The following is a 56,187-nucleotide window of genomic DNA, read 5'->3' as shown; positions in this document are numbered from 1 at the left end:
TGCTGGGCGAGCGTGCGGCGGGCCCGGTCATCGTCACCATGGCCATCGACATGGTGGTGACCACCTCGCTGTGCATTGCGCTGTCGCGCCTGGGGCTGCCGGGCGGGCATGGCGTGTCCGTGGCGCTGCGCAGGGCGTTTGCCGGCATGGCCGCCAATCCCATGCCCTGGGCCATCGTGCTGGGTGGCGTGGCCTCGGCGGCAGGCTGGACGCTGCCCGGTCCCATCGACCGCACCGTGGCCATGCTGGCGGGCGCGGCATCGCCCGTGGCGCTGTTCACCATTGGCGCCGTGCTGGCGCGCTCGCAGATGAACAGCCACGAGCGCGTGGCCGCGCGCGACTACGTGCCCATTGCGCTGGCCAAGCTGCTGGTCCACCCGCTGCTGGTCTGGGCCGTGGCCCGCGCGGCCATGGCGCTGGGCCTGCCGCTCGGCGAAGAGGCCTTTGTGGCGCTGGTGCTGCTGGCCGCGCTGCCCAGCGCCAGCAATGTCTCGCTTCTGACTGAGCGCTTCGGGGCGCACGGCGGGCGCGTGGCCCGCATCATCCTGGTGTCCACGGTGTTGGCCTTCCTGAGCTTCTCGGGCGCCGTGGCGCTGATGACCTGAGCAGGCTCCGGGCACACCTGAGCGGCAGGCCCGGGCCGCACGGGCATGCTGGTGCTCACTACAATCCCGCCCATGTTTTTTCACCTCCTCGACGGGATCGCATGAAATCCTCCCCCTCTGCCCCGGCAGGCGTTCCCACGGGCGCGGCCCTGCTCTGGATGGTGACGCTGGCCTGCCTGCTCTGGGCCCTGGTGTCCTGGCTGGCCAATGGCAATCTGGACGGCTACCACGACATGCTGGAGAACTATGCCTGGGCCCAGCCGCTGCAGCTGGGCACGCACAAGCACCCGCCGTTCTTCGCCTGGGTGGTCGGCCTGTGGTTCATGGTGTTCCCGCAGAACGACGGCTTTTATCGCCTGCTGTCCTATGCCAACGTGGGCGTGGGCATCTGGGGCGTCTACGTGCTGGGCAGGCGCCTGGGGCTGGCGCGCCTGGCGCCGCTGGGCGCGGCCCTGTTGCTGTGGTGCTTTCCGTATACGACGCTGGCCGGCAAGTTCAACGCCAACAGCCAGCTGCTGTCCCTGTGGCCCTGGGCGGCGGCCCTGCTGCTGGCCAGCTGGCAGGAAAAGGGGGCGCGCGGCCTGGCCTTCAGCGTGGCGCTGGGCGTGGTCTCGGCCGCCTGCATGCTCAGCAAGTACTACAGCGGCGTGTTCCTGGCCGGTTTCCTGCTGCCCATCTTCCTGGTGCGTGAAGGGTGCCAGTGGCTGCTCACTCCTCGGCCCTACGTGGCGCTGGCAGCCTTTGGCCTGGCGCTGGCGCCGCATGTGGCCTGGATTGCCCACCACCAGTGGGTGACGCTGGGCTATGCCATGGACCAGGGCGGCGGGCAGGTGGTGTGGGGCTATGTGCTGCGCTTTGCGCTGGCGCCCATCTTCTACTGGCTGCCGGCCTGGCTGGCCGTGTGCCTGGTGTATGGCTTCATGCAGGCCCGCCAGCAAGGCGGCGGCTGGCTGCGCTGGAGTGCGCGTTTCCTGCGCCGCAGCTGGTGCTGGCAGGGGCGCGGCGACACGCTGTTCTGGCTGGCCCTCATGCCCTGGCTTGCGACGCTGGGCTTTGGCGCCACCGGCGTGGTGGAGCTGTCCACGCCCTGGGCCATTCCCATCGGCTATGCCTTCGTGCTGCTGTGGCTGCGCAACCTGGACGCCGAGGCGCCCGCCGTGACGCAGGCCGCCCTGGCCGCGCTGCGCCGCGCCTGGTGGCCTAGCCTGGCCGTGGTGCTGGTGATTGGCGTGGCCGCGGGTTGGGGCAATGCGCGCAAGAGCAGCTCCGACTACTACCGCCCCGCGGCCGATGCGGCGCAGGCCATCGTGCTGTCCTGGAACCAGCGCCACCCGCAGCAGCCGCTGCAGTGGGTGGGCGGCGACTGGGCGGAAAACGCCATGCTGTCTTTCTATGCCCAGCCGCATCTGCGCACCATTCCCGGCCTGCCCGACAGCGAATATGCGCGCGTGCTGGCGCTGCCGGACTGGCGCCAGCAGCCCGGGCTGCTGCTGTGCCCGCGCGGCCCGGTGGCCAGCGAGCCCGGCCCGACCGCGAAATCGCGCGACTGCGAGCAGCAGGCGCAGGCCTGGCTGGCGAAGCTGGGCCTGCCGCAGGAGGCGCGTGTGCTCACGGTGCAACGCTCGGGCTGGCGTTTTCCTCGGCCCAGTCCCTATGCCTATGCGGTTTTTGACGTGTTGCCGCGCGCGGGCAGCCAGCCCGCTGACAATGCTGGCCTATGACCGAATTGCATGCTGACATTGCTCCGGCCGCTCCCAAGGGGATGCTGCCGCGCCCCCCGCTGCGGCTGAGCTGCGTGGTGCCAGCCCACAATGAAGAGGGCAACCTGGAGGCGTTCCTGCGCGCCCTGGACGCGACGGTGCGCACGCTGACACCCGACTACGAGCTGATCGTCGTCAACGACGGCAGCCGTGACGCCACGCACGAGATCGCGCTGCGCATGGCCCAGGAACTGCCCGTGCGCTATCTGGCGCTGTCGCGCAACTTCGGCAAGGAGGCGGCGCTGTCGGCCGGCATAGACCATGCGCGCGGCAACGCCGTGGTGCTGATCGACGCCGACTTCCAGCATCCGCTGGAGATGCTGCCCCAGATGTGCGAGCTGTGGCAGTCCGGCTACGACATGGTCTATGGCGTGATCGCCGACCGGGGCGCCGAAAGCGGCGCCAAGCGCGTGGGCACCAACCTGTTCTACCGGCTCATGAATGCCGGCAACCTGGTGAAGATCCCGCCCAATGCCGGCGACTTCCGCTGGCTGGACCGCTGCGTGGCCGACGCGCTCAAGGCCCTGCCGGAGAGCCACCGCTTCATGAAGGGCCTGTACGCCTGGGTGGGCTTCAAGGCCGCGGCCCTGCCGTTCGTGCCGGCCGACCGCACGGCCGGGGCGTCCAGCTTCAATTTCCGGCGCCTGGGCTCGCTGGCCCTGCTGGGGCTGACCTCGTTCACCACCTTGCCGCTGCGCGTATGGAGCGTGGTGGGCGGGATCATCTCGCTGGCGGCCCTGCTCTACGGCCTGTGGATCACCATGGAGACGCTGATCTTCGGCAACCCGCTGGACGGCTGGCCCACGCTGGCGGCCAGCATCATGCTGTTCTCGGGCGTGCAGCTGATGTCCATCGGCATCCTGGGCGAGTACATCGGCCGGATCTATGACGAGGTCAAGCGCCGTCCCACCTACCTGCTGGCGCGCGACGAAGACCGCAGCCCGCTGGCGCCACGGGACTAGCCATGCACGACGTGATCGCACAGCTGCGCCGCCTGCCGCAGGCGCTGCAGTTCGTGCTGGTAGGGGGCTGCGCGGCCGCCACGCACCTGGCCGTGGTCGCCCTGCTGGTGCAACGGGTGGGCATGGCGCCGCTGCATGCCAACGTGCTGGCCTTTCTCGTGGCCTTCGTGGTCAGCTACAACGGCCATGCGCTGTTCACCTTCGTGCAGGCCGGGGCGCAAGGCTGGGCCGTGGCCGGCAAGTACTTCGCCGTGGCCTGCGCCTCCTTCGTGGCCAACGAGCTGCTGTACTGGGTGGCCCTGCACTGGCTGCACTGGCACTATTTCTGGAGCCTGGCCCTGGTGCTGGTGCTGGTGGCGGTGGGCACCTTCGTCTTCGCCAAGTTCTGGGCCTTTGCGGCCCCCGGCCGCAAGGAATCCTCATGAACACCGTACCTGCCAGAAACAACGGGGAGAAGGCCTCGGCCAGAACCGTCGTCCTGTGCGCCGACGACTATGCGCTGCACCCCCTGGTCGATGAAGCCGTGGAGCAGCTCACGCTGCAGGGCCGGCTGTCGGCCACCAGCTGCATGACCACCTCGCCGCACTGGAGGCAGGCCGCCAGGCGCCTGCCCGCGCTGCGCCCGCGCCTGTCGCTGGGCCTGCACTTCAACCTGACCGAAGGCCACGGCCTGCAGCCCGCCGCCGGCATCGGTGCCGTGATCGCGCGCGCCTATGCCGGCGCACTCGGCGGCGCCGCCATGCGCGACGCCTGGCGCCGCCAGCTCGACGCCTTCGAGGACGCGCTGGGCATGGCCCCCGACTTCATCGACGGCCACCAGCACGTGCACCAGCTCCCCGGCGTGCGCGCCGCGCTGGTGCAGGAATTGCGCCAGCGCTATGGCGACAACGCCGACGACCTGCCCTGGGTCCGCTCCACCACCCCGGCCGGCCAGCTCTGGCGCGACCCCAAGGCCGCCATCATCGCCCTGCTGGGCGGCTGGACCACCACCCGCCGCCTGCGCCGCCAGGGCGTGCCGCTCAACCACGGCTTCGGCGGCGTCTACGCCTTCGACCAGCCCACGCCCGAAGGCTATGGCCGCCACATGGCCCAATGGCTGGCCCAGCTGCAGCCCGGCAGCCTCATGATGTGCCACCCCGCCACCGCCCCCGTCCAGGGCGATGCCATAGGCGCCCAGCGCGCCGTGGAATACGCCTACCTGCGCTCCGACGCCTTCGCCCAGGCCCTGGAACAAGCGCACTGCCACATCGCCCAAGGCCCCCTCACCCCGCTGTTCACATCGAACTAGCCAGCGGCAATAGAAAAAGCCCCGCGAACGGGGCTTGGGACGAGGCTGCAAAAACCGGCGCGGCCCAAAGCGAGGGACACCGAGCAAGGGCCGCCCCGCAGCAAGGGTGTCGTCCCCCTCCCTTGCGAAGCAAGTAGAGAGGGGGAAGGCGCGCCAGCGCCTCAGGGGGTGCTTTATCAGTACTCCCAGAAGATGCGCTGCAGCTGCTTCGTGTCCTGCGTCTTGGTCAGGGCCACGGCCGCCAGCAGGCGCGCCTTCTGCGGGTTCAGGTCATGGGCGACGACCCAGTCGTACTTGTCATCGGGCTGCTCGGCATTGCGCAGCACGAAGCCGGCCGGCACGCGCGAGCTGCGCACCACGATCACGCCCTTTTGGCGCAGTTCGTTGAGCTTGGGCACGATGCGGTCGGCCACCGAGCCATTGCCCGTGCCTGCATGCACGATGGCCTTGACGCCGGCCTTGCCCAGCGCGTCGATGGCCGTGGCGGGCACGTTGCCGTAGCCATAGACGATGTCCACGGCGGGCAGGTCGGTGATCTGCTCGATGTTGAACTCGCTGCCCCTGGTGTGGCGCTTGACGGGGGCGCGGAACCAGTAGGTCTTGCCCTCGACCACCATGCCCAGCGGGCCCCACTGGCTGGCGAAGGCATTGGTCTTGATGTTGGTGAGCTTGGCGACATCGCGCGCGGAGTCGATGTTGTCGTTCATGCTGACCAGCACGCCCTTGCCCGCCGAGTCCTTGGACGCGGCCGTAGCCACGGCGCCCAGCAGGTTCAGCGCGCCGTCGGCCGAGATGGCCGTGCCGGGGCGCATGGAGCCGACCATGACGATGGGCTTGTCGGTGGGCACCACCAGGTTCAGGAAGTAGCCGGTTTCCTCCAGTGTGTCCGTGCCGTGGGTGACGACGATGCCGTCCACGCCAGGCTGCTTGGCCAGCTCGTTGACGCGGCGGGCCAGCGTCAGCAGTTCCTTGTTGGTGAAGCTCTCGGAGGCGATCTGGAAGACCTGCTCGCCGGACACGTTGGCGATGTTGCTCAGCTCGGGCAGGCCGGCCAGCAGCTTGTCCACGGGCACCTTGGCGGCCGTGTAGGTGGCGCTGTTGACGGCGCTGGCGCCCGCGCCGGCAATGGTGCCGCCCGTGGCCAGGACGACCACGTTGGGCTTGCCGGCCTGTGCGGTGGGAGCGGGTGCAGGGGCGGCGGCCGTGGCGGGCGCTGCGGCTGCGGGGGCCTGGCTGGCGCCGGGCTGGGACGCGCAGCCTGCCAGCGCAAGCGCGACGGCCATCAAGGTCATACGGAAGGGGGTGAACGGCATGTATCGCTCCTGGAAAGGCATTGAATGATCCAGCCTTGTGGGCTGAATGCGGCACGATGCAATAAACATGCCCCGCCTGCATCAGCGCAAATCCCGATGGGAGCCGCGCGGCGAATGCGCTAAAAGCGCTTCCGAAAAAGGAGCGGTGAACGCTTTGCGGGATTGCGCCCAAGGCCTGAAAGGCTTGAGGTTTTTTGGGGCCGTTCCAAAGGCCGTGCCACGCTCAGATGGCCAGCGGGTCCACGTCTACCAGCCAGCGCACCAGGGCGCGGTGCCCGGGCTGTGCCCTGATCCAGTGCAGGTGCGCCTGCCAGGCCCAGAGAAAGCGCAGCAGGGCGGGCCGCTGGGTCGACTCGATCAGCATCTGCGCGCGCTCCACATTGGCCACGCGCTGCACGGACATGGGAATGGGCGGGTAGAGAAAGACATCGTCCACATGGGGCAGGCCGGCCTGGCGGGCGGCCTCGGCCGCAGCGGACAGGAAGGCCTGGGCGGCTTCCTGCGTGCGCGCATCGGCCCGCACGATGGCCTGGAAGGCGAAGGGCGGCATGCCCGCATCGCGCCGCTCGCGCAACTGGCGCGCGGCGAAGGCCGGGTAGTCGTGCGAGCGCAGCGCGGTGTAGACGGGGTGGGACGGGTCGTGCGTCTGTATCCACATCTCCGGGTGGCTGCCCTGGGCGGCCACGTAGTGCGCGTCGCGTCCTGCGCGGCCGGCGGCCTGCATCAGCAGGCTGAACAGGCGCTCGGGCGCTCGGTAGTCGCTGGAGAAAAGAGCGCTGTCGGGCTGCACGGCGGCCACCAGGGTGATGCGCCGGAAGTCATGGCCCTTGGCCACCATCTGGGTGCCCACCAGCACGTCGATGTCGCCCGCATGCACCTGGGCCAGTTGCTCCTCCAGCGCGCCCTTGGCGCGCGTGGTGTCGGCGTCGATGCGCGCCACGCGGGCGGGCTCGCGGTCGGGGCGCTGCACATTGCGCAGCAGGCGGGCCAGTTCTTCCTCCAACTGCTCCGTGCCCTTGCCCAGCGGCAGGATGTCGGGATTGCCGCAGCCGGGGCAGGCCATGGGCACGCGCTGGGTGTAGCCGCAGTGGTGGCAGCGCAGCGTGCGGTCCGCCTTGTGGAAGACCTGGTGGGCGCTGCAGTGCGGGCAGTCGCTTTTCCAGCCGCAGTCGGCGCAGAACAGCACGGGCGCGAAGCCGCGGCGGTTGAGCAGCACCAGGCTTTGCTCGCCGCGCTGCACGCGCTCGGTGATGGCATCGATCAGCGGCGGCGAGAACACGGCCTTGCGCGGCTGCTGGCCCATGTCCACCAGGCGCACGCGCGGCAGGGCGGCCGCGCCGATGCGGCTGGGCATGTGCAGGCGCAGGTAGCGGCCGCCCTGCGGCTCGTCGGCATTGGGCGGGCGGCTGGCGTGCCAGCTCTCCAGCGACGGCGTGGCGCTGCCCAGGATGACCTTGGCGCCGGTATCGCGCGCACGCCAGATGGCCAGGTCGCGCGCCGAGTAGCGTGCGCCTTCCTGCTGCTTGTAGCTGGCGTCGTGCTCCTCGTCCACCACGATCAGCGACAGGCCCGGCAGGCTGGCGAAGACCGACATGCGCGTGCCCAGCACGATGCGCGCCACGCCGGTGTGCGCGGCCAGCCAGCTCTTGAGCCGCTGGGGGTTGGTCATTGCGCTGTGCATGCTGACCACGCAGTCGGCGCCGTACTGCGGCGCGAAGCGCTCCGTGAAGCGCTGCTCCAGCTGGGGCGTGAGGTTGATCTCGGGCACCATCACCAGCACTTGGGCGCCGGGGTCGGCGTCCAGTGCTGCCTGGGTGGCTCTCAGATAGACCTCGGTCTTGCCGCTGCCCGTGCTGCCGAAGAGCAGAAAAGGGCCGGGATGGGCGGCGATCTGCGTGAAGACGTCGGCCTGCTCGGCGCTGAGGACGATGGGGGGAATGTCTGCGGCGGCCGAGGCCGGTGCGAGCGCTGATGCAGGCGCACTGCCAGGCGCCTGTTCCTCTTTTGCAGCCTTGGCCGCTCTCTTCGCCGCGGCCTTGGTCGGCCTGAGCCGGCGCGCCAGTTGCTCGGCCGTCATCTCGCGCAGTTGCGGGGGCAGGGCCGTCACGGCGATTTCGCCCACGCTGCGCTGGTAGTAGTAGGCGGCGAAGGCCACCAGCCGGCGCCAGGCGGCCGGCAGCGGCGCAATGCCCTGAAGCACTGCGGCGACGGGGCGCAGTTCCACGCCTTCGGGCATGGCGGCGGGGCGGGGCGGGGCGTCCCAGACCACGCCCAGCAGGTCCCGGCGACCCAGGGGCACGCGCACCAGGGTGCCGGCCTCCAGGGGCTGGTCGCAGGTGTAGCTCAGCAGCTCGCCCACGGCGCTGTGCGCCGGCGTCTGGACGGCGACATGGACGGTGTGGGCGGGGAGGGACATGCGAATGCGGGGAAAGCGGGGCCTGAAAACGCGGGCGCCGCACGGCAGGACCTGCGGCAACCAAGCCGCCAAGCATAAGCCTTTGGCGCTGTCCGGAGCCTGGGTGCGGCGTTCTACACCAGACGCCCCGGCCGGTGACTGCGGGTTTCTGGGTATATCGTCAATTTCTGTGGATAACTTTGTGGGGATTATTCGGATCTATGGGCATGCACCTGCTTATCCGGCCTTGCCAATCGGTGCATGCTGAAAATGTTGCTATCAAAAAATTTATTCAAAAACAATGGCTTATATCGATATGTCGCCGGCGTGCAGGCGCGGATGACAACTGCAACTCCTAGGGCCTCGCTCGGATTTTTCTGTGCATAAGATGGTCTGTGGCCATCTTGTGCAGCAAGCGGCTGTCGGGTACCCGGCTTGTGGACAGCGGGGCCTTGCCGGGCCGTTGGCGGCCCCGGCAGGGGCCGGCGCTGCGCTGGCGTCCGGCCCTGGGGTTCGGGAGAAGCGGGGGGCGGGGAGGCGGCTCGATCAGCGCTGGCGCAGGGCGCGCGAATGGCTGTGCACGGTCTCCACCAGGGCCGCCACGTGCTCGGGCGGCGTGAACTGGCTGATGCCGTGGCCCAGGTTGAAGATGTGCGTGGGGCCCGTGGTGGTCCTGTCGGTGTGCGGGGCGCCGAAGCTGTCGAGCACGGCGCGCGCCTGCTCGGCCACGCGCTCGGGCGGTGCGAACAGCACATTGGGGTCGATGTTGCCCTGCAGCGCCTTGCCGGGTCCGCCCACCTCGCCGCCGACGATGGCGCGGGCGCGGGCCAGGTTGGCCGTCCAGTCCAGGCCCAGCACCTCGCAGTCCAGGTCCTTCATGTCGGGCAGCCAGATGCCGCCGCCCTTGGTGAAGACGATGCGCGGCACGTCCTGCCCATCGGCGCCCGTGCGCTTGAGTCCGGCCAGCACGCGCTTGGTATAGGCCAGGCTGAATTCCTGGAAGGCGCCGTCGGCCAGCACACCGCCCCAGCTGTCGAACACCATCACGGCCTGGGCGCCCGCATCGATCTGGGCGTTGAGGTAGGCGGCCACGCTGTCGGCGTTGATGGCTAGGATGCGGTGCATCAGGTCGGGGCGCGCATACATCAGGCTCTTGACCAGGCGGTAGTCGTCGCTGCCCTTGCCCTCGACCATGTAGCAGGCCAGGGTCCAGGGGCTGCCCGAGAAGCCGATCAGCGGCACGCGGCCATCGAGCGCGCGGCGGATGCTGGTCACGGCGTCGAACACATAGCGCAGCTTGTCCATGTCGGGCACGGCCAGCTCGGCCACGGCGGCCTCGTCGCGCACCACCTTGGCAAAGCGCGGGCCTTCGCCTTCTGCAAAGGACAGGCCCAGGCCCATGGCGTCGGGCACGGTCAGGATGTCGGAGAACAGGATGGCCGCGTCCAGCGGGAAGCGCTCCAGAGGCTGCAGCGTGACCTCGGTGGCGTAGTCTACGTTGGTGGCCAGGCCCATGAAGCTGCCGGCCCGGGCGCGCGTGGCCTTGTATTCGGGGAGATAGCGGCCCGCCTGGCGCATCAGCCACAGCGGCGTGTAGTCGGTGGCCTGGCGCCGGCAGGCGCGCAGGAAGGTGTCGTTGGTCAGGGGGGCGAAGCTCATGGTGGGCGATTGTCGCCGAGTCGGCTTCGCCAGGCTGTCGCGATGCCCGAGCGGCGCAGGGCGTCTTGCCTCGGGTTAACCCTGGTCAATATCGGCGGCAACGGGCTTTTTGAGGCCGCTACATTGTGCGGCGTGCGTTCCGCACGGGAATCCGTCCATGCAAGGAGAGAGTTTGCGATGCAGCGAAGAACCCTGACCCAGATCCTGGCCCTGGCCCCGGCTGTTTCGGCCGCCAGCTGGCTGGCTGGAAGTGCCACGGCGGCCGAGCCGCTGTTTCCGGGCAAGGCGCCGCTGCGCATCGTCGTGGGCTACCCGCCCGGTGGCGCCACCGACCGCGTGGCGCGCATCGTGGCCGACAAGCTGCAGGCGCGCGTGGGCTCGCCCGTGGTGGTGGAGAACAAGCCCGGCGCGGGCGGCCGTCTGTCGGCCCAGTATGTGAAGAACGCGCCGGCCTCCCAGCCCGCGCTGCTGCTGGCCAACCCGGCCGTGATGCTGGTGGCGCCCCTGGTGTTCCCCGACTCGGGCTACGACCCCGACAAGGACTTCCGCCCGGTCAGCGAGGTCAATCGCTACGAATTCGGCGTGGCCGTGGCCAGTGCCGTGCCCGTCAGGCAGCTGTCGCACCTGCTGGCCTGGCTGCGTGCCAATCCGCAGCAGGCCAACGTGGGCGTGCCGGCCACGGGCAGCCTGCCGCACTTCTTCTCGCTGATGCTGGGCGAGGCCGCCAAGGTCCGCACCGAAACCGTGGGCTACAAGGGCTCGGCCCCGCTGCTGACCGACCTGGTGGGCGGCCAGGTGCCGCTGGCCATCGACACCTTCGACGTGCTGCTGCCCCAGCACGAGGCCGGCAAGATCCGCGTGCTGGCCGTGTCGGGCGAGCGCCGCAGCACCATGGCGCCGGACATTCCCACGCTCAAGGAATCGGGCCTGAACCTGTCGGGCATGGGCTGGAACACCTTGTTCGCGCCGCAGAGCATGGCGCCCGACGTTGCCGAGCGCCTGTCGCGCATGGTGCAGGAGATCATGAAGGAGCCCGACACGCGCCAGAAATTCGAGGCCAGCCGGCTCACCCCGGTCTCCAGCAGCAGCGCGCAGACGGCCGAGATGCTCAAGGCCTACCGCGCGCAGTGGACGCCGGTGGTGCAGCGCTCGGGCTTCAAGCCCTGAACCTTCAAGAAAAATGGCCCGTGCGGGCCTTTTTTCATCGCCGGGCCGCCCCAAGATGAAAAACGCCCCCTCGGGGGGCAGCGTGGGGGCCTTTTTTCATGGGGCCTAGGGGTTTCCTCGGTGCCTGGGCGCTTGTGGTGGAAAGGGTCTGGCGACTAACATTTACCGACCATTCGGTAAATTATGTTTGATCTGCCGCATAAAGACGGCAGACAGGCCACGGAGACTTCCATGCCCCCATCGCTGGTTCTGGTTGAGCAGCAAGACGCCGTCCGCACCCTGGTGCTGAACCGCCCCGACGCGCTCAACAGCTTCAACGCGCAACTGCACGAGCAGCTGCTTTCGGCCCTGGAGCAGGCCGCCGGCGATGCCTCGGTGCGCTGCGTGGTGCTCACGGGGGCGGGGCGCGGCTTTTGCGCGGGCCAGGATCTGTCCGACCCCGAGGCCGCGCCCGACCAGAACCTGGGCGACCTGATCGAGCGCCGCTACCAGCCGCTGTGCCTGCGGCTCAAGTCCATGCCCGTGCCCGTGGTGGCCGCCGTCAATGGCGTGGCCGCAGGTGCGGGCGCCAATATCGCGCTGGCCTGCGACCTGGTGCTGGCCGCGCGCTCGGCCAGCTTCATCCAGGCCTTTGCCAAGATCGGCCTGGTGCCCGACTGCGGCGGCACCTGGCTGCTGCCGCGCCTGGTGGGCCGTGCGCGCGCCCTGGGCCTTGCGCTGCTGGGCGACAAGCTGCCTGCGGCCGAGGCCGAACGCATGGGCCTGATCTGGCGCTGCGTGGAAGATGCCGATTTGCGCAGCGAAGCCCAGGCCCTGGCCCAGCGCCTGGCCGCCATGCCCGTGCGGGCCCTGGCGCGCACGCGGGAGGCCATGGACTCTGCCCAACTGCTGGACTACGAGCATGCGCTCACGCGCGAGGCGCGCCAGCAGGGCCAGCTGGGCGCGGCCCACGACTACCAGGAGGGCGTGGCCGCCTTCCTGGGCAAGCGGGCTGCCGTGTTCTCGGACCGTTGAGGAGCGGCGCCATGCAAGACACCCATACCCCGGACGAAGCCGCACAGCGCCTGGCCGAACAGGTGCGCGACGGCATGCTGGCGCGCGACCGCGCCGCGCAAGGCCTGGGCCTGCGCATCACGGACATTGCCCCCGGCGCGGCGCGCATGGAGATGGCCGTGCGCGACGACATGCTCAACGGCTTCGACATCTGCCACGGCGGCTTCATCACGGCGCTGGCCGACACGGCCTTTGCCTATGCCTGCAATGCGCGCAACGAGATGACGGTGGCCTCGGGCCTGAGCGTGGACTTCGTCGCGCCCGGCCGGCCCGGCGACGTGCTCACGGCCCAGGCCCGCGAAGTCTCGCGCGCAGGCCGCACCGGCGTCTATGACGTGCAGGTCACCAACCAGCGCCAGGAAGTGATCGCGCTGTTCCGTGGCCGCTCGCACAGCTTCAAGGGCCGGCCCACCGTTCCCGGCCTGACAGAGCCCGCCTGAAGAGGTCCGCCATGTCCCTGCAGCGCCTCGCCCCCGGCGAACTCGACCCCATCGAAACCGCCAGCCGCGACGAGATCGCCTCGCTGCAGCTGCTGCGCCTGCGCTGGTCGCTGCAGCACGCCTACGACCATGTGCCGCACTACCGCCGCGCCTTCGATGAAAAGGGCGTGCACCCTTCCGACCTGCGCACGCTGTCCGACCTGGCCCGCTTTCCCTTCACCACCAAGAAGGACCTGCGCGAGAACTACCCGTTCGGCATGTTCGCCGTGCCGCGCCAGAAGGTGGCGCGCGTGCATGCCTCCTCGGGCACCACGGGCAAGCCCACGGTCGTGGGCTACACGTTGAATGACATCGACAACTGGGCCAACCTGGTGGCGCGCTCCATCCGCGCGGCGGGCGGGCGGCCCGGCGACATGGTGCATGTGGCCTATGGCTACGGCCTGTTCACGGGCGGCCTGGGCGCGCACTACGGTGCCGAGCGCGCGGGCTGCACCGTGGTGCCCATGTCGGGCGGGCAGACCGAAAAGCAGGTGCAGCTGATCCAGGATTTCCGGCCCGACATCATCATGGTCACGCCCAGCTACATGCAGGTGATCGTGGAGGAGATGCAGCGCCAGGGCCTGGACCCGCGCGCAAGCTCCTTGAAGATCGGCATCTTCGGCGCCGAACCCTGGACCGAGGCCATGCGCCGCGAGATCGAGGGCAAGGCGGGGCTGGATGCCGTGGACATCTACGGCCTGTCCGAAGTCATGGGACCGGGCGTGGCCAGCGAATGCGTGGAGAGCAAGGACGGGCCGGTGATCTGGGAAGACCATTTCTATCCCGAGATCATCGACCCCGACACGGGCGAGGTGCTGCCCGACGGAAGCGAGGGCGAGCTGGTCTTCACGTCGCTGTCCAAGGAAGCCATGCCCATCATTCGCTACCGCACGCGGGATTTGACGCGGCTGCTTGCGCCGACTTCGCGCAGCTTCCGGCGCATGGGCAAGATCGTGGGGCGCAGCGACGACATGCTCATCATCCGCGGCGTGAACCTGTTTCCCACGCAGATCGAGGAGATCGTGCTGCAGAACGCCCAGCTGTCGGGCCAGTACCAGCTGGTGGTCACGCGCGACGGCAACCTGGACCGGCTGGCCGTGCGCTGCGAGATGCAGCCGGGCACGCAGGGCGACACCGAGGCGCTGGCACTGTGGGTGCAGCAGCGCATCAAGACCCTGGTCGGCGTGAGCGCCGAGGTCGAGGTGCTGCGGCCCGATTCCATAGAGCGCACCCTGGTGGGCAAGGCCCGCCGCGTGATCGACCACCGCAGCCGCTGAGCGCGCACAGGAGTCCCATGGCCCGAGGCCGATCTTCCGGATACGACGACCAGCGCGAACTGATCCTGGGCCATGCCGCCGCGCTGTTCGCGCGCAGCGGCTACCCCGGCACTTCGATGAACGAGGTGGCCCAGGCCTGCGGCCTGTCCAAGCCCACCATCTACCACTACTTCCGCGACAAGTACGCGCTGCTGGTGGACATCACCGATGGCCACATGACGCGGCTGCAGGCCCTGGTGGACGAAGTGCAGTCCATGGGCCTGCCGCCCGAGCCGCGGCTGCGCATGCTGATCGAGCGCTTCGTGCAGGAGTACGCCCATGCCCGCCATGCCCACCGCGTGCTGACCGAGGACGTGCGCTTCCTGCAGGACGACGACCGCCAGCGCGTGCTGGGCAAGGAGCGCGCCGTGGTCGAGACATTTGCCCAGGCGGTGGCCCAGCTGCGGCCTGACGCCGATGGCGCGGGCCTGTCCAAGGCGCTGGCCATGCTGCTGTTCGGGATGATGAACTGGATGTTCACCTGGCTGCGGCCCGACGGCTCGCTGGACCACGAGGCCATGGCCCCCGTGGTGGCCGACCTGTTCCTCGGAGGCCTGCCGGCCGTGCAGACCCCAGGCAAACCCGGGCATCAAACCGCTGGCAAAAAAATAGTTACCACGGTAAATTGTGGCGCCTGAAGGTGCCACGCCCCATCCAACACAAGGAGACAGACATGAAGCGTTTGACGAAACTGGGCCTGCTGGCCGCGACCCTGGCCACGGTCTGGGGCTCGGCCCTGGCCGACATCAATGTGGGCGTGGTGGTCTCGGCCACCGGACCGGCGGCCTCCCTGGGCATTCCCGAAAAGAACACCGTGGCGCTGATGCCGCGCACGGTGGCGGGCCAGAAGGTCAACTACATCATCCTGGACGACGCCTCCGACACCACGGCGGCCGTGGCCAACACGCGCAAGCTGATCAGCGAGAGCAAGGTCGATGTCATCCTGGGCTCCAGCATCACGCCCAACTCGCTGGCCATGGTGGACGTGGTCTCCGAGGCCAAGACGCCCATGATCACGCTGGCGGCCTCGGCCAAGATCGTCGAGCCCATGGATGCCAAGAAGTTCTGGGTCTTCAAGACGCCCCAGCACGACGCCATGATGGCCGCCGCCATCGGCGAGCACATGGCCAAGGCCGGCATCAAGACCGTGGGCTACATCGGCTTCAACGACGCCTACGGTGAAAGCTGGCTGCAGGAGTTCCGCAAGGTGGCCGAGGCCAAGGGCATCAAGCTCACCGCCACCGAGGCCTATTCGCGCAGCGATACCTCGGTCACGGGCCAGACGCTCAAGCTCATGTCCGCCAAGCCCGATGCGGTGCTGATCGCAGGCTCGGGCACGCCGGCCGCGCTGCCGCAAAAGTCGCTCAAGGAGCGCGGCTACCAGGGCAAGATCTACCAGACCCATGGCGTGGCCAATGCCGACTTCCTGCGCGTGGGCGGCAAGGATGTGGAAGGCACGCTGCTGCCCGCCGGCCCCGTGCTGGTGGCCCACCAACTGCCCGACAGCAACCCGGTCAAGAAGTCTGCCGTCTCCTATGTGGAGGCTTACGAGGCCGCCAACGGCAAGGGCACGGCATCGACCTTTGGCGCGCATTCCTGGGATGCGGGCCGCGTGCTCGAAGCGGCGATTCCCGCCGCGCTCAAGAAGGCCCAGCCCGGCACGGCCGAGTTCCGCGCCGCCCTGCGCGATGCGCTGGAGCAGACCAAGGACGTGGCCGGCGCCCACGGCATCTTCAACATGACGCCCACCGACCACCTGGGCCTGGACCAGCGCGCGGCCGTCATGGTCAAGATCGAGAACGGCACCTGGAAGTACCAGCCCTGAACCTGCGGGCCTGAGGCCGCAGCGGCTGCCGCACCTGGCGGCGGCCGCTGTGGCGCTCGGCCGCGCCTGCTCGAAAGTCGATCATGGATCTGCAAATCGCCCTGCTGCTGGGGCAGGACGGCATCGTCAACGGCGCCGTCTACGGCCTGATGGCGCTGGCCCTGGTGCTGGTGTTCTCGGTCACCCGCATCATCTTCATTCCGCAGGGCGAGTTCGTCGCCTTCGGCGCGCTCACCCTGGCCATGATGCAGGCCGGCCGCGTGCCCACCACGCTGTGGCTGCTGCTGGCCCTGGCCGCCGCCGTGCTGGTGGTGGACCTGCTGCGCTGGCGCGCGGGCAGCCAGGTGAGCTGGCCCGCCACCTTCCTGTGGTGCCTGGCGCTGCCGGCCATTGCCGTGGCCCTGGCCTGGGGGCTGCGCCCGTCCTCGCTGATGCTGCAGGCGCTGGCCACCCTGGTGCTGATCACGCCCATGGGGCCGCTGCTGTACCGCCTGGCCTACCGGCCGCTGGCCCATGCCTCGGTGCTGATGCTGCTCATCGTCTCGGTGGCCATGCACGGCGTGCTGGTCGGCCTGGGGCTGCTGTTCTTCGGTGCCGAAGGCTCGCGCACCCCCGCATTTTCCGAGGCGCAGCTGCGCCTGGGCGACATCACGATTTCGGGCCAGTCCCTGGTGGTGGTGGGCGTGACCCTGGTGCTGGTGGCCCTGCTGTTCGTGTTCTTCGAGCGCTCCATGATCGGCAAGGCGCTGCGCGCCACCGCCATCAACCGCGTGGGCGCACGCCTCATGGGCATTCCCACGGCCATGGCCGGCGACGTGAGCTTTGCGCTGGCCGCGCTGATCGGCGCCATCTCCGGCCTGCTGATCGCGCCGCTGACCACGGTGTACTACGACACCGGCTTTCTGATCGGCCTCAAGGGCTTCGTGGCCGCCATCGTGGGCGGGCTGGCCAGCTACCCGCTGGCCCTGGCCGGCGCGCTGCTGGTCGGGCTGCTGGAGGCCTTCTCGTCGTTCTGGGCCAGTGCCTACAAGGAGGTGCTGGTGTTCACGCTGATCATCCCGGTGCTGTGGTGGCGATCGCGCAATAGCCACCATGTGGAGGAAGAAGAATGAGCGCCCCCGTTTCCTCGCAGGCCACGGCGCCTGCCAAGGCCGCCTCGGGCGGCATCAGCACGCGCGTGCTCACGGTGGCCGCCATTGCGCTGCTGGCCGCGTCCTGGGGCTTTCTGCCTGATTTCACCGTCGTCATCCTCAGCTACATCGGCCTGTTCGCCATGGTGGCCGCAGGCCTGGTGATGCTGACCGGCGTGGGCGGCATGACCTCGTTCGGCCAGGCGGCCTTCGTGGGCATCGGCGCCTATGCCACGGCCTGGGTCTGCACGGCGCCGGCCTCGGTGGCCGCGCTGGGCGGGCTGGTGGGCGCGGCGGGCCTGCCCTGGGTGGGCCTGGCGCTGGGCCTGCTCATCACCTTCGTCGTGGCCTGGCTGCTGGGCGCGGTCACGGTCAAGCTGCAGGGCCACTACCTGCCGCTGTGCACCATCGCCTGGGGGCTGAGCCTGTACTACCTGTTCGGCAACATGGAATTCCTGGGCGGGCAGACCGGCATCACGGGCATTGCGCCGCTGGTGATCGGCGGCGTCTCGCTGGCCTCGCCGCGCGCCATGGGCGTGGTGATCTGGGCCGTGCTGCTGGTGGCGCTGTGGCTGCTGCACAACCTGCTGGACTCGCGCGAGGGCCGGGCCATCCGCGCGCTGCGCGGCGGCCGCGTCATGGCCGAATCCATGGGCATCGACACAGCGCACTACCGCGTCAAGCTCTTCGTGCTGGCGGCCTTGCTGGCCACTCTGTCGGGCTGGCTCTACGCCCACATGCAGCGCTTCGTGAGCCCGGCGCCCTTCAACCTGAACGTGGGCATCGAGTACCTGTTCATGGCCGTGGTCGGCGGCGCCGGCCACCTGTGGGGCGCCGTGCTGGGTGCCACGCTGATCACCCTGGTCAAGCAAAAGCTGCAGGACATATTGCCGGCCCTGCTGGGCACCAGCGGCAACTTCGAGGTCATCGTCTTCGGCCTGCTGATGGTGCTGGTGCTGCAGCGCTTTGCAGAAGGCCTGTGGCCCACGCTGCAGGCGCTCACGGCGCGCTGGGTGCGCCGGCCCGTGTCCGATCTGAAGCTGGCGGACGCGGCGCCGCTGGCGCAGCGCGCGCTGCCCGCTACGGGCCAGGTGCTGCTGGCGGCCGAGCATGTGACCAAGCGCTTTGGCGGCCTGGTGGCCAACAACGATGTGGCCATGACGCTCAAGGCCGGCGAGGTGCATGCGCTGATCGGCCCCAACGGCGCGGGCAAGAGCACCTTCTTCAACATGATCTCGGGCGTGGACTCGCCCACCGAGGGCCAGGTCCGCTTCATGGACCAGGCCATGAACGATGCGCCCTCGCGCCGCTTCGCCGCCCTGGGCCTGGGCCGCACCTTCCAGCATGTGCGCCTGCTGGGCCAGCGCAGCGTGCTGGAGAACGTGGCCGTGGGCGCGCACCGGCGTGCGCACCGGGGCTGGCTGGCCTCCATGCTGCGCCTGGACCGGGCCGAGGAGGCCTCGGTGCTGGCCGAGGCGCGCCGCCAGATCGAGCGCTGCGGCCTGGGCGCCTTCGCCGATGTGCCGGCCGCCTCGCTGGCCCTGGGCCAGCAGCGCATCGTGGAGATCGCACGCGCCCTGGCCGGCCAGCCTGCGGCCCTGCTGCTGGACGAGCCGGCCGCCGGCCTGCGCCACCTGGAAAAACAGGCCCTGGCCGACCTGCTGCGCCAGCTGCGCGCCGAGGGGCTGGGCATTCTCGTCGTGGAGCACGACATGGAGTTCGTCATGAATCTTGCGGACCGCATTACGGTGCTGGAGTTCGGCACCGTGATCGCCGAAGGCACGCCGGCCCAGATCCAGGTCAACCAGCGCGTGCTGGATGCCTACCTGGGCGGCGGCGACGACGACGAGGTAACCGGAGAGACGGCATGAGCGACACCCTTTTGCAGCTCAAGGGCCTGAGCGTGTCCTACGGTCCCGTGGAGGCCGTGCACCAGGTGGATCTGGATGTGCGCAGCGGCGAGATCGTCACCGTCATCGGCCCCAACGGCGCGGGCAAGACCACGCTGCTGTCGGCCGCCATGGGCCTGCTGCCCTCGCGCGGCGAGATCCATCTGGACGGCAAGCGCATCGCACGCCCCGGCGTCGAGGTCATGGTGGCCAACGGCGTGGCCCTGGTGCCCGAAAAGCGCGAGCTGTTCGGCGAGATGTCGGTGGAGGACAACCTGCTGCTGGGCGGCTTCTCGCGCTGGCGCCGGGGCCTGCGCGACCAGGCGCAGCGCATGGACGAGGTCTTTGCCATCTTCCCGCGCCTGAGGGAGCGGCGCCCGCAGATGGCCTCCACCCTGTCGGGCGGCGAGCGCCAGATGCTGGCCATCGGCCGCGCGCTGATGGCGCGCCCGCGCCTGCTGCTGCTGGACGAGCCCTCGCTGGGCCTGGCGCCGCTGATCGTGCGCGAGGTGCTGCAGGTCGTGGCCGGCCTGCGCGACCACGGCGTCTCGGTGCTGCTGGTCGAGCAGAACGCGCGCGCCGCCCTCAAGGTGGCCGACCGTGCCTACGTGCTGGAGATGGGCGCCGTGGCGCTCAGCGGCGCGGCCAGGGAGCTGCTGCACGACCGGCGCATCATCGATACCTATCTGGGGATGGGGCGCAGTGCGGAGGCGGTGGCCTGAGACGCAACCCCCCGCCACAACGAAAAAGGCTGCCGGACCGGCAGCCTTTTTGCATCTGCAGCGTGGCGCTCAATCCAGCTTGATGTTGTTGGCCGAGATCACCCGGCCCCACTTGCTGCGCTCGGCGCGCACGAACTGGCCCATCTGGTCGGCGCTGCCGGGCATGGGTTCCACGCCCATGGCGGCCAGGCGTGCCTTGGTGCGGGTGTCGGCCAGGGCCTGCTGCAGCGACTGGCTGAACTTCTTGACCACCTCGGCCGAGCTGCCCGTGGGCACGACGATGCCCTGCCAGGCATAGCCCTCGAAACCTTTCAGACCCTGCTCCTGCAACGTGGCGACCTGGGGCAGCACATCCACGCGGGCGGGGCTGGCCACGCCGATGGCCTTGAGCTTTTTCTCGCTCAGGAAGGGAATGATGGTGGCGCTGTCGGCCCACATGGCGGGAATCTGGCCGCCGACCACGTCCTGCACGGCCGGGGCGGCGCCACGGTAGGGCACATGGGTCATGTTGCTGATGCCCGCCTGTTCGCGGAACAGTTCGCCCACCAGGTGGTGGGGGCTGCCCAGTCCGGCCGAGCCCCAGCTCACGCCGGTCTTTTGCTGTTTGGCCCAGGCCAGGAATTCGGCGAGGTTGGTGGCGGGCACCTCGTTGTTGACCACCAGCAGCATGGGAAAGCGCACCAGCATGCCCACGGGCTTGAAGTCGCGCTCGGCGTTGTAGTTGAGCTTGCTGAACAGGAAGGGGTTGGCCGCCAGCGTGGCGAAGTCGGCCGTGAACATGAGGTTGCCGTAGTCGCGCGAGCGGGCGCTGTACTCGGCCGCGATGTTGGTGCCTGCGCCGGGCTTGTTGTTGATGACGATGACCCGCTCCATGTTGCGGCCCATGGCTTCGGCGATGACGCGGGCGACCACGTCCGAGCCGCCGCCGGCCGCATAGCCCACGACCCATTCCAGGGGCTTGTCCTGTGCCAGGGCGGCAGGCCCTGCGGCCAGGGCCAGGCCCGAGCAGGCCAGTGCGGCCAGAAACTGCTTGCGTTGCATCCTTGTCTCCATGTTGTATGCGGCGCCCTTGTGAGATGTCCAAGGTGTGAGGCGGGCGCCTTTGTGGGGATGGCAGGCCGTCGCACGGGCGGCGGCGCGCGGCTTCAGGCGGCCGCGTGTACCGGGGCGACCGGCGTCACGGCGCCGCGCTCGGCCGGGTCCGCGCCGGCAGGGGCAAGTCCTGCGCTGGCGCGGGCCAGTTCGAGCGCATGCAGCAAGGTGCCCTGGTGGCCGATGTGATTGGCCAGCAGCAGCACGAGGCGGGCATTGAGGGCATGGCTTTGCGCGGTATCGAGCCCCTGGTGGGTGGCGATCAGGGCTTCGTAGAAATCGTCGCAGGCCTGCAGGTTGGGGTGGGTGGACAGCAGCATGGCGGTCTCCTGTGGATGGGGCGTAAGAGGTTCAGGCCGTGGCGGCGGCGCCGCAGGCTCTTTGCAACGCGGCGCGCACGTTGGCTTCGTCGGGGCGGCGCCAGCGCGCGCAGACATGCTGGTCAGGCCGCAGCAGGTAGCTGGTGCCGGGGCGTGCATCCAGGCGTTTGGCCGCCAGGCCGCGCGCATCGATGAGGTCGGCGCCGTGCGCATGGGCTTCGCCCTCGGCTGCGATGGACAGGTTGAGCACGCCGGGCAGCGCCTGCGCCCAGGCCGGCGTGGGGCCGAAGTGCAGCAGCGTGAAGTCCGGTCCCAGTGCGCGCAGCAGCCAGGCCGTGCCGTCTGCGCCAGGCCGGCGCATGGGCGCATCGGCCAGCACGGCGCCGGGCATCTGCGTTCCGTCGAAGGTGTCGGTGTCGGGCGTGTTGAGCACGGAGCCGTGCAGCGTGGCCGGCACGGACAGCCGCCCGCTGTTGACGATGCGGCGCGCGAATTCATGGTCGCGCGCCAAGTCCAGCACGGCGTCGCGGAACAGGCGGCTGATCTCGCTCTTGGGCGTGATGAAGTCGGTGGCGCGCGTGGAGTTGCGGATGTTCTCGTCGGCCGCGTATTCGCGCTCGGCGCCGTAGGTGGCGATCAGCGAGGCATCGGCCTGGCCGCGCAGCACGCGGTCCAGCTTCCAGGCCAGGTTCTCGGCATCCTGCACGCCGCTGTTGGCGCCGCGTGCGCCAAACGGCGAGACGCCGTGGGCGCTGTCGCCCGCGAAGACCACGCGGCCGTGGACGAAGCGGTCCATGCGCAGGCAGGCGAAGGTGTAGACGCTGGCCCATTCCAGCTCGAAGGGCGCGTCCTTGCCCAGCAGGGCGCGGATGCGCGGCACGATGTTCTCGGGCTTTTTCTCTTCCTCGGGGTCCGCGTCCCAGCCCAGCTGGAAGTCGATGCGCCAGACATCGTCGGGCTGGCGGTGCAGCAGCACGCTCTGGCCCGGGTGGAAGGGCGGGTCGAACCAGAACCAGCGCTCGGTGGGGAATTCGGCGTGCATCTTCACGTCGGCGATCAGGAAGCGGTCGCGGAAGATGCGGCCATGGCTTTCCTGGCCCAGCAGGCCACGCAGCGGCGAGCGCGAGCCGTCGCAGGCCAGGACCCATTGCGCATCGATGCGGTAGCTGCCGTCAGGTGTCTCCACGGTCAGCAGCGCGCCCTCGGCCTGCGGCTCCAGTGCCGTGACCTTGCTGTGCCAGCGCAGGTCGATCAACGGCAGCTGCAGTGCGCGCTCGACCAGGTAGGCCTCGGCGTAGTACTGCTGCAGGTTGATGAAGGCCGGGCGCTCATGGCCGTCCTCGGGCAGCAGGTCGAAGCGGTACAGCGGCTGGTCCTTGAAGAAGACCTTGCCCAGGTTCCAGGACACCCCCTTGTCCACCATGGGCTGGCCCACGCCCAGGCGGTCCCAGATCTCCAGCGTGCGCTTGGAAAAGCAGATGGCGCGCGAGCCCGTGGACAGCCGGCAGTCGTTGTCCAGCAGCACCACGCGCTGGCCGCGCTGGGCCAGGTCGATGGCCAGCGACAGGCCTACGGGGCCGGCGCCGACGATGACCACGGGATGCCGGGCGGGCGTGTCCGCACCGGCGTCCTGGTCGGCATGGCGCTCGTAGGGGATGTGGATGGACTGTATGTCTGCGCCGCTGCCGCGCAGCGCTTGCAGGGAGATGGCGGGGTGGGACATGGTGTTCGTCCTCTGGCGTGGGCAGTGTGGAAAAAAGGGCGCAGCCATCCCCGCCGGCGCGCCAGGGCGCCGGTTCACGGACGGGTGCGATGGGCGGGCGTGCCGGTGTTCAGGCCCGGACGCCGCCGTGCATCAGCCTTCGAGCGCCAGCCACATCTGGCGGTCGCGTTCGGCGGTCCAGATGCGCGGGTCGGCGTGGCCCGATGCCTCGTCATAGGCGCGGGTCACATCGAAGGGCATGCAGTGGTTGAAGATCACCCACTGGCCGTACTTGGGCTGCAGCTTGGCGAAGGCGGCCTCGTAGACCTTGCGCAGGTCCTGCTGGGCGTCGGCGCCGGCCTTGACCTCGGTCCACAGGTCGCTGATGAAGTCGCGCGTGCCGGCCAGGCCGGCCTGCACCTCGGCCGGCGTCTGCAGCGCGGCGCCCCGGCCGGGCACGAGCTTTTCGGGCTGCAGGGCGGCGATGGCGTCCAGCGTGTGCGGCCAGTCCTGGAAGTAGGCATCGCCCGCGTAGGGCGTGGCGCCGAACTCCACCAGGTCGCCGCTGAACAGCACCTTGTCCTGGGGCAGCCAGACCACGGTGTCGCCCTTGGTGTGGCCGCGGCCCAGCTGCAGGATCTGCACTTCCAGCTTGCCCAGCCACAGCGTCATCTTGCCGGTGAAGGTGAGGGTGGGCCAGGTCATGCCGTCGGGCACGCTTTCCACGTTCTGGAACAGGCGCGGGAAGCGGCCGATCTCGCTGGCCTTGTCCTGCTCGCCGCGCTCCACGATGAGGTCGTAGGTGTCCTGGCTGGCAATGATGTGCTCGGCGCCTTCCGCGAAGAAGGCCGAGGCGCCCAGCACGCGCACCGCGTGGTAGTGGGACAGCGTGACGTACTTGATGGGCTTGTCGGTGACCTCGCGGATGCGGCGGATCACGTCCTGGGCCATGACGGGCGTGGCCTGGGTGTCGATCACCATCACGGCGTCGTCGCCAATGATGATGCCGGTGTTGGGGTCGCCTTCGGCCGTGTAGGCGTAGGCGTGCTCGGAGAGCTTGTCGAAGCTGACCTGCTTGATTTCGAGGTCGGCGGCGGAGGCAAAGGTCTTGGTGGTCATGGGCATCCTGCTTTTGAGATGGACAAATGCATTTGTTTTTATCGAATGCCTGAATGCTAGGGAAAAATTCAACATTGAACAATTCATTTGACATAGTGAAAAACCCTCGGAGCCGCAAACTCCGGGTTCCAGCCTTCACAATGCCTGCCATGTCCGATGCCGCCTCCTCCCCGAACGACCCCGTCTTCCCCTCCGACAGCGCCGATGACGAGCCCGCGCGCGGCCCGCGTGGCATCCAGAGCGTGGAGGTCGGCGGCCAGCTGCTCAAGGCGCTGGCGCGCACCGGCCGGCGCATGGCGCTGAAGGATCTGGCGCGCGAGGCCGGCATGACGGCGGCCAAGGCCCATCCCTACCTGGTGAGCTTCTGCAAGCTGGGCCTGATGGAGCAGGACCGCGCCAGCGGCCACTACGGCCTGGGGCCGCTGGCCATACAGATGGGGCTGATCAGCCTGCAGCAGGCCGATCCCGTGCGCCTGGCGATTGCCGAGCTGCCCGCGCTGGCGCAGGAGGTGGGCAGCACGGTGTCGATTGCCATGTGGAGCGGCCAGGGGCCGACCATCATCCGCGTGGAAGAGGGGCCCACCCATGTCTATGTGGCCATGCGCCACGGCACGCCCGCATCGCTGCGCCACACGGCCACGGGAAAGATCTTTGCGGCCTTTGGCGAGCCCGGGCGCATCGCGCCCCTGCTGGACGCGGAAGGCCACAGCCTGGAGGAGCCCGCCTTTGCAAAGGAGCTGGCCGCCATCCGCGCCAGCCGCCTGAGCCGCGTGGAGAACCAGCTGCTGTCAGGCGTGAGCGCGCTGGCCGTGCCGGTATTCGACGGCTTTGGCCAGCTGGTGCTGGCCATTGCCGCCATCGGCCCTTCGGCCACGCTGGACCTGGACCTGCAAGGCCGGCCGGCCCTGCTGCTGCAGGCCCAGGCGCGCAGCCTGTCCCAGCGCCTGGGAGCGCCGGCCCAGGCCTGAGCCCGTCGCTTGCTGCGGCTCAGTTGGTAAGCAGCAGCTGATCCCGGGCAGGCGCACGCCCTTCCAGCGTGAAGCCGGCCACCGTGCGCGACAGGTGGTGGGCCTGCTCGTTGAGCACGGACGATGCGGCGGTGGACTCCTCCACCAGCGCGGCGTTCTGCTGCGTGGCGCGGTCCATGTCGGCCACGGCCTGGTTGATCTGGCCGATGCCCACGCTCTGCTCGGTCATGGCGCCGTTGATCTCGACAATGATCTGGGAGACGCGCTGGATGCCATCCACGATCTCGCCCATGGTCTGGCCGGCGGCGCGCACGCGGTCCGTGCCCATGGCCACGCTGGCGCCGGAGGCGTCGATCAGGGTCTTGATCTCCTTGGCGGCCGCCGCGCTGCGGTGGGCCAGGCTGCGCACTTCTGCCGCCACCACGGCAAAGCCCCGGCCCTGCTCACCGGCGCGGGCTGCCTCGACGGCGGCATTGAGCGCCAGGATGTTGGTCTGGAAGGCGATGGCGTCGATGACGCCGATGATCTCGCCGATCTTGGACGAGGCCTTGGAGATGTCGTCCATGGTGCTCACGGCGCTGCCCACCACGTCGCCACCCTTGGTGGCCGAGCTGCTGGCCGACTGGGCCAGGCGCGTGGCCATGGCGGCCGCCTCGGCCGACTGGCGCACATTGGCCGTCAGCTGCGACAGCGAGGCCGAGGTCTCCTGCAGGCTGCTGGCCGAGGACTCGGTGCGGTTGGACAGGTCCAGGTTGCCCAGCTTGATCTCGTCGGTGGCGGTCTTCATGGACTCCACGCCGTTGCGCACATCCTTGAGCACGGTGCCGATCTGCTCGACGAAGCCGTTGAAGGACGAGGCGATCTGCGCCACTTCGTCATTGCCCGACACCGGCAAGCGCTGCGTCAGGTCGCCGCCGCCCGAGCCGATCTTGTCCATGGCGTCGCGCACCTGGGACAGGCGCCGGAAGGACTGGGCCGTCAGCGCCGCCGCCACGGCCGTGGCCAGGCAGGCCAGCAGCACGATGGCAATGGCAAGCGTCTTGAGCACGCTTTGCAGTCCGGTCGTGGCCTCGGCCTTGTCCAGCGCCACCACCAGCAGCCAGTCCGTGCCCTGCACCGGGCGGGCCTTGAGCAGCTTGGCGCTGCCGCCCAGGTTCACTTCCAGCGGCGCCGTGGCGCTGGCCAGCGCGGTCAGCGCGGCCGGCGTCAGCAGCTCGGAGAGGTCGGAGGTGGGCTTGAGCAGCAGCTTGGCATCGGCATGCGCCAGCACCTGGCCGTCACGGCTGACCACGAAGCCCAGGCTGCCGGGCGTGGGGCGGATGGCCGAGACCACCTCGCGCACGCCCTCCAGCGGCACGGCGCCGCTGATCACGCCCTGCAGCGCGCCGCCGCGCAGCATGGGCGCCACGAAGGCCACATAGGGCACGCCCGTGGTGGAGTCGCCATAGGGCTTGGTCAGTGTCAGCTTGCCGGCCTGCACGGCGCTCTTGTACCAGGGGCGGGCCGTGGGGTCGTAGTCGGGCGGGGTGCTGGTGGTGGACTTGAAGGTCTTGTCCTGCCAGCCCACCGTGGTGATGGGGAAGCCGCTGGCCTGGCCCATGTGGGCGGCAAAGCCCTGCGGGTCGCCATGCTCGATCACGGCGGCGGCGGCGCTGACGGCGCGCGCCTTGGAGGCCACCCACTGGTCGATGGCCATGGTGTTGCCTGCGGTGATGGCGTCCAGGTCCTGTTCGATGGTCTGGAACGTGCTGCCGCGGACGATGTGGTACGTGGCGGCCCCCGTGATGGCAAGGGCGCCGACCACGGTGGCTGTGCTGATGGCAAGAATCTTGGAGCGAAGGGTCTGGAGCATGGCGCGGCAAGGGAAGACTGAGGACTCCGCAAGCCGCGATGGCCGGGCATGCGGCCCTGTCATTAACGCACAATTTGTTTCATTCTTGACGACATGCCAACCCTGGGATGGCGTGCACCAACTTGCGCGCAACACCTGTCATAGAGGCATTTGCTGCAGTGCACCATTGCAGTGCGGTGTGACATGTTGCTGTAACGCAACCGTCGCGGGACTTTCATGGCGGCTTTCCACAATGGCGGCACGCAGGCAAACCGAGTGGCACAGGCAGGTCACCGACTGCGTCCAACATGACGAGGAAGGCGGGCATATGGACGTTCTTGACACCCTTCGCAACGCGGCGATCGACGTCGCCAAGCCCCCGCTTTCCGCGCTTCTCCAGCCACCCCAGGCCGCAGACAAACCGCTGCGGCTGGACGTGCGCTGGGCCCGGCACCTTGACGAAGTGCGACAGGTGCAGCGCCTGCGCCACGCGGTGTTCGCCGCCGAGATGGGCGCCGTGCTGCAGACGCCGCTGGCCGGGCACGACATCGATGCCTTCGACGACTTCTGCGAGCACCTCATGGTTTGCGATGCCGACAAGGGCGTGGTCATCGGCACCTACCGCCTGCTCACCCCCACCCAGGCGCTGCGCGCCGGCGGCCTGTACTCCGACCAGGAATTCGACCTCGCCCCGCTGCACGCCTGGCGCCCGCGCATGGTGGAGCTGGGCCGCAGCTGCGTGCACGCATCGCACCGCCAGGGCGGCGTGATCCTGGCGCTGTGGGGCGCCCTGGCCGAATTCATGCAGCGCAACCAGCTGGACGCCATGGTCGGCTGCGCCAGCATTCCCATGCAGTACCCGGGCCTGGCCCACGGAGAGGGCCCGGCGCGCGTCTGGCAGCAACTGCGCCAGACCCATCTGGCCGAGCCCGAGCTGCAGGTGCGTCCCCGCGTGGCCCTGCCCGAGGAGTTGGCATCGGTCAGCACCAGCGGCATGAGCGTGGAGCCGCCCGCGCTGATCCAGGGCTATCTGCGCACGGGCGCCAAGGTGCTGGGCGCGCCGGCCTGGGACAGCGACTTCAACACGGCCGACCTGCCCATCATGATGCGCATGCAGGACCTGCCTTCGCGCTACATGCGCCTGTTCACGCGGCGCGGCTGAGGCCGTCCCGGCGCTTGGGGGGAATCGGGGGATTTTCGGAAAGAGAGGGCGGATCCGGCTTCTTGTGCAGTGAGCCGGACCGTGATGTGCATCACAGGGCTGTCACAAAGACCGTGCATGATGCTGGATGTGGGCTGAAGCAGACACCCGGACGGAGGCAGGTAACCTGCACCGGACTGACCGGGCCTTGGTCCACGCCAATTGCAGGCCGCAGCCTTTCAGGGGCTGCGGCCTTTTTCATGGGCAATTCCTGTGCTACCGGGCAGCGGCTGGGGCATCGGCCAGCAGGCGCTGGTGCTCGATCTTCACGCAGCGGTCCTGCACGGTCCACAGGCCTGCAGCGCGGGCCAGTTCCAGGGCTTTGTCGTTGACCACGCCCAATTGCAGCCACAGGCAGCGCGCGCCGATGGCAACGGCCTCGGCGGCCAGCGGCGGGATGTCCTCGCTCTTTCGGAAGCAATCGACCATGTCGATGCGCAGGCCCTGTGCGGCCAGCGCGGCCGCAGCGTCGGCCAGGCTGGCATGGACGGGCTCGCCCAGGATGCTTCCGCCTTCGCGTGCCACCACGGGGTTCACGGGAACGATGCGGTAGCCGTGGCGCTGCATGTACTGCGAGGCCTGGTGGCTGGGCCGGTCGGGCTGCGGCGACAGGCCGACCAAGGCCAGGGTGCGGCACTGCACGAGGATGTCGCGCAGGCGGGAGTCTGTGGCTGTATCACTCATGCGCCGCAGTGTACGCAGCGCATGCGGATCAGGCCGGCTGCACTGTCGCGGCCGCAGCATGGCGGCGGCGCAGCACCAGGCCCCAGGCCAGGCCCAGCACGGCGGCCGTGGCCGAGGCCATCAGCACGCCCAGCTTGGCGGCATTGAGCAGGGCCTCGCTGTCAAAGGCCAGCGTGGCGATGAAGATGGCCATGGTGAAGCCAATGCCTGCCAGCAGGCCTGCCAGCAGCGTGTCGCCCCAGCCCATGCCTGGCGGCAGCGCGCACATCCGCAGGCGCACGGCCAGCCAGCAGCTGAGCAGCACGCCCAGCGGCTTGCCCAGTACCAGGGCCAGGGCCACGCCCCACATCACGGCCGACGTGCCCGCCACATCGGTACCTGCGCCGCCTGCCCCCTGCAGCGGCACGCCGGCATTGGCCAGCGCAAACAGCGGCATCACGCCAAAGGCGACCCAGGGATGCAGGTCCGCCTGCACGCGCTCCACGGGCGCGGCGCTTTCGCGGCCGGCCAGTGCGTGCACGGGCGTCACCAGACCCAGCACCACGCCGGCCAGCGTGGGATGGGCGCCGGTCTGCCAGATGCCCCACCAGAGCACGGCGCCCGGCAGCACATAGGCCCAGGCGCGGCGCACGCCCAGCGACTGCAGCAGGAACACGCCGGCCAGGCCGGCGGCGGCCACCAGCAGCTGGCTCCACTGCAGCCCGCCCGAATAGAACAGCGCAATGATGAGCACGGCCACCAGGTCGTCGATGATGGCCAGCGCCAGCAGGAACACGCGCAGCGCGGGCGGCAGGCCCCGGCCCAGCAGGGCCAGCACGCCCATGGCAAAGGCGATGTCGGTGGCCGTGGGCACGGCCCAGCCGTTGCGCAGCGGCGGCGCGGCATTGAAGGCCAGGAAGATCAGGGCCGGCGCCACCACGCCGCCCAGCGCGGCCATCACGGGCAGCAGCGCCTGGCGCGGCTGGGCCAGTGCGCCGGAATGCATCTCACGGCGTATCTCCATGCCGACCACGAGAAAGAACACGCTCATCAGCGCATCGTTGACCCAGAAATGCAGGGATTGCGACAGCTGCCACGGGCCCAGGCCCACGCTCAGCGGCGTGTGCCACAGCGCCTCATAGGAACCGGCCCAGCCGGAGTTCGCCCAGACCAGGGCGGCGGCCGCTGCCAGCAGCAGCACGATGCCGCCCGCGGCCTCGGCATGGGACCAGCGGGACAGGAAGGCGCCGACGCGATCGGCGAAAGACAGGAAAAGGGGCGTGCGCGGGCCGGACGGCCGCGGGGTCGTGTAGGTGTTCATGTGCAAAGCAGCAAAGGGGCCTTGCGGCCCCAGTGCGCAGGCGGCCCGACCTGCGCTATCAACACCTGTCCTGCCGCCCCATGCGGTCTGGACACCCAGCGGCCATTATAAAAGAAGCCCCACTCCCTTTGCTGCGCAAGGTCCGCTGCCCCCCCCCCGAGGGGGCCGCTTTTTGCCTTGGGGCGGCCCGGCGGCAAAAAATCGGCGGCCGGGACCCTTGCCCAAGACCCTGCGGATTCAGGGCCTGGGCGGCTCATTGCGCGCAACGCATTCGGCCAGCAGCCCCAGCGAGGACAGCGCAATCATGAAGACCAGGAACACATAGGCCGCCGTTGCCACGCCCAGGCTCATGCTGAAGCCCCATTGCAGCACCGAGCAGGCCATGCCGGTCTGCGGGTACATCGCCGTGCACTGCGATGCGGCGGGCATGTGCACATACCAGGTGACGGCGATGAACATGGCGCCCGCCACCATGGCGGCATTGCCCCAGGGATGGGTCTGCGGGTGGTAGAGCGCATAGATCAGCGCCACAGGAACGGCCAGGCCCCAGGCGAACATCATCAGCCAGCTGAACACCGGCGAGACCGCCAGGATGGACTGCAGCCATCCCATCTTGGGCAATCCGTTGACGAAGCCCAGCAGGTCCCAGACAAAGGGCAGGACGATGCCCGCCACGGCCAGGCTGGCAAGCCCCAGCGCCAGCAGCAAACCCTTGCCGCGTGAACGATGGTGCACCCCCGAAGGGTGCGAATGGGTGATCAGTGCATGCATGGCCCACCTCCTGTGTCGTGCAGGGCGGGCAGTTGCCGCGCGGGCGGGTCTCCGGAGTCGGGCGGCAGCCGCGGCGCCTAGCGTTCGGATTGCGGTATTCCCCGGATGCATCCAGTCTAGGACGGCGTGCGCTGCAACAAATGTAGGCCTGGGACCTACCCAAAATCGGGGTTTGTCCCAGGAGGGCGTGCCGTCAAAGCGCGGCCAGCGCCCCCAGTACCTCGTTCTTCGATAGCAGCTCGCTGAGCACCACCGGGGGCTTGCCCGGCGCATGCAGCACATAGACGGGCACACCGCTGCGGCCCAGTTGCTGCAGCGCAGCGGTGATGGCCGGGTCGCGCCGCGTCCAGTCGGCGCGCAGCAGGGTCACGCCGTGCTTGTCGAAGGCGGCCAGCACCTCCTCATGGTTGAGCGTGGTGCGCTTGTTGACCTGGCAGGTCACGCACCAGGCGGCCGTGTAGTCCACGAACACGGGCTTGCCCGCCGCCTGCAGCTCGGCCACGCGGGCGGCCGACCAGGGCTGCCAGCGCTCGCCTGCAGCGGACGCCGTGCCCGTGCCCTCGGCCTGGGCAGGCGTGGTGATCAGGGGCGCGGTGGTGGCCAGCAGCGCGCCTGCCAGCACCACGGCCAGCGTGGCCAGCACGGCCCGCGTGCGGCCCTTGAGCGTCAGCGTCCAGACCAGGGCGCTGAAGGCCAGCAGCAGGGCCAGCAGCGCGGTGGCGGCGTCGATGCCGCTTTGGTGCCCCAGCACCCAGACCAGCCAGACCACGGTGGCGAACATGGGGAAGGCCATGGCGCGGCGGAAGGTATCCATCCAGGCGCCCGGGCGCGGCAGCCAGCGCACCACGGCGGGAACGAAGCTGGCCAGCAGATAGGGCAGGGCCATGCCCAGGCCCAAGGCGGCGAACACCGTCAGCGCCTGCAGGGCCGGCATGTCGATGGCAAAGCCCAGCGAGGCGCCCATGAACGGCGCCGTGCAGGGCGAGGCAATGGCCACGGCCAGCACGCCGGACAGAAAGGCATCGGCCACCGGATGGCGCGCATGGGCCGCAGCCCAGCGGCCGGGCAGCATGGAGCCGAACTCGAACAGGCCTGCCAGGTTCAGCCCCAGCAGCGTGAACAGGGCTGCCAGCAGGGCCACGATGGCCGGCGACTGCAGCTGAAAGCCCCAGCCCAGCTGCTCGCCCGCCGCGCGCAGGGCCAGCAGCAGGCCACCCAGCGCCAGGAAGGACAGCACCACGCCCGCCGTATAGGCCAGCCCGCCCAGGCGCTGGGCGCGGCGGTCCTGTCCATGGCGTGCAAAGCCCAGGATCTTGATGGCCAGCACCGGGAAGACGCAGGGCATGAGGTTGAGGATCAGTCCACCCACCAGACCACCGAGCAGGGCCATCCACAGGCTGGTGGCGCTGGCAGCAGGCGCAGCGGCCTGGTTGGCCGCCAGGGCAGCGGCCAGTGCGGGGGAAACGCTGGCCATGGCGGCAGCCGTCCAGCGGCCCTCGACCGGGGCCTCGGCGCGCCAGGCCACGGGCTGGCCCTGCTCCAGCGCTGCGGCGCGCTCGGCGGGTGGCAGGGCCAGAACCACGGGCAGCTTGGCCGGGGTCTCGCCGCGCATGTCGGACAGGGGCAGCTCGGCCACCCAGGCCGCACCATCCCAGCGCTGCTGCCAGTCCTTGCCCAGTTCTGCCGCGTGGTGGAAGGTGTCGGAAGATTCGGGATAGAAGTCCAGCGTGCGGCCCTGCAGGGATTCCGGCAGGCCCTCGATGCGCAGCTGCACGCGCTCGTCGGGCGTCCTGCCTTGTGCGGCAGGCTGGCTGGCCGGCACCACCTTGGCCTGGGCTGGCGCAGACAGTGCCTGGGGCTTGAGTGCCCAGGCCTGGGTGAAGGCCTGACCCTGGCCTGCCGTGCTGCCCTGCACGGGCAGCTGCAGCTGGAAATCGCCTTCCTCGGGAATGCACTCCACGCGGCAGACCAGCCAATTCGCATGCAGGCGCAGGTCCAGCATGCCGGACGCGGGCGGCTGGAAGTCGGCGGCCACCTGCACGGGCACGGGCAGCAGCACCTGGCCCTCATAGCCGTAGTTGAGCAGCGGGCCCACGCGCAGCGCCTCGGGCACGGGCCACTGGATCTCGCCAGCCGTCAGGCCTGCAGGCAGCTGCCAGTTCAGCTCGGTGGCCAGGCCGGAATCACCGGCGTTCTTCCAGTAGGTATGCCATTCGGGCTGGTGGGTGATCAGCAGGCCCAGCCACAGCGTCTTGCCGGGTTGAACGCCTTCGGGTGCCTGGGCCACGAGCTCGGCCCGCACGCGTGGCGTGTCCACGGCCGCCCCGCTGCCGGTCTTCAGGCGCAGCTGCGCGCCGGCAGGGGTGGCAAGCAGGCTGGCGGCGGCAAGGAAAAAGGCGAGGAGCCAGAAGACGAGGTGCTGGGGGGCAGTGTGGCGAAGAGGTGGTTGGTGCGGCATGGCGGACTGTGGGAGCCAGGGGCATGGTCTTTGGTTCCCCCGGCTGCAGGCTGCGATGGTAGCGGGCCGTCCAGAGAGATCGCCTGTGGCCGGCTGCAGGACGATTGGCAAAAGATATCGTTGCATAGGCGCTTGGTATTGGACAGGCGATATGTCCGTTGCCCATCATGGACCGGCCACCCATCCGGGATAGAGCAACACAAGGAGACAAGCCATGCAGGAGACATCTCGCCGCCACTTCCTGGCCGCTGGCGCGGCAGCGGCCGCAGCCTGGGGACTGCCGCAGCACGCAAGCGCGGCCGCCGCCTATCCCGACAAGTCCGTGCGCGTGATCGTGCCCTTTCCCGCCGGTGGCACCACCGACGTGGTGGCGCGGCTGGCCATGCAAAAGCTCGGGGAGCTGACCGGCCAGTCCTTCGTGGTGGACAACAAGGGCGGTGCCAATGGCGTCATCGGCACGGAACTGGCCGCGCGCGCCGCGCCCGATGGCTACACCCTGCTGATGAACACGGCCGGCGCGCAGACCCTGAGCCCCGTGCTCTACAAGACCAGCTACGAGGCGCTGTCCAGCTTCGAGCCCATCAGCCATCTGTGCGACGTGGGCTTCGTCCTCATCGCACGCAAGGACCTGCCCGTGAACAGCCTGCAGGAGCTGGTCGCCATGGCCAAACAGGGTAAGCCGTTGAGCGTGTCCTCGGGCAGCAGCATGATTTCGCTGATCACCGAGCAGTTCAAGAAGGTGATTGGCGCGCCGGGCATCGTCAACGCCCAGTACAAGGGCACGGCGCCGCAGATGCAGGCCGTGGTGGCCGGCGAGGTGGATTTCTCGTTCGACTCCTTCACCTCGGTGGAGATGATCCGCACGGGCAAGGTCAAGGCGCTGGCCGTGCTGCTGCCCCAGCGCGCCGAAGTCTTTCCCCAGGTGCCCACCATCAAGGAGGCCGGCGTGGACGGCATGGGCTTCAGTTCCTGGTCGGGCCTGCTGGCGCCCAAGGGCACGCCCCGCGACATCGTGGCCCAGCTCGCGCAGCAGATGGACAAGGTCATGCAGATGCCCGACGTGCTGGCCAAGCTGCGCAGCTACAGCTATGTGCCGCGCCGGGGAACGCCCGAGGAGTTCGCGCGGCTGATCGAGTCGGACAACGAGCGCTGGAAACGCATCGTCAAGGAATCCAACTTCAAGGCCGAGTGAGGAGGGCTCCGGCAGCCCATGGATGGCCCTAATATCGGGCCATGCAAGACTCCCCGCCCGAACAGATATCCCCCGGCGCCTGGCCTTCCCGCTGGTGGGCCGAGGCCTCTGCACGCGACTTTGCGCAGGCCCAGGCCAGCGGCCTGGCTGCCGAAACCATCGCCGTGCTGCCCGTGGCCGCCGTGGAGCAGCACGGTCCGCACCTGCCGATGTCCGTCGACGCCCGCCTGCTGCAGGGTGTGATCGATGCGGCCCTGCCGCTACTGCCGCCCGAGCTGCCCGCGCTGTTCCTTCCCCCGCAGAACATCGGCTTCAGCGTGGAGCACCAATCCTTTGCCGGCACGCTGACGCTGTCGCCCGCCACGGTGATCGCGCTGTGGACCGAGCTGGGCGCCTGCGTGGCGCGGGCCGGCGTGCGCCGGCTGCTGCTGCTCAACGGTCATGGCGGCCAGGTCAGCGTGATGGACATCGTGGCGCGCGAGCTGCGCATGCGCCATGGCCTGCTGGTCTACAGCAGCAGCTGGTTCGGACTGGTGGACGATGCGGCCAATGCGCAGTTCAGCGCGCATGAGCACCGCTTCGGCATCCATGGCGGCGAGGTGGAGACGTCGATGATGCTGCACCTGGCGCCGGAGACCGTGCGCATGGAGCATGCGCGGGACTTTCATTCCACTTCGGAGGATAGGGCGCAGCGGCATGCCTTGCTGGGCAATGGGCGAAGCGCCAAGATGGGCTGGGCCATCGAGGATTACAACGTTTGCGGGGCGGTGGGGAATGCTGCGGGGGCCACGGCCGAGCGGGGGGCTTTGATGGTGGAGGCTTCGGCTCGGGGGCTGGTGCGGTTGTTGTCCGAGATGGTTGCGCTGCCTGCGGATACTGTCGGAAGGGCGCCGGAGCCTCTTTAGTTTTTGGTCTTTTTTGGACCCTGCCGGGTGGTGGTTTTTCGAGGCCGGGTCTCGGCCCGGCGGCCGACCTACTTTCCTTTGTTTCGCCAAAGGAAAGTAGGCAAAGCAAAGGCGACCCGGATGTCCGCGACCCCTTCGCTTCGCTGCGGGGCAACCTGCGCCGTGGCGGCTGCGGGGTTCGCCGTGAAACTCACTTCGCGCTGCGCGCTACGTTCAAACATCACGGCGAGTCAGATCACGAAGCAAGCCTGTCCTTCGGCAGGCTTGCAACCCCGCAACCGCCACGACGCAGGCGCTGACATACGGGGAGTTTGCTCGGGCCTTTGCTTCGCTCGGCCTATTCCTTTATTGCTTGGGGATCTTGGCCTGGACGATCACGTCGCCCCAGCGCTTGATTTCCGACTGCAGCAATTGCGCGGTCTGCTCGGGCGTGCTGGACTGGGCCTGGACGTTCATTTCGCGCAGTTTCTGCGTGACTTCGGGAGAGTTCACGGCGGCGGCGATTTCCTTGTTCAGGCGGGCGATGATTTCCGGGGGCGTCTTGGCGGGGGCGGCCAGGGCGTTCCAGGAGGAGGCGACGAAGCCCTTGACGCCTGACTCCTGGGCCGTGGGCACGCCGGGCAGCAGGGCCGAGCGCTTGTCGCCGGTGATGGCCAGCAGGTTGACGGCCTTGGAGTTGATCTGGCCCATGATGGGCGTGAGGATTTCCACGGCCGCGTCGATCTGCTTGCCGCGCAGGGCCGTGACCACGGCAGGGGTGCCGTTGAAGGGCACGATCTGGGCGTCGATGCCGGCGGTGGTCTTGAACAGTTCGGCTGCCAGATGCTGGGTGCTGCCGATGGCGATGCTGCCGATGTTGAGCTTGCCGGGGTTGGCCTTGGCCCAGGCCACCAGCTCGCCCAGGTTCTTGAAGCGCGAGTCGCTGGCGGTGAGCACGCCGATGTCGAAGTAGCCCAGGGTGGAAATCGGCGTGAAGTCCTTGACCATGTCGAAGGGCAGCTGGTTGAACAGCCCCACGGTGACGGCACTGCCGTTGGACATGAGGAACAGCGTGTGCCCGTCGGGCGCGGACTTGGCCACGGTGTCGGCCGCGACGATGCCGCCTGCGCTGGGCTTGTTGTCGATGATGACGGGCTGGCCCAGCTGCGAGGCCAGTTTTTGCGCGACGACGCGCGAGGTGACGTCGGCCACGCCGCCTGCGCCAAAGGGCACGACGATGCGGATGGGCTTGTTCGACAGGGGCTGGGCCTGGCTGGTGATGGCGGCCAGCAGCAGGGCCGCGCAGGCCAGGGCGCTGCGCGTGAAACGGCGTTTGTTCATGGGTCTTTTGTCTCCTGGCCGGCGAGTTTGGCGCAAAAGCGCAGGCCGGCCCAGAGCGCCCGTGTTCTGGCTGCTATGCCTTGGCGCGATAGCTGTGTGACAGCCTTGCCGGTGCCGTATCAGGCGTGCGTGATCCAGCTGCGGTGCTCGTCCGTGTCCAGGTGGTTGAGCGTGTTGAAGGTCTGCAGCATCAGGCGCTTGGGGCTGGTGGTGAACTCGGTCACGGCGCTGTTGCGGATGCGCATGTTCAGCGCAATGGTGACCTCGGGCGAGGTGCCCAGTACATGGCCCACGGCGGTGGAGATGGGGCCGCCACTGCTGACCAGCAGCACGTTTTCGTCGGCATGCTCGTGGCGCACGCGCTCCAGCACCTGGCGCACGCCGCCCGAGAAATCATCCCAGCTGGGCATGCCTTTGGGGCTGATGGTGCCGGCCATCCACTGGGCCAGGGCATCGCACAGCAGGCGGAAGTGGTGGCGGTACAGCTCGGGTGTGTCGGGCTTGGGCAGGGGCGCCGGATGGATGGCCTGCAGCAGCGCGCCGCTGTCGTATTCATCGAGGCCTGCAAGCGCCTGGGTGCGGTGTTGCTCGGCAGGCAGGCTGCCCAGGCCGTCGGCGATGCCGGCCAGCGTCTGCGCATGGCGGCGCAGCGTGCCCGTGTAGACCGCGTCGAAGCGCAGGCCGCGTTCGCGCCAGTAGGCACCCAGCCTTTGCGACTGCGCCGTGCCGCGCTCGCTGAGCTGGTCGTAGTCTTCGGCACCAAACGAGGCCTGGCCATGGCGCACAAGATAGAGGGTTCCCATGGCGCGGATTGTGGCCAGCGCCGGCGCTGGCGTTTGTCCTGCGGGCGACTGGCTGCCGCCTTGGCGACAGGCCTGCCGTGCCGGGCCCTACAGCAGTACCTGGCCGCTCACGCACTCCACCACATGGCCGCCTATCCACAGCGCGCCCTGCGCGTCCTCGCTGACGTGGACGCGGCCGTCGCGCCCCACGCAGCAGCCCTGGCTGGCGATGTAGGGCGCATGCAGCAGGCCTTCGCCGCGCAGCCACAGGGCCAGACTGGCGTTGAGGCTGCCGGTGACGGGGTCTTCAGTGACGCCGACGGGGCTGGCGAAGCCGCGCACTTCCAGGCCGGGGGCGGCATCCGCCTCGGCTGCGGCTGGCCGCTGTCCCGTGGCAAAGGCGCGGGCCTCGCGGCTGCTGCGGCCGATCAGTGCCGGTGCATCTTGCGCGCTTTCGTACAACGCGCAGGCGCCCACCTTGGTGTTCAGCGCCTTGAGCCTTGCATGGTCGGGCTCCAGCGACAGCACCTGGTCGGGGTGTTCGAAGAGCACGCCCATCCAGCGCGGGCCGTTGTCCAGCCAGGCCGCACGCAGGATCTGGCCGCGTTCTGCGCCCAGCGCGGCCGCCACGTCATCCAGCAGGCCGGGCTCCACGTCGCTGATGTCGGTGGACGGTGCCTGAAAGGCCAGGCGCCCGTCCTGGCGCTCGATGCCGATCAGCCCCTTGGCGCATTCCTGCACGATGCGCTGGGCCTGCTGCGGCACGCCGCCCTGCGCCAGCCAGGCATGGCAGCTGCCCAGCGTGGGATGGCCGGCAAAGGGCAGCTCGCCGCCCGGCGTGAAGATGCGCACGCGGTAGTCGGCGCCTGCGGCGCGACCCGCCTCGGTGGGAGGCAGCACGAAGGTGGTCTCGGACAGATTGGTCCAGGCCGCGAAGGACTGCATCTGCGCATCGGTCAATCCGGTGGCGTCGAGCACGACGGCCAGCGGATTGCCCAGGTAGGGCCGTGCCGTGAACACATCCACGGTCATGAAGGGGCGCTGGCGGGGAGCGGCGGTGGAGGTCATGGCAAGGGGCAGGGGTGCGATGGGCAATGCAGGATGAAGAAAGCCGGCGCAAAGCCGGCTTTCAGGGAACAGCCGGGGCTGTGCTTATCAGGCCGACAGCTGCGAGCGGATGGCGTCGGCCAGGGCGGCGATGCCCTTGTCGATCTGCTCGGCCGACACCGTCACGTAGGACAGGCGCAGCGTGTTGGCCTGGGGCTCGTCCGCATAGAACGGCGCGCCGGGCACGAAGGCCGTGCCGCGTTCGACGGCGGCGGGCAGCAGCTTTTGCGCATCCATGCCCTTGGGCAGGCGAACCCACAGGAACATGCCGCCCACGGGACGGGTCCACTGCACGTCCAGGCCGGCCATTTCGCGTTCCAGCGCGGCCAGCATGGCGTCGCGCTGGCGCTTGTACATGGCGCGGATGGTGGGCACATGGCGGTCCAGGAAGCCGTCCTTGATGACCTCGGAGACCACGCGCTGGTTGAATCCCGGCGTGTGCAGGTCGGCCGCCTGCTTGGCCTGCAGCAGCTTGTTGTAGACGGACTTGGGCGCCACCAGGAAGCCGATGCGCAGGCCCGGGGCCAGCACCTTGGAAAACGAGCCCAGGTAGATCACGCCTTCGGGGTTGCGCGCGGCCAGCGGCAGGGCAGGGGCCTGCTCGAACCACAGGTCGCCGTAGGGGTTGTCCTCGATCAGCGGGATGTTGAGTTCGCGCGCCTTGTCCACCAGGGCCTGGCGGCGTGCCTCGGCCATGGTGCGGCCGGTGGGGTTCTGGAAGTTGGGCAGCACGTAGGCCAGGCGTGCCTTGTCGGCGCCGGTGCCGGCCTTGGCGGCGAAGTCCTCGACGAGGATGCCGTCGTCATCGCTGTCCACGCCCACGGGAATCGGTTCCTGCGGTGCAAAGGCCTGCAGCGCGCCCAGGTAGGTAGGCTTTTCGACCAGCATGCGGCTGCCACGGTCCAGGAAGACCTTGCCGATCAGGTCCAGCGCCTGCTGCGAGCCGGTGGTGATCAGCACCTGGTCGGGGTCCACTTCCCAGGGCAGGAAGTCGGCCACGGCCTGGCGCAGGGGCGCGAAGCCCTCGCTGGTGGCGTACTGCAGGGCCGAGGCGCCATCGCGCTGCATCACGGTCTGGCAGGCCTGGGTGAACTCGTCCAGCGGGAAGGCCAGCGGCGAGGGCAGGCCGCCCGCCATGCTGATGATGCCGGGACGGTCGGTGAGCTTGAGGATTTCGCGGATGGCGGAGGGGTTCATCTTGGCAGCACGGTCTGCCAGCGTCCAGGTCGTCATAAAAAAAGCAGTTCCAGGTCTTTGCGGTGCCCGCCATGCGGGCGGGCTGGTATGGATTGCCATGCCGTCGTGGGGCACGGGCCGGCCGCATGTGAAGAGCGGAGTGCGGATAGTGCGCTCGCTCTTGCGCCGGCAATGAGGGTATTTTGTCGCGGGCGTGAAGGGTCTGCGCATCCTCCCTTCAATAGCTGGGCAGGCCAGTACGGCCTTTGCCTGGGCGTGGGTGGAGGACCCTCATGCGGCCACCATCCACATCGCCGTCAGCGCCAGCATGGCCGCCATGGCACGGTTGAACCACAGCAGCCTGCGTCCCTGGGCCAGCCAGTGGCGCAGCAGTGCGCCCACGCAGGCATACAGCAGATTGCTGAAAAAGGCATAGGCGGCCATGACGGGCAGCACCACGGTCAGGCGCTCGGTCAGGTCGTCGCGCCCGGCCAGCCAGCCGGCCACGATGGCCAGGGCCAGCAGCCAGGCCTTGATGTTCACGAATTGCAGTCCCACGCCCTGCCAGAAGCCGACCTGCAGCTGCTGCGGCGATTGCAGCGAGGCCATCTGCGCGCTGCGGCTCAGGCGCCAGGCCATCCACAGCAGGTAGCCGATGCCGGCGGCCTTGACCAGCCACAGCAGCAGCGGCGCCGCGACAATGGCCGCGCCCACGCCGGCCGTGCTCAGCACCAGCAGCACGCACCAGCCCACGGGCACGGCCAGGACGAAGCGCAGCGCCGGGCGCAGGCCGTGGTTGGCGGCCAGGGCCGTGGACAGCGTGGTGTTGGGACCGGGGCTGAAGCTCATGGAAGCGGCGAGCAGCAGCAAGGCGGTGAGTTCGGACGGTGGCATGAGGCGGTGGCCCCGAAGGTCTCCATACAGGCGGCAGGGGCTGTTGGGGAGGAGGGCACGGCAGGCCTTCTCCGCAGCACGAATGCATGAAATATAGGTGCAAGACCTGTACAGTGCCAATACAGTTGGACCCTCAATTGCATGTTCTGTATTGGTGCCTATCCCGATACAGTGACTTTCTGGTGACCCATTCACAGCCGTTTGCAGCCGTTCGCACCCGTTCACACCCGTTTCCGTATGACCGTTCCCCTCTCGCGGCTGGCGCCGCAGACCCTGAGCACCCAGCTGGCCGAACGCCTGGGCGAGCGCATCCGCATGCGGCTGCTGCCTGCGGGCGCACGCCTGCCTTCGGTGCGCGAATGCGCGCGCCAGCAGGGCGTGAGCACGCACACGGTGGTGGCCGCCTATGACCTGCTGCAGGCCCAGGGCCTGGTCGAGGCGCGGCCGCAAAGCGGCTTCTTCGTGCGCGACTTCGTGCAGGATGCGCCGCTGCTGCAGCCCGAACAGGCCCGTGCGGTCCCCGCCGAGGAGGCCACTGGCGTGCCCAAGGGCACGCGCATCAATGCCTCCATGCTGGTGCGCGGCATGTTCCACCAGAGCGTGGGCGGCAGGCCGCAGCCCGGGGCGGGCGTGCTGCCGGCCGAGTGGCTGGAGGCAGGCTTCCTGGCGGCAGCCATGCGCAAGGCCTGCTCGGGCAAGTCCCTGCACGACTCCTGCGTGGGCTACGGCGACCCGCTGGGCGACATCGGCCTGCGCGAGGCGCTGTCGCGGCGCCTGGCGCGCCTGGGCATTGCGGCGGCGCCGCAGCACATCATCACCACCATGGGCGCAACGCATGGGCTGGACGTGGTCAGCCGCGCCCTGCTGCAGCCGGGCGACCCGGTGATGGTGGAGGAGCCCGGCTGGGCCGTGGAATTCGCGCGCCTGGCATCGCTGGGCATGCGCGTGCTGCCCGTGCCGCGCGGCCCCGACGGGCCGGACCTGGCCGTGATGCAGCGCTACTGCGAAAGCTGCGCACCCAAGCTCTACGTCAGCGTGAGCGTGCTGCACAACCCCACCGGCTACAGCCTGTCACCGGCCAGCGCCCACGAGGTGCTGCAGCTGGCGCGGCGATTCGGCTTCTACGTGGTGGAGGACGATACCTATGGCGAGATCGCGCCCGACCACGCAGCGCGCATGACCGTGCTGGACCGTCTCAGCCACAGCATCTATGTGAGCGGCTTCGCCAAACTGCTGGCACCCAACTGGCGCGTGGGCTACCTGGCGCCCCCGCCCGCCCTGGTGGAGCGCCTGGTGGACACCAAGCTGCTGTCCACGCTCACCACCCCCTCGCTGATGGAACGCGCCCTGGCCCACTGCATGGACCAGGGCCAGCTGCGCCGCCATGCCGAGCGCCTGCGCCAGCACCTGGCCCAGGCCCGCATGCGCAGCGTGGCACTGGCCCAGCAGGCCGGCGCCCGCTTTGCGGCCGAGCCGGCCGGCATGTTCGGCTGGGTGGACACCGGCGTGGACACCGAAACCCTGGCCCAGCGCCTGCTGGACGCCGGCTACTTCATCGCCCCCGGCGCCATGTTCCACGCCGGCCGCCAGCCCAGCACCTGCATGCGCATCAACTTCGCCACCACGCAGGAACCCGCCTTCTGGCGCATCTTCGAACGCGAAGTCCAGGCCATGCGCGGCAGCGCATAGAAAAGGGAATGGGGCAGGAAAGGGAGACGGCGGAGAAGATCGGCATCGCCCCGCAAATCCAGATCAGACCAGGCGCACGGCGCCAAAAACCGGCGAGGCCCAAAGCGAGGGACACCGAGCAAGGGCCGCCCCGCCGCGAGGGTGTCGTCCCCCTCCCCCGCGAAGCGGGTAGAGAGGGGGAAGGCGCGTCAGCGCCTCAGGGGGTGCTACCAGTCAATGCGCCCGCATCTTCGTACGCAAGCGCGCAATCGCCTGGCTGTGCAGCTGGCACACGCGCGATTCGGTCACGCCGAGCACGGCGGCGATTTCCTTGAGGTTCATGTCGTGCTCGTAGTACATGCCCATGATGTACTGCTCGCGCTCGGGCAGGGCCTTGATGGCTTCGACCAGGGCCACGCGCAGGCGGTGGTCGCGCAGCAGCGCAAAGGGATCGGCGCCGCTGTCGGCCACGTGGCGCTCGAGGAAGTCCTCGCCTTCGTCGCCGCCCGACATGTCCTCCAGATACACCAGCTGCGTGCCGCGCACCTTGCCCAGCAGCGACTGGTAGTCGTCCAGGTCCATGCCCAGTTCGTCGGCGATCTCGGATTCCAGCGGCGTGCGCCCCAGGCGCTGCTCCAGGCGGTGCAGCGCGTGCTCGATGTCCTTTTGGCTCTTGCGCGAACTGCGGCTCATCCAGTCGCCTTCGCGCAGCTCATCGAGCATGGCGCCACGGATGCGCTGGCTGGCGAAGGTCTCGAATTGCACGCCCTGCTCGCTCTCGAAGCGGGACAGGGCTTCGGCCAGGCCGATCATTCCGACCTGTATCAGATCATCAAGCTCCACATTGGGAGGCAGCTTGGCGATCATGTGCAGCGCGATCCGGCGTACCAGAGGTACATGCCGACGGATCAGTGCATCGCGGTCGAGTTGGCCTTTGGCGGTGTACATGGCAGTCAGTGGCTCCAGGCATGGGATGCGGGCAGCGGCGCGAAGCCGGCGGCCAGATCCTGGCCGCCATGTGGCAACACGCTGCCCGCATGGTTGAGCAGTTGCAGCGCCAGGCGCTGCAAGTCCGGTGCATGGTGCAGGCGCACGGGCAGCAGTCCCGGCGCATGGCCCAGGTGGCGTTGCGCGCAGCGCATCAGCGCGTCGATCTGCGATTGCAGCTGTTGCGCATCCTCGGCCTGGCTGCGGGCGCCGGTCTGTCCACGGCGCCAATCGTAGCTGGTCACGCCCAGGTCATCGGCGCTGGGCAGCAGCGGCGCCAGCAGGCAGCGCAGGCCGGCATGCACTGCCAGCTGCTTGAGCTGGCGGTAGCAGCCCAGCACGCGGGTGCCTTGTTCGGGCAGCACCATCAGCGGGTGCACGGCCTGGCCGGCCAGGTTGCTGGCCAGCGTGTCGGCATTGGCATACAGCATGACGATGGCGTAGCCGCGCACGTGGCGCTGCAGCCATTGCATGGGCGTCATGCCGGCCTGGCGCGCCTGTTGGGGCAGCAGATCCAGGCCCTGGCGGGCGGGCAGCACGGCCACCGAGCTGTGACGGGGATCGGGGTGCAGGCCGGTACGGGCCTGCCAGGCGCTTTGCTGCAGCAGCTGCGCCAGGCCCGGTGCATCCGGGGACTCGCCCTGGCTGTCGTCCAGCACCAGAACGGGCAGGCCCAGGCGCTGCAGGCTGGCACAGACCGGCCACAGCAGGGATTGTTCGGCCAGGCCCTGCGGGTCGTTGGCCGTGTCGCGCAGCATGGCCAGCACACGCAGGCCCATGGGCGCGGCGGCGCCGGGCTGGCCGTGCAGGCCCAGGCCCTGGTGCAACTGGGGGAAGGTTTCAAGCATGGTGGATCTCGCCTTCCGTGCTGGGGCTGGACGGGGTGAAGAAGAAGTCCAGGTCCAGCGCCTTGGGATCGAAGGCCGAGCGGGTGGCGGCGCGCATGGAGGCGGACACCAGTTGCTGCGCATCGGCGCGTTCCCAGTCTTCGGGCACGCGCTGGCCGTTGGTCACGCCGCGCAGCTGCATCTGGTGGCGGATCAGTGTGTCCACCGACGGGCCCAGCTTCACGGCCTCGTCCACCTTGGTGAGGATGGCCTGGCTGGAGCCGCGCGCCTTGAAGGCCTGCATCACATCGTCCAGCGCATCGCCCTGGCCGGCCGCGTTCACGGCCAGCAGTTTCTGGATGCCGGGCAGGTCCAGCAGGTCGAGGATCTCGTCCTTGCGCGGATCGCGCGGGGCCACGCCCGTGGTGTCGATCAGCACCAGCTGCTTGTTGGCCAGCAGGCCCAGCAGGTCCTGCAGTGCGGCGCGGTCATGGGCCAGATGGGCCACCACGCCCAGCATGCGGCCGTAGGAGCGCAACTGGTCGTGGGCACCGACGCGGTAGGTGTCCAGCGTGATCAGGCCGACGCTGGCGGCGCCGTACTTGGCGGCGCACAGGGCAGCCAGCTTGGCCGTGGTCGTGGTCTTGCCCACGCCGGTGGAGCCCACCAGGGCGAAGACGCCGCCTTGCTCGTACAGCGGGGCCTGGTCGGCGTCGGTGCGCAGATTGCGTTCCAGCACCTGCATCAGCCAGCGCACGGCGTCGCCGGCGGACAGGTCCTGGGGCATGTGCTCGACCAGGGCGCGGGCCAGCACGGGGGAGTAGCCCGCACGGATCAGCTTGTGCGTGAGGTTGGCGTGGATGGGGTTCTGGCGCGTCTGGCCCAGCCAGGTCAGGGTGTTGAAGCGCTCTTCGATCAGGTCGCGCACGGACTGCAGCTCATCGCGCAGTGCCTGGGAGGCCATGGTCGGTGCGGGCTCGCTGCGCAGGGTCTCGCGCAGCGGCGCTTCGGCGCTGGCGCGCAGCGGGTTGTGGCGGGCCACGGAAGGCGCAGGCTGTGCCTTGAACGGCTGCTGTGCAGCCGTGGGCGCGGCGGCCGGTGCTTCGCGCAGGGCGTCGCCCAGGCTGCGGCGCTGGGCAAAGCTGGGCAGCGGCTCGTCAACGCCGGCCTCGTGGCGGCGGCGCAGCATGCGTTCGCGCACATAGTCCTGGAAGGACAGGGTGCTCATGGCCAGTTGTTCGGTGTCTTCCTGCACGCTTTGGCGCAGGCCGGCCGGCTCGGCACCGTCTGCCGACAGCGAGGCTGCCTGCGAGATGGCCTGCGCAATCGCCGACGACGTTGCCTGGGAAGCACGCGATGGAGCCGCTTGCGCGGCCTGCAGTGCCGGCTGCGCCGTGCGCGGTTGGGTCTGCGCCTGGATCAGCTTGGCCTGCACCTGCGGGCGCAGGCCCGTGGTTTCCTCTGCAGAGCGGCGCTCGATGGCCTGCTGCAGCGGCGTGCTGCTGGCAGCGGCCTTGCTGTGCTCCAGCGTGTCCTCGGCCGTGGCCATGACCTCGACGCCATCGGGCGTGTTGCGGTTGGACAGGATCAGGGTGCCCGCTCCGAAAGCCATGCGCGCCTTGGCCAGGGCCTCGCGGGAGGTGGGGGCGTAGAAGCGTTTGATGTTCATGCGGATGCACCTTTAAGAATCGAGCCGATGCGGATGGTGTGCGTTTCGGGGATCTCGCTGTGGGCGAGAACCTGCAGACGCGGCGCCACGCGACGCACCAGGCGGGCAATGGAATTGCGGATGGAATCGGGAACCAGCAGGCAGGCAGGCAGGCCCAGCTCTTCTTGCTGGTTGGCCATGTCGGCCGCCTTCTGGGTGAGGATCTCGGCCACGCCGGGATCCAGTGAGGGGGAGCCGGGGTTGGACAGGGCCTGCACCAGCAGGCGTTCGAGTCCGGGCTCGATGGCGATGACGTTCAGCTCGCGGGTCGGGCCGTAGATCTGCTGGACGATGGACGGCGACAGCGCAATGCGCACGCGGCGGGCCAGCTCGACAGGGTCCTGCGTGGTCGAGGAGTGCTCGGCCAGCGTCTCGATGATGGTGCGGATGTCACGCACGTGCACCGAGTCTTCCAGCAGCAGCTGGAGCACTTTCTGGAACGTCGTGATGGACACCATTTTCGGAATGACTTCTTCGATCAGCTTGGGAGCCAGTTTGGCCACATGCTCCACCAACTGCTGCGTCTCGGTACGGCTGATCAGCTTGGCGGCATGCACTTGCATCAAGTGTGACAAATGGGTGGCCATCACGGTTTCCGAATCAACCACGGTAAAGCCTGCCATTTGTGCCGCTTCCTTCTGGCGTTCGTCGATCCAGTGGGCGGGCAGGCCGAAGGCCGGGTCGGTGGTCTGGGTGCCGATCAGCGGGGTGCTGATGCCGCCCGGATTGATGGCCAGGAACATGCCGGGGAAGGCCTCGCCCTCGCCCACCATCACGCCGCGCAGGGTGATGCGATAGGCGCTGGGCTTGAGCTCCAGGTTGTCGCGCACATGCACGGCCGGGGGCAGAAAGCCCACTTCCTGGGCGAACTTGCGGCGCACGCCCTTGATGCGGGTCAGCAGGTCGCCCTGGCGGCCCTTGTCCACCAGGGTGATCAGGCGGTAGCCCAGCTCCAGGCCGAGCAGGTCCACGGGCTGCAGGTCGTCCCAGGTGGCTTCGCCGTCGCTGGGCGCGGCCACGGGTGCGGGCGCCTGGGTCTGCTGGGAGGCGCGTTCCTGCTGGCGGCGCGAGAGCATCCAGGCCAGCCAGCCCAGCAGCGCGCCCGTGCACAGGAACACGACGTGGGGCATGCCCGGAATGACGCCCAGCAGGCCCAGCACGCCGGCCGTGATGCCCAGCACCTTGGGCGACATGAACAGCTGCTGCGCGATCTGCTGGCCCATGTCGGTTTCCTTGCCCACGCGCGAGATCACCATGGCCGCGGCCACCGAGATCAGCAGACCGGGGATCTGCGCGACCAGCGCATCGCCCACGGCCAGCAGGATGTAGCTGTCGGCGGCCTGGCCGGCCGACAGGCCGTGCTGGATCATGCCGATGGCGAAGCCGCCGATGATGTTGATCACCAGGATCAGAATGCCGGCGACCGCGTCGCCGCGCACGAACTTGCTGGCACCGTCCATGGAGCCGAAGAAATTAGCCTCTTCCTGCACTTCGGCGCGGCGGCGCTTGGCTTCCTTTTCGTCGATGAGACCGGCGTTCAGGTCGGCGTCCACGGCCATCTGCTTGCCGGGCATGGCGTCCAGGGTGAAGCGGGCCGAGACTTCGGCGATACGCTCGGCACCCTTGGTGATCACCACGAAGTTGATCACCACCAGGATGGCGAACACGATCAGGCCGACGGCGAAGTTGCCGCCGATCAGGAAGTGGCCGAAGGCCTCGATCACCGCGCCGGCCGCGCCGGGGCCGGTGTGGCCCTCCAGCAGCACCACGCGGGTGGAGGCCACGTTCAGCGACAGGCGCATCAGCGTGGTCAGCAGCAGCACCGACGGGAAGGCCGCGAAGTCCAGCGGCCGGATCATGTAGGCCGCCACCATCATCACCATCAGCGCCACGGCGATGTTCAGCGTGAAGAAGGTGTCCAGCAGCCACGGCGGAATGGGCAGCACCATCAGCGCCAGGATGGCCACCACCAGCAGCGGCGCCATCAGGCCCTGAGCGAACTTGGCGTTCTCGCTCGACCACATCGATTGCAGGGATTGGAGCGGATTCGTCGTCATGGAGCAGTACCTTCAGTGGTCGCGGCGGCGCCTGGCGCGCGGCGGCCCTGGTGCGGATCGAGTTCGGCGGGCACGACGGGTTCGCCGAGATCGCCAGGCATGGGGCCTTCGCCGCGCAGCGCGGCCTTCAGGCGGTAGACATAGGCCAGGACCTGGGCCACGGCCGTGTACAGCGCGGCGGGAATGGCCTGGTCCAGGTCGGCGTGCGCGTACAGGGCGCGCGCCAGCATGGGGGATTCGAGCACCGGGATCTTGTGGGCGCCCGCGACTTCGCGGATCTTCAGCGCCACCAGGTCCGTGCCCTTGGAGATGACCTGCGGGGCGGCCATGGTCTTTTCGTCGTAGCGCAGGGCCACGGCGTAGTGCGTGGGGTTGGTCACCACGAAGTCGGCGCGCGGCACGGCGTTGACGCTGGCGCGGTCGGCGATCTCGCGCTGCTTCTGGCGGATCTTGCTCTTGATCTGCGGGTTGCCGTCGGATTCCTTGTGCTCCTGCTTGACTTCCTCGTGGCTCATCTTCAGGCGCGACTTGAACAGGTAGGCCTGCAGCGGCACGTCGATCACGGCCATCAGGAACACCACCAGCAGCAGCAGGGCCACGCCGCTGGCCAGCCATTGCCCCGTCATGGACAGCGCCATGGCCGAGGGCTGGGAGGAGATGGCGGCGATCTCGGCGAGATGGCCGCTCAGGAACTTCCAGGCCACGAAGGAGAGGATGGCCGTCATCACCACCATCTTCACCACGGTCACCATCTGCTGCTTGGAAAACAGGTTGGTCAGGCCCGACAGCGGATTGAGGCGGTTGAACTGCGGTTGGATGGGCTTGAGGCTCAGGATCCAGCCGCCGGCCAGCATGCCCGACACCAGGGCCGCACCCGTGGTCACGGCGGCAACGACCAGGGAAATCTTCAGGCCCAGGCTGCCCATGGACAGCATGCGCTCCATCATCAGGGCCGGCGTCTTGGCTGTGTGCGCGTCGAAGGCCAGCTGCTGGGCCAGTGCCATGCGCAGGTGCTGGATCAGGGGCTCGGCGCCCATCAGCATCATCAGCGCGCCCGTGCCCAGGATGGCCAGGTGCGACAGGTCCCGAGAGCGCGCACCCTGGCCGTCAGAACGCGTTTTCTGCAGTTTGCGTTCGGTGGCGGGAAGGCTTTTGTCTTGGCTGGAGTCCATGGCGCAATGACGGAAGGATTTGCGTCATTGTCGGAACAAGCCAGGCAGGCGAAGCCCCGATAAGCGGGGCTCAAGCGGCGCTTATGTGCTGTCTGCACAAGGGGAGGAACGGCAGCCGCATGGTGCAAGGGCTCCGCGAAGATGGCAGTCAGCCCCTTGCGCCCAAGCGAAAGAGGCTGCCCTGCAATGAGAGGGGAGGCGCCGTGCGCCCCCCGGGGTGATCAGAATCCCAGGCTGGCCAGGAGATCGTCCACCTGGGACTGCGAAGTCACCACATCGGGCGTCTTCTCGGGATCGACCACGGGGCCGGCGAGGTGCTCCTTGGGCTTTTCCAGGGGCTCCAGCGCCGTCTGCTGCGGGTTGGGCGAGGTCTGGATGAGCAACTGCACCAGCTGGTCCTCCAGATCGGCGGCCAGCGAGACCACGCGGGCAATGACCTGGCCCGTGAGATCGTGGAAGTCCTGGGACATCATGATCTCGGTGAGGTGCTCGTCGGCCTGCTGCGTGCCCTGCTCGACTTCCTCCAGGAAGTTCATCACCCGGCCCTTGGCCACGGCCGCCACGGGGTCCTCGACCATCTGTGCCCGCATGGCGCGTACACGCTCGGCCAGCCGGTCCTGCTGGACCTTGGCCAATTCGACGCGGTTCAGAACCTTCTCGGCGGCTTCTCCGGTCAGCCGCGCAATGTAGGAAAGGCGGCTTTGCGCGTCCGGCAGCTCTCCCATGCTGCCGCGCAATCGGTCCGCATAGCCCAGCTCGTTGAGCGAGTCATGCAGCTGGCGCGTGAGAACGCCCACCTTGTAGTGGACGCTGTCGGGGACATCCGGGTTGCTCATGGCGCGTGCCCTACAGGCCCAGCTTTTTGAGGATCAGGTTGACTTTCTCTTCCAGCGTGGCCTTGGTGAAGGGCTTGACGATGTAGCCTGCCGCGCCGCCCTGGGCCGCTGCCACGATGTCCTCCTTGCGTGCCTCGGCCGTCACCATCAGCACGGGAAGGTGCTTGAGTTTGTCGTCCTGCTTGATTTCGGTGAGCAGCTGGAAGCCGTTCATGTTGGGCATGTTGATGTCCGTCACCACGAAATCAAACTTGCTGTTGCGCAGCTTGTGCAGTGCCACGACGCCGTCTTCGGCTTCATCGGCTTCGGGAAAGCCGCTCTCCTTGAGCAGATTGCGCACGATGCGCCGCATGGTGGAGAAGTCGTCAACGATCAAAAAACGCAGGGCATTAGCCACGTGAGGCCCTTTCGGTCGGTAGGTGCTCGGTACTGGTAAGAATCCGCCGCGATGGTAACAATATGAAACCTTCTTGGCGCAATGTGGGAATTTTCCTGCTTTTCGGCAGCATCGGGCGCAAACCTTAATTTGTTACACGATCAGGTGACGCGGGCGCAGACAGGGCAGCTGCAGGCGAGGTGGCGGCGGGCTGCGCAGCGGTCTCGCCGGTTGCGGATTCGGTGGTGGCCGCATTCGCCGTGCCGCCATTGCCGCCGGCCAATGAGGGCGGCAAGGCGTTGCGTGTCACAGGTCCGCGGTGGCCCAGCAGGCGCTTTTCAGCCTCCTGCGTGAGCACGGTGATGGTGATGCGCCGGTTCTGCGGGGCACGCGGATCATCGGGCAGCAGCAGGTCGCTGCTGGCCAGGCCCGTGATGCGGGCCAGCTGGTTCAGCGGCATGCCGGCCGCCACCAGCTCGCGGCGCGAGGCGTTGGCACGGTCGGAGGACAGCTCCCAGTTGCTGTAGCCGCGGTCGGCATTGCCGTAAGGGGCGGCATCGGTATGGCCGGACAGGCTGATGCGGTTTTCCGCGCCCGCCAGGGCCGCGCCCACTTCGCGCAGGATGTCGCGCATGTAGGGTTTGACCATGGCGCTGCCACTGTCGAACATGGGGCGGTTTTGCTCGTCCACGATCTGGATCTGCAGGCCGTCGGGCGTCACGTCGGTGCGGATCTGCGAGCGGAATTCGTTCAGGCGCGCATTGCTGGTGATCATCGCGTCCACCTTGGCCTTGAGCGCCTTGATGCGGTTGGAATCCACCTGGGCCTGGTCAGCGCGGCCTGCATCGACGCTGGTGCGCCGGTTGGAGCTGTCCGCCGCCTCCGAGCGCCGCACCTGGCCGTGCACCTTGGCCAGGTCGTTGCCGCCGCCGGGAATCACGCTGGAGCTGTTGCCCGCACCGTCGCCGCCGGCCATCGCCACCTTCAGCGGCGAGGAAAAATACGCCGCAATGCCCTGCAGCTCGCCCTTGGCCGTGGAGCCCAGCAGCCACATCAGCAGGAAGAAGGCCATCATCGCCGTCACGAAGTCGGCATAGGCGATCTTCCAGGCACCGCCGTGGGGTGCATGCGCCGTCTTCTTGACGCGCTTGATGATGATCGGCTGTAACTTTTTCTCTGCCATGGCTTGACGCTGCTGGACGCAGGATTACTTCTTGCCCTTGACGTGGGTTTCCAGTTCAAGGAACCCGGGACGTTCGGTGGAGAACAGCACCTTGCGGCCGAACTCGATGGCCGTGGCAGGGTTGTAGCCCTGCATGCTGGCCAGCAAGGTGGTCTTGATGCACTCCAGTTCCTTGGCAGCATCCTGGGCGCGTTGCTCCACCAGGCCGGCCATGGGTTCCACCAGCGCATAGGCCAGCAAAATGCCCAGGAAGGTACCGACCAGGGCCGAGGCGATCATGCCGCCCAGCACGGAAGGCGGCTGGCCCACCGAGCCCATGGTGTTCACCACGCCCAGCACGGCCGCAATAATCCCGAAGGCGGGCAGGGCGCCGGCCAGGCGGGTCAACGCATTGACCGGGGCATGCGCTTCGGCGTGATGCGCCTCGATCTCGCTGTCCATCAGCGACTCGATCTCATGGGAGTTGAGGTTGCCCGACACCATCATGCGCAGGTAGTCGGTCAGGAACTCCACCACATGGTGGTCGGCCAGCAGCTCGGGGTACTTGGTGAAGATGGGCGACTCGTTGGGTGCCTCCACATCGCTTTCGATGGACATCAGGCCCTCCTTGCGGGCCTTTTGCAGAATCTCGTACAGCAGGGCCATCAGCTCCATGAAGCGGGCCTTGGTGTAGCGCGAACTCTTCATCACGCCAGGGATGGCCTTGGCCGTGGCCTTGAGCACCTTGGGCTGGTTGCACACGATGAAGGCGCCGATGGCGCCGCCGCCGATGGTCACCATCTCGAAGGGCAGGGCCTTGAGAATGACCTGGACGTTGCCCCCGTGCAGCACATAGGTGCCGAAGATGCAACCGAAGGCGACGATGTATCCGATGATGACAAGCATGGGAGTGGATTCTGTCAGAGGTGTCCCGATGGAAAAGTCGGAACTGGCTTGGAAATGCGCGCTTGTTTTGACACTGGGCCGTGGCGGGGTGGCGGCCATCGACGAACCCATGGCTTGTCAAGCTATCGACCGCAGGCATCAATACTTGAGAGCCCTGAGATGCAGGTGTAAACGCGCCGCTGCGCGCCAAAAGCCCAAAAAGGCCGGCAAATCGGTGCCTGTTTGAGTCTTGCAAGGCGGGCGCTTAATAGCGGATCGCGCGGCGCGCATGCGAGGATAGTCGGCACAGTTTTATTCTTTGTGTCACCGCGCGCACAAGCGTGCGGACCGCGGGCCGACCGTGTGCCGACCGCGGGCCGGCCTGATACTTCCTCTGCTGCATCGCCATGCCATCTTCACCTCTTGCCAACGCCTTTGCTGCCGCTGCGCAGCCGCCCAGCATCGACAGCGAGCTGACCCGCATCCGCGCCATGGTCGATCGCGCGCAGTTCCTGGAGGCACTGTCGGACCTGGCGCAACTGGTGGCCCGGGACCCGCGCAACTCCAAGGTTTGGCTGCACATCGGCTTTGTCTACGTGCGCATGAGCATCTGGCCACAGGCCATGGAAGCGTTGCAGATGGCCTTGGAGATAGAGCCCCGCATGCCCAACGCCCAGCGTCTGCTGGCGCTGGCCCTGTTCAGCACGGGCCGCAGGCAGGAGGCCTGCGACCTGATCGACGACGCCTGCCGCCATGCCAAGAACGAGAACACGCACTGGATGACGCGGGCCTACATCCACTCGCACACCAGCAGCGACCCGCTCAAATCCCTGGAAGTGGCGCGCGACTGGGGCCGGCGCTTCGCCGACCCGCTGACCCGCAACGCCAAGCCACTGCCCCTGCGCGACCGCAACCCGCGCAAAAAGCTGAAGGTTGGCTATGTCACGGCCGACTTCCGCCAGCACTCGGTGGCCTTCTTCATGCGGCCCGTGCTGGAGCACCACAACCCGGACAATGTCGAGATCCACGTCTACTCCAGCGGCCGCCCCGACAAGATGACCGAGAAGCTGCGCGCCCTGGTGCCGCACTGGCACGATGCGGTCGAGCAGACCGACGACCAGCTCTACGAACAGATCCGCGCCGACGGCATCGATGTGCTGGTGGACCTGTCAGGCTTCACCCTGGGCCACCGCCTGGAAGTCTTCGCCCGCCGCGCCGCACCCGTGCAGGTGACCTGGCTGGGCTATATGCATACGCTGGGGATGAAGGCCATGGATTACCGGTTGGTGGATGGCGCCATTGCTCCGCCCAGCCATGCTCCCCACTATTCGGAAAAGCTCTTCCAGCTGCGCTGCATGGCCAGCTACTCTCCACCCGAGTATTCGCCGCTGTGCGAGGAGCCGCCCCTGCTGCGCAATGGCTATCCCACGCTCATCTCGCTCAACAACTCGGCCAAGCTCACCGACGAGATGCTGGCCGTCTGGGCACGTATCCTGCACGAGCGCCAGGACGCGCGCCTGATCATCATGGTCAAGGAACAGGACCCGGACGCCGCTCAGGCCCACATGCAGCCACGCGTGGAGGCGGCAGGCATGCCGCTGGACCGCGTGTCCGTGCTGCACCAGCAGCCGCTGGAGGGCTTCATGGAACTGGGGCATATCGCCGATGTGGCGCTCGACACCTCGCCGGTTTCAGGAGGCACCACGACCTTGCATGCGGTGTGGATGGGGTTGCCGATCGTGACGCTGGACGCAGTCCGCGGCGTGGAGGCATCCACGGCCAGCGCCTTGCGGGGCATACGATTCGGCGGTGAAATCACCAAGGATGTTGACGGCTATGTGCAGGCCGCGCTGCGCTTCATGGACGATCCGGACCGCCTTGTGCACCACCGGCAGATCAGCCGCAGCAAGCTTGAGGCCAGCATCCTGATGAACTATTCCGAACGTACCGCCGATCTGGAGAAGGCCTATCGTTTCATGTGGCTCAACTGGCTTCAGAACGATCAGCAGACATTGAACGTGCGTGACGACCTGGATCAGCGTCTGGCTCAGGTGGAAGCCGCAGCATGACCTGCTCCCCTGAAATGGATTGGGTGCCTTTGCTGGTGCCTGACATGCCCGCTCCCCAGCTACTGATGCCGTGGCTGGAGCGCATGCATGCGACGCGCCACTATTCAAACTTCGGCCCACTGGTGCGGGAGCTGGAGTCCGGGTTCGCAAGCCAGTTTGCCTTGCCCGCCGAGGGCATTACCACCGTTGCCAATGCAACGCAGGGGCTCGAACTTGTGCTGCAGGCGCTGGAGCTTGCAGCGGGATCGCATGTCCTGCTGCCCGCCTTCACGTTTGTGGCCACGGCCACTGCAGTGGTGCGCGCAGGCCACGTGCCCGTGCTGGCCGATGTGGATCCGCACAGCTGGCTGCTGACTCCGGAGATCGCACACAAGGCCTGCCGGGAAATGCGCATCGATGCCGTGATGCCGGTGACGACATTCGGGATGCCGCACGACATGACGGCATGGGCACGATTCGAGGCAGACATGGGCATTCCCGTCGTTGTCGATGCCGCCGCAGCCTACGGCAGTCAATGGCTTCATGGGGCTCAGGGCACCCTGGTTTTCAGCCTGCATGCGACAAAGAGTCTGCCTGCCGGAGAGGGCGGACTGGTCGTTTCCACCCGTCCTGGCCTGGCCGGCAAAGTGCGCCAGCTGTCCAATTTCGGTATCAATCTGGATGCCTCGGCGGGCCTGCCGGTGGGCGCGCTGGCCAGTGTCGGCACCAATGCCAAGATGAGCGAATACCACGCAGCCATTGGCCTGGCCTCGCTGGACGTTTGGGAGCAGCATGCGCGGCAGCGAAAGGCGTTGCATGCAGACATGGTGCAGGAGCTGTCGCGGCTGGCAGACAATCGCCTGGTCTGGCAGAAGCCCGGTCCGGGAGGCGAAATGATGGCCCCGACCGTGATTTGCACGCAGCTGCCGGATGAACAGGCACGCATCGCGCTGGAGCAGCAGTGCCGGCAAGCGGGCATCACGACACGGCGCTGGTACCAGCCACTGCTGCAGGACATGCCGGTGCTGCGGCGCGAATGCAGGCTTTTGCACACCCCGCATGCCGAGGAGCTGTCGCGCACCCTGCTGGGCCTGCCATTTTTTCTCGGCATGTCCGCTGCGCAAACGCAGCGTGTGCGGGAGAGCGTCAGGCAGTGGGTGGCCGGTGCGCACTGAACCCGGCCGGGCAGTCTGCAAAGGCGGCGCGCCCTGGGTCATTCATTTACTTGCAGGCAAAGCTTCGTTATGAGAGACGTCTACATCATCAATGCCGGTGGTTTCGGCCGCAACATGGCATCGGTCGCGCGAGCGGATCCCGCATATGGCAAGGAGTGGGTCATCAAGGGGTTCCTGGATGGGCGCCAGGGCCTCAAGCAGGTGCCGGAGCTGCCGATCCTGGGTGATCCGATGACATTCCGCTACGAGCCATCCCAGATCATCGTGTGCGCTCTCGGTGACCCGGGGGCGCGCCGAAAGTATGCGCAGCCCCTGCTGGCGCAGGGCGCGTATTTCATGAACCTCAAACCTTGGCTGTACGCCGCAGACCGCGTGGAAATGGGGATAGGCTGTCTGTTCGAGCACCATGTCTCGATCGGACCCGATACCCGGGTGTGTGACTTTGTCGTTGTGCTGGCCAATACCATCATCGGCTATGACGTGCAGGTGGGCTCGTACACCACGATTGCCAGCTTTGTGTTCATTGGCGGGGGCGCGCAGATCGGTGAGAACGTCACCATCCATCCCCATGCGACCATCCTGCCGGGCATCAAGGTGGGGGACGGTGCGGTCATCGGAGCTGGCAGTGTCGTCATCCGCGACGTGCCACCCGGCATCACGGTCTTCGGGAATCCCGCCAAACCCTTCTCGTTCCGCTAGCCATCCATGTATCCAGGACTTTCACAGCTTGACTACATCGATGACGGCGTCTTTGCGCAGGAGCAATCGCGCATCTTCCGCAAACTCTGGATCTTTGCCGGGCTGCGCACGCTGCTGGACAAGCCGGACAGTTTTCTGACCCGCCAGATAGGTGGCGTACCCGTTGTTGTCCAGAACTTTGATGGCGCCATCAAGGCCTTTC

Annotated in this window: 49 protein-coding genes (2 of these 49 running past the window's edge); 23 read left to right on the top strand and 26 right to left on the bottom strand. The window is 68.3% G+C overall.

Annotated features, from left to right (window positions below; all coding sequences use genetic code 11):
• The 5 genes from INR38_RS20345 to INR38_RS20325 all read left to right on the top strand — a co-directional run.
• A protein-coding gene (locus tag INR38_RS20345) for an AEC family transporter (RefSeq protein ID WP_012202491.1) crosses the window boundary here: on the top strand, positions 1-605 show its 3' portion. 346 nt of this gene lie to the left of the window's left edge; only the last 605 of its 951 coding nucleotides appear in the window; its start codon lies beyond the left edge, outside the window; its stop codon occupies positions 603-605.
• Positions 606-706: 101 nt separating this feature from the next.
• Positions 707-2,326: a glycosyltransferase family 39 protein gene (locus INR38_RS20340; RefSeq protein ID WP_207444384.1), complete on the top strand. Its 1,620-nt coding sequence runs from the start codon at positions 707-709 to the stop codon at positions 2,324-2,326.
• Entirely contained in the window at positions 2,323-3,327 is a 1,005-nt protein-coding gene (locus INR38_RS20335) for a glycosyltransferase family 2 protein (RefSeq protein WP_012202493.1), read from the top strand. The genes INR38_RS20340 and INR38_RS20335 overlap by 4 nt, the downstream gene beginning before the upstream one ends.
• 2 nt (positions 3,328-3,329) lie before the next feature.
• Complete coding sequence (locus tag INR38_RS20330; protein ID WP_012202494.1) at positions 3,330-3,752, top strand: GtrA family protein; 423 nt, start codon at positions 3,330-3,332, stop codon at positions 3,750-3,752.
• Complete coding sequence (locus tag INR38_RS20325) at positions 3,749-4,615, top strand: ChbG/HpnK family deacetylase (RefSeq protein WP_043824320.1); 867 nt, start codon at positions 3,749-3,751, stop codon at positions 4,613-4,615. Before INR38_RS20330 ends, INR38_RS20325 begins: the two co-directional genes overlap by 4 nt.
• Before the next feature lie 176 nt (positions 4,616-4,791).
• Here the strand turns inward: INR38_RS20325 and INR38_RS20320 are convergent, their stop codons facing one another.
• The 3 genes from INR38_RS20320 to hemE form a co-directional block, all read right to left on the bottom strand.
• On the bottom strand, positions 4,792-5,928 hold the full coding sequence (locus INR38_RS20320; RefSeq protein WP_013800315.1) for an asparaginase: 1,137 nt from the start codon (positions 5,926-5,928) through the stop codon (positions 4,792-4,794).
• 223 nt (positions 5,929-6,151) lie between these two features.
• On the bottom strand, positions 6,152-8,344 hold the full coding sequence (gene priA, locus INR38_RS20315) for a primosomal protein N' (protein WP_207444385.1): 2,193 nt from the start codon (positions 8,342-8,344) through the stop codon (positions 6,152-6,154).
• A gap of 525 nt (positions 8,345-8,869) precedes the next feature.
• Complete coding sequence (hemE, locus tag INR38_RS20310) at positions 8,870-9,982, bottom strand: uroporphyrinogen decarboxylase (protein ID WP_207444386.1); 1,113 nt, start codon at positions 9,980-9,982, stop codon at positions 8,870-8,872.
• Between the two features lie 177 nt (positions 9,983-10,159).
• Between hemE and INR38_RS20305 the strand changes: the two genes are divergently transcribed.
• The 9 genes from INR38_RS20305 to INR38_RS20265 all read left to right on the top strand — a co-directional run bounded on the left by INR38_RS20305 (position 10,160) and on the right by INR38_RS20265 (position 19,563).
• Positions 10,160-11,149, top strand: coding sequence for a tripartite tricarboxylate transporter substrate-binding protein (locus tag INR38_RS20305; RefSeq protein WP_063327655.1), 990 nt, complete (start codon positions 10,160-10,162; stop codon positions 11,147-11,149).
• Positions 11,150-11,380: 231 nt separating this feature from the next.
• Positions 11,381-12,163: an enoyl-CoA hydratase-related protein gene (locus INR38_RS20300; protein ID WP_202759412.1), complete on the top strand. Its 783-nt coding sequence runs from the start codon at positions 11,381-11,383 to the stop codon at positions 12,161-12,163.
• Positions 12,164-12,174: 11 nt separating this feature from the next.
• Complete coding sequence (gene paaI / locus INR38_RS20295; RefSeq protein WP_034397981.1) at positions 12,175-12,642, top strand: hydroxyphenylacetyl-CoA thioesterase PaaI; 468 nt, start codon at positions 12,175-12,177, stop codon at positions 12,640-12,642.
• Positions 12,643-12,653: 11 nt separating this feature from the next.
• Positions 12,654-13,958, top strand: a complete 1,305-nt coding sequence (paaK, locus tag INR38_RS20290; RefSeq protein WP_123695371.1) for a phenylacetate--CoA ligase PaaK — start codon at positions 12,654-12,656, stop codon at positions 13,956-13,958.
• A gap of 17 nt (positions 13,959-13,975) precedes the next feature.
• Positions 13,976-14,635, top strand: a complete 660-nt coding sequence (locus INR38_RS20285) for a TetR/AcrR family transcriptional regulator (RefSeq protein WP_063327653.1) — start codon at positions 13,976-13,978, stop codon at positions 14,633-14,635.
• A gap of 35 nt (positions 14,636-14,670) precedes the next feature.
• A complete protein-coding gene (locus INR38_RS20280) occupies positions 14,671-15,822 on the top strand; it encodes an ABC transporter substrate-binding protein (protein WP_013800322.1) in 1,152 nt (383 codons plus the stop codon).
• 83 nt (positions 15,823-15,905) lie between these two features.
• On the top strand, positions 15,906-16,934 hold the full coding sequence (locus tag INR38_RS20275; protein ID WP_012202505.1) for a branched-chain amino acid ABC transporter permease: 1,029 nt from the start codon (positions 15,906-15,908) through the stop codon (positions 16,932-16,934).
• A complete protein-coding gene (locus tag INR38_RS20270; protein WP_207444387.1) occupies positions 16,931-18,823 on the top strand; it encodes a branched-chain amino acid ABC transporter ATP-binding protein/permease in 1,893 nt (630 codons plus the stop codon). Before INR38_RS20275 ends, INR38_RS20270 begins: the two co-directional genes overlap by 4 nt.
• On the top strand, positions 18,820-19,563 hold the full coding sequence (locus INR38_RS20265) for an ABC transporter ATP-binding protein (RefSeq protein WP_097204432.1): 744 nt from the start codon (positions 18,820-18,822) through the stop codon (positions 19,561-19,563). Before INR38_RS20270 ends, INR38_RS20265 begins: the two co-directional genes overlap by 4 nt.
• A 69-nt stretch (positions 19,564-19,632) precedes the next feature.
• Here INR38_RS20265 and INR38_RS20260 read toward each other — a convergent pair whose 3' ends face one another.
• The 4 genes from INR38_RS20260 to INR38_RS20245 all read right to left on the bottom strand — a co-directional run bounded on the left by INR38_RS20260 (position 19,633) and on the right by INR38_RS20245 (position 23,796).
• Positions 19,633-20,604 carry a tripartite tricarboxylate transporter substrate binding protein gene (locus tag INR38_RS20260; RefSeq protein WP_013800325.1) on the bottom strand — a complete coding sequence of 324 codons (972 nt, stop codon included), beginning with the start codon at positions 20,602-20,604 and terminating at the stop codon, positions 19,633-19,635.
• Positions 20,605-20,708: 104 nt separating this feature from the next.
• Positions 20,709-20,975, bottom strand: coding sequence for a DUF2783 domain-containing protein (locus INR38_RS20255; RefSeq protein ID WP_013800326.1), 267 nt, complete (start codon positions 20,973-20,975; stop codon positions 20,709-20,711).
• 31 nt (positions 20,976-21,006) lie between these two features.
• Positions 21,007-22,698, bottom strand: a complete 1,692-nt coding sequence (locus tag INR38_RS20250) for an FAD-dependent oxidoreductase (RefSeq protein ID WP_207444388.1) — start codon at positions 22,696-22,698, stop codon at positions 21,007-21,009.
• Between the two features lie 132 nt (positions 22,699-22,830).
• On the bottom strand, positions 22,831-23,796 hold the full coding sequence (locus tag INR38_RS20245) for an MBL fold metallo-hydrolase (RefSeq protein WP_013800328.1): 966 nt from the start codon (positions 23,794-23,796) through the stop codon (positions 22,831-22,833).
• Positions 23,797-23,945: 149 nt separating this feature from the next.
• Here INR38_RS20245 and INR38_RS20240 point away from each other — a divergent pair, with 149 nt between their 5' ends.
• Positions 23,946-24,764 carry an IclR family transcriptional regulator gene (locus tag INR38_RS20240; RefSeq protein WP_174549409.1) on the top strand — a complete coding sequence of 273 codons (819 nt, stop codon included), beginning with the start codon at positions 23,946-23,948 and terminating at the stop codon, positions 24,762-24,764.
• 19 nt (positions 24,765-24,783) lie between these two features.
• Here the strand turns inward: INR38_RS20240 and INR38_RS20235 are convergent, their stop codons facing one another.
• Positions 24,784-26,616: a methyl-accepting chemotaxis protein gene (locus INR38_RS20235; RefSeq protein ID WP_071953737.1), complete on the bottom strand. Its 1,833-nt coding sequence runs from the start codon at positions 26,614-26,616 to the stop codon at positions 24,784-24,786.
• 307 nt (positions 26,617-26,923) lie between these two features.
• On the opposite strand from INR38_RS20235, the gene INR38_RS20230 reads away from it, so the two are divergent.
• Positions 26,924-27,757, top strand: coding sequence for a GNAT family N-acyltransferase (locus INR38_RS20230; protein WP_043780457.1), 834 nt, complete (start codon positions 26,924-26,926; stop codon positions 27,755-27,757).
• Between the two features lie 255 nt (positions 27,758-28,012).
• On the opposite strand, the gene INR38_RS20225 is transcribed toward INR38_RS20230, so the two are convergent.
• The 4 genes from INR38_RS20225 to INR38_RS20210 all read right to left on the bottom strand — a co-directional run bounded on the left by INR38_RS20225 (position 28,013) and on the right by INR38_RS20210 (position 33,009).
• On the bottom strand, positions 28,013-28,480 hold the full coding sequence (locus INR38_RS20225) for a CoA-binding protein (RefSeq protein ID WP_207444389.1): 468 nt from the start codon (positions 28,478-28,480) through the stop codon (positions 28,013-28,015).
• 28 nt (positions 28,481-28,508) lie between these two features.
• Complete coding sequence (gene nhaA / locus INR38_RS20220; RefSeq protein ID WP_207444390.1) at positions 28,509-29,780, bottom strand: Na+/H+ antiporter NhaA; 1,272 nt, start codon at positions 29,778-29,780, stop codon at positions 28,509-28,511.
• A 237-nt stretch (positions 29,781-30,017) separates the two neighbouring features.
• Positions 30,018-30,551: a hypothetical protein gene (locus INR38_RS20215; protein ID WP_013800334.1), complete on the bottom strand. Its 534-nt coding sequence runs from the start codon at positions 30,549-30,551 to the stop codon at positions 30,018-30,020.
• A gap of 193 nt (positions 30,552-30,744) precedes the next feature.
• Positions 30,745-33,009 carry a thioredoxin family protein gene (locus INR38_RS20210; protein WP_207444391.1) on the bottom strand — a complete coding sequence of 755 codons (2,265 nt, stop codon included), beginning with the start codon at positions 33,007-33,009 and terminating at the stop codon, positions 30,745-30,747.
• 214 nt (positions 33,010-33,223) lie between these two features.
• Here INR38_RS20210 and INR38_RS20205 point away from each other — a divergent pair, with 214 nt between their 5' ends.
• Positions 33,224-34,201, top strand: coding sequence for a tripartite tricarboxylate transporter substrate binding protein (locus INR38_RS20205; RefSeq protein ID WP_013800336.1), 978 nt, complete (start codon positions 33,224-33,226; stop codon positions 34,199-34,201).
• 41 nt (positions 34,202-34,242) lie between these two features.
• Positions 34,243-35,106, top strand: coding sequence for a creatininase family protein (locus INR38_RS20200; protein WP_071953731.1), 864 nt, complete (start codon positions 34,243-34,245; stop codon positions 35,104-35,106).
• Between the two features lie 345 nt (positions 35,107-35,451).
• Here INR38_RS20200 and INR38_RS20195 read toward each other — a convergent pair whose 3' ends face one another.
• The 5 genes from INR38_RS20195 to INR38_RS20175 form a co-directional block, all read right to left on the bottom strand.
• On the bottom strand, positions 35,452-36,426 hold the full coding sequence (locus INR38_RS20195; RefSeq protein WP_013800338.1) for a tripartite tricarboxylate transporter substrate binding protein: 975 nt from the start codon (positions 36,424-36,426) through the stop codon (positions 35,452-35,454).
• A gap of 119 nt (positions 36,427-36,545) precedes the next feature.
• Positions 36,546-37,229, bottom strand: coding sequence for a histidine phosphatase family protein (locus INR38_RS20190; protein WP_034398008.1), 684 nt, complete (start codon positions 37,227-37,229; stop codon positions 36,546-36,548).
• Positions 37,230-37,316: 87 nt separating this feature from the next.
• The gene (locus tag INR38_RS20185; RefSeq protein ID WP_207443534.1) at positions 37,317-38,276 is read right to left on the bottom strand and encodes a PhzF family phenazine biosynthesis protein; all 960 of its coding nucleotides are present in this window, start codon (positions 38,274-38,276) and stop codon (positions 37,317-37,319) included.
• Between the two features lie 87 nt (positions 38,277-38,363).
• Positions 38,364-39,548, bottom strand: a complete 1,185-nt coding sequence (locus INR38_RS20180; protein ID WP_013800341.1) for a PLP-dependent aminotransferase family protein — start codon at positions 39,546-39,548, stop codon at positions 38,364-38,366.
• Positions 39,549-39,782: 234 nt separating this feature from the next.
• Positions 39,783-40,385: a LysE family transporter gene (locus INR38_RS20175; RefSeq protein WP_207443535.1), complete on the bottom strand. Its 603-nt coding sequence runs from the start codon at positions 40,383-40,385 to the stop codon at positions 39,783-39,785.
• 237 nt (positions 40,386-40,622) lie between these two features.
• On the opposite strand from INR38_RS20175, the gene INR38_RS20170 reads away from it, so the two are divergent.
• Positions 40,623-42,074 carry a PLP-dependent aminotransferase family protein gene (locus INR38_RS20170; RefSeq protein WP_099732413.1) on the top strand — a complete coding sequence of 484 codons (1,452 nt, stop codon included), beginning with the start codon at positions 40,623-40,625 and terminating at the stop codon, positions 42,072-42,074.
• A gap of 213 nt (positions 42,075-42,287) precedes the next feature.
• Here the strand turns inward: INR38_RS20170 and INR38_RS20165 are convergent, their stop codons facing one another.
• From INR38_RS20165 to motA, 9 genes are all read right to left on the bottom strand, one after another.
• Entirely contained in the window at positions 42,288-43,001 is a 714-nt protein-coding gene (locus INR38_RS20165; RefSeq protein WP_012202528.1) for an RNA polymerase sigma factor FliA, read from the bottom strand.
• A 5-nt stretch (positions 43,002-43,006) separates the two neighbouring features.
• Complete coding sequence (locus tag INR38_RS20160; RefSeq protein ID WP_207443536.1) at positions 43,007-43,888, bottom strand: hypothetical protein; 882 nt, start codon at positions 43,886-43,888, stop codon at positions 43,007-43,009.
• The gene (flhF, locus tag INR38_RS20155) at positions 43,881-45,536 is read right to left on the bottom strand and encodes a flagellar biosynthesis protein FlhF (RefSeq protein WP_034398017.1); all 1,656 of its coding nucleotides are present in this window, start codon (positions 45,534-45,536) and stop codon (positions 43,881-43,883) included. Before flhF ends, INR38_RS20160 begins: the two co-directional genes overlap by 8 nt.
• The gene (flhA, locus tag INR38_RS20150) at positions 45,533-47,632 is read right to left on the bottom strand and encodes a flagellar biosynthesis protein FlhA (protein ID WP_012202531.1); all 2,100 of its coding nucleotides are present in this window, start codon (positions 47,630-47,632) and stop codon (positions 45,533-45,535) included. Before flhA ends, flhF begins: the two co-directional genes overlap by 4 nt.
• Positions 47,629-48,804 carry an EscU/YscU/HrcU family type III secretion system export apparatus switch protein gene (locus INR38_RS20145; protein ID WP_013800346.1) on the bottom strand — a complete coding sequence of 392 codons (1,176 nt, stop codon included), beginning with the start codon at positions 48,802-48,804 and terminating at the stop codon, positions 47,629-47,631. The genes flhA and INR38_RS20145 overlap by 4 nt, the downstream gene beginning before the upstream one ends.
• Before the next feature lie 221 nt (positions 48,805-49,025).
• Positions 49,026-49,640: a protein phosphatase CheZ gene (locus INR38_RS20140; RefSeq protein ID WP_012202533.1), complete on the bottom strand. Its 615-nt coding sequence runs from the start codon at positions 49,638-49,640 to the stop codon at positions 49,026-49,028.
• 10 nt (positions 49,641-49,650) lie between these two features.
• A complete protein-coding gene (gene cheY, locus INR38_RS20135) occupies positions 49,651-50,037 on the bottom strand; it encodes a chemotaxis response regulator CheY (RefSeq protein ID WP_012202534.1) in 387 nt (128 codons plus the stop codon).
• Between the two features lie 124 nt (positions 50,038-50,161).
• Entirely contained in the window at positions 50,162-51,199 is a 1,038-nt protein-coding gene (motB, locus tag INR38_RS20130) for a flagellar motor protein MotB (RefSeq protein WP_207443537.1), read from the bottom strand.
• Positions 51,200-51,223: 24 nt separating this feature from the next.
• Positions 51,224-52,084 carry a flagellar motor stator protein MotA gene (motA, locus tag INR38_RS20125; RefSeq protein WP_012202536.1) on the bottom strand — a complete coding sequence of 287 codons (861 nt, stop codon included), beginning with the start codon at positions 52,082-52,084 and terminating at the stop codon, positions 51,224-51,226.
• Between the two features lie 386 nt (positions 52,085-52,470).
• Here motA and INR38_RS20120 point away from each other — a divergent pair, with 386 nt between their 5' ends.
• The 4 genes from INR38_RS20120 to INR38_RS20105 form a co-directional block, all read left to right on the top strand.
• A complete protein-coding gene (locus INR38_RS20120) occupies positions 52,471-54,132 on the top strand; it encodes a glycosyltransferase (protein WP_207443538.1) in 1,662 nt (553 codons plus the stop codon).
• Positions 54,129-55,286, top strand: a complete 1,158-nt coding sequence (locus INR38_RS20115; RefSeq protein ID WP_207443539.1) for a DegT/DnrJ/EryC1/StrS family aminotransferase — start codon at positions 54,129-54,131, stop codon at positions 55,284-55,286. Before INR38_RS20120 ends, INR38_RS20115 begins: the two co-directional genes overlap by 4 nt.
• Positions 55,287-55,355: 69 nt before the next feature.
• Positions 55,356-55,985: an acetyltransferase gene (locus INR38_RS20110; protein WP_197944443.1), complete on the top strand. Its 630-nt coding sequence runs from the start codon at positions 55,356-55,358 to the stop codon at positions 55,983-55,985.
• A 6-nt stretch (positions 55,986-55,991) separates the two neighbouring features.
• Positions 55,992-56,187: the 5' portion of an aromatic ring-hydroxylating dioxygenase subunit alpha gene (locus INR38_RS20105; protein ID WP_207443540.1), read on the top strand. The gene runs 911 nt beyond the window's last position; only the first 196 of its 1,107 coding nucleotides appear in the window; its start codon is at positions 55,992-55,994; the stop codon falls past the right edge of the window.

Source organism: Delftia sp. SD018 (genome assembly GCF_017355445.1).
In the GTDB taxonomy this organism is placed as follows: domain Bacteria; phylum Pseudomonadota; class Gammaproteobacteria; order Burkholderiales; family Burkholderiaceae_C; genus Comamonas; species Comamonas acidovorans.
Note: the sequence above shows the minus strand (reverse complement) of the source record. Positions and strands in the feature narration are given on the sequence as shown.

Excerpts from the sequence above, each read along its gene's own strand:
- INR38_RS20340 (WP_207444384.1), top strand. The coding sequence starts at position 707 with ATGAAATCCTCCCCCTCTGCCCCGGCAGGCGTTCCCACGGGCGCGGCC.
- INR38_RS20335 (WP_012202493.1), top strand. The coding sequence starts at position 2,323 with ATGACCGAATTGCATGCTGACATTGCTCCGGCCGCTCCCAAGGGGATG.
- INR38_RS20330 (WP_012202494.1), top strand. The coding sequence starts at position 3,330 with ATGCACGACGTGATCGCACAGCTGCGCCGCCTGCCGCAGGCGCTGCAG.
- INR38_RS20325 (WP_043824320.1), top strand. The coding sequence starts at position 3,749 with ATGAACACCGTACCTGCCAGAAACAACGGGGAGAAGGCCTCGGCCAGA.
- INR38_RS20320 (WP_013800315.1), bottom strand. The coding sequence starts at position 5,928 with ATGCCGTTCACCCCCTTCCGTATGACCTTGATGGCCGTCGCGCTTGCG.
- priA (WP_207444385.1), bottom strand. The coding sequence starts at position 8,344 with ATGTCCCTCCCCGCCCACACCGTCCATGTCGCCGTCCAGACGCCGGCG.
- hemE (WP_207444386.1), bottom strand. The coding sequence starts at position 9,982 with ATGAGCTTCGCCCCCCTGACCAACGACACCTTCCTGCGCGCCTGCCGG.
- INR38_RS20305 (WP_063327655.1), top strand. The coding sequence starts at position 10,160 with ATGCAGCGAAGAACCCTGACCCAGATCCTGGCCCTGGCCCCGGCTGTT.
- INR38_RS20300 (WP_202759412.1), top strand. The coding sequence starts at position 11,381 with ATGCCCCCATCGCTGGTTCTGGTTGAGCAGCAAGACGCCGTCCGCACC.
- paaI (WP_034397981.1), top strand. The coding sequence starts at position 12,175 with ATGCAAGACACCCATACCCCGGACGAAGCCGCACAGCGCCTGGCCGAA.
- paaK (WP_123695371.1), top strand. The coding sequence starts at position 12,654 with ATGTCCCTGCAGCGCCTCGCCCCCGGCGAACTCGACCCCATCGAAACC.
- INR38_RS20285 (WP_063327653.1), top strand. The coding sequence starts at position 13,976 with ATGGCCCGAGGCCGATCTTCCGGATACGACGACCAGCGCGAACTGATC.
- INR38_RS20280 (WP_013800322.1), top strand. The coding sequence starts at position 14,671 with ATGAAGCGTTTGACGAAACTGGGCCTGCTGGCCGCGACCCTGGCCACG.
- INR38_RS20275 (WP_012202505.1), top strand. The coding sequence starts at position 15,906 with ATGGATCTGCAAATCGCCCTGCTGCTGGGGCAGGACGGCATCGTCAAC.
- INR38_RS20270 (WP_207444387.1), top strand. The coding sequence starts at position 16,931 with ATGAGCGCCCCCGTTTCCTCGCAGGCCACGGCGCCTGCCAAGGCCGCC.
- INR38_RS20265 (WP_097204432.1), top strand. The coding sequence starts at position 18,820 with ATGAGCGACACCCTTTTGCAGCTCAAGGGCCTGAGCGTGTCCTACGGT.
- INR38_RS20260 (WP_013800325.1), bottom strand. The coding sequence starts at position 20,604 with ATGCAACGCAAGCAGTTTCTGGCCGCACTGGCCTGCTCGGGCCTGGCC.
- INR38_RS20255 (WP_013800326.1), bottom strand. The coding sequence starts at position 20,975 with ATGCTGCTGTCCACCCACCCCAACCTGCAGGCCTGCGACGATTTCTAC.
- INR38_RS20250 (WP_207444388.1), bottom strand. The coding sequence starts at position 22,698 with ATGTCCCACCCCGCCATCTCCCTGCAAGCGCTGCGCGGCAGCGGCGCA.
- INR38_RS20245 (WP_013800328.1), bottom strand. The coding sequence starts at position 23,796 with ATGACCACCAAGACCTTTGCCTCCGCCGCCGACCTCGAAATCAAGCAG.
- INR38_RS20240 (WP_174549409.1), top strand. The coding sequence starts at position 23,946 with ATGTCCGATGCCGCCTCCTCCCCGAACGACCCCGTCTTCCCCTCCGAC.
- INR38_RS20235 (WP_071953737.1), bottom strand. The coding sequence starts at position 26,616 with ATGCTCCAGACCCTTCGCTCCAAGATTCTTGCCATCAGCACAGCCACC.
- INR38_RS20230 (WP_043780457.1), top strand. The coding sequence starts at position 26,924 with ATGGACGTTCTTGACACCCTTCGCAACGCGGCGATCGACGTCGCCAAG.
- INR38_RS20225 (WP_207444389.1), bottom strand. The coding sequence starts at position 28,480 with ATGAGTGATACAGCCACAGACTCCCGCCTGCGCGACATCCTCGTGCAG.
- nhaA (WP_207444390.1), bottom strand. The coding sequence starts at position 29,780 with ATGAACACCTACACGACCCCGCGGCCGTCCGGCCCGCGCACGCCCCTT.
- INR38_RS20215 (WP_013800334.1), bottom strand. The coding sequence starts at position 30,551 with ATGCATGCACTGATCACCCATTCGCACCCTTCGGGGGTGCACCATCGT.
- INR38_RS20210 (WP_207444391.1), bottom strand. The coding sequence starts at position 33,009 with ATGCCGCACCAACCACCTCTTCGCCACACTGCCCCCCAGCACCTCGTC.
- INR38_RS20205 (WP_013800336.1), top strand. The coding sequence starts at position 33,224 with ATGCAGGAGACATCTCGCCGCCACTTCCTGGCCGCTGGCGCGGCAGCG.
- INR38_RS20200 (WP_071953731.1), top strand. The coding sequence starts at position 34,243 with ATGCAAGACTCCCCGCCCGAACAGATATCCCCCGGCGCCTGGCCTTCC.
- INR38_RS20195 (WP_013800338.1), bottom strand. The coding sequence starts at position 36,426 with ATGAACAAACGCCGTTTCACGCGCAGCGCCCTGGCCTGCGCGGCCCTG.
- INR38_RS20190 (WP_034398008.1), bottom strand. The coding sequence starts at position 37,229 with ATGGGAACCCTCTATCTTGTGCGCCATGGCCAGGCCTCGTTTGGTGCC.
- INR38_RS20185 (WP_207443534.1), bottom strand. The coding sequence starts at position 38,276 with ATGACCTCCACCGCCGCTCCCCGCCAGCGCCCCTTCATGACCGTGGAT.
- INR38_RS20180 (WP_013800341.1), bottom strand. The coding sequence starts at position 39,548 with ATGACGACCTGGACGCTGGCAGACCGTGCTGCCAAGATGAACCCCTCC.
- INR38_RS20175 (WP_207443535.1), bottom strand. The coding sequence starts at position 40,385 with ATGCCACCGTCCGAACTCACCGCCTTGCTGCTGCTCGCCGCTTCCATG.
- INR38_RS20170 (WP_099732413.1), top strand. The coding sequence starts at position 40,623 with ATGACCGTTCCCCTCTCGCGGCTGGCGCCGCAGACCCTGAGCACCCAG.
- INR38_RS20165 (WP_012202528.1), bottom strand. The coding sequence starts at position 43,001 with ATGTACACCGCCAAAGGCCAACTCGACCGCGATGCACTGATCCGTCGG.
- INR38_RS20160 (WP_207443536.1), bottom strand. The coding sequence starts at position 43,888 with ATGCTTGAAACCTTCCCCCAGTTGCACCAGGGCCTGGGCCTGCACGGC.
- flhF (WP_034398017.1), bottom strand. The coding sequence starts at position 45,536 with ATGAACATCAAACGCTTCTACGCCCCCACCTCCCGCGAGGCCCTGGCC.
- flhA (WP_012202531.1), bottom strand. The coding sequence starts at position 47,632 with ATGACGACGAATCCGCTCCAATCCCTGCAATCGATGTGGTCGAGCGAG.
- INR38_RS20145 (WP_013800346.1), bottom strand. The coding sequence starts at position 48,804 with ATGGACTCCAGCCAAGACAAAAGCCTTCCCGCCACCGAACGCAAACTG.
- INR38_RS20140 (WP_012202533.1), bottom strand. The coding sequence starts at position 49,640 with ATGAGCAACCCGGATGTCCCCGACAGCGTCCACTACAAGGTGGGCGTT.
- motB (WP_207443537.1), bottom strand. The coding sequence starts at position 51,199 with ATGGCAGAGAAAAAGTTACAGCCGATCATCATCAAGCGCGTCAAGAAG.
- motA (WP_012202536.1), bottom strand. The coding sequence starts at position 52,084 with ATGCTTGTCATCATCGGATACATCGTCGCCTTCGGTTGCATCTTCGGC.
- INR38_RS20120 (WP_207443538.1), top strand. The coding sequence starts at position 52,471 with ATGCCATCTTCACCTCTTGCCAACGCCTTTGCTGCCGCTGCGCAGCCG.
- INR38_RS20115 (WP_207443539.1), top strand. The coding sequence starts at position 54,129 with ATGACCTGCTCCCCTGAAATGGATTGGGTGCCTTTGCTGGTGCCTGAC.
- INR38_RS20110 (WP_197944443.1), top strand. The coding sequence starts at position 55,356 with ATGAGAGACGTCTACATCATCAATGCCGGTGGTTTCGGCCGCAACATG.